Raw genomic sequence first — 56,572 nt, 5'->3', positions numbered from 1 at the left:
TTTTCAAACCGCATGCGCATCAGGAATATATACGAATCCAGGGCGTCCAGTTCTTCGGAAACGGAGACGACCGGCTGCTGGCTGAGAGACAGCACATAACGGTAGGTTTTGGAGAGTGCCTTTGTAAACTTGTTTGCATTCTCCTGATTGATATATATTAATGAAGATAGCACATTCAACGAATTAAACAGGAAATGGGGATTGATCTGTGACCTCAGTGTTTCGTGTTGAAAGAGGAGTACCCTACGTTTTGCGGTTTCGGAATCAGCAATGGCTTTTTGTTCGGACTGGAAGTAATAGATCAGTTCAAACGATAGCAGGATGGGTATATTATTAGTCATCGCGAAGGCAAACTTGACCAGGAAAGAGGGTAATCCTTCTGCTGAAATCAACAGGACGTCATAAATCACGTAATTGAATGTCCATAATACAAGCAGACAAATGACGACCAGTCCAGCGATATCCGCCAGAATACGATATAGAATATTTTTGGAATAGGGCAGATATTTATTCAAGAACCTGAGTAAAAGGAAGTCCGCTATACACATGGTAACGATCACCAGATAATGTGAAAACAGCTGGATATGAAAATGGTCCCATAAATCTTCCTTCATCAGAATTATACTGAACAGCATCTGGCACAAAGAGTAGATCAATGTGGAGAAGAAAAAAATAAGCAGGTTTTTAATACCTAAGTTTTTAAGTTGGACCATCGCTCAAAAATAAAGTTTTTGGTCTAAGGTTTAATGGCAACCCCCTCATGTTTCTGATGAACTTCATTATTTGTTGGATGAATTTAATTGAGGCTCATATCGAGTAAGCGGTTTTCTTAAGGATATTTTTATCCGCTAAACGATTGGCGGAACTCCAAGGGCGATAGATTGGTTTTGGTCTTAAACAATTTGTTAAATGACTGCACATGTTCAAAACCGAGTTCATAGGCAATTTCGCTCACGGTTAACTTGGTTGTGGAGAGCTTTTCTTTTGCTTTGCCAATGAGCTTTTGCTGTATATGCTGGCGGGTGTTTAAGCCTGTCAATGACTTGAGTAAACCGCTTAAATAGTTGGGCGACACACACAAGGAATCGGCGACGAACTGAACAGTGGGCAAACCTCTGTTTGCCTGGGCATTATCATTGAAGTAATCGTTTAACATTTCTTCCAGCTGCGACAAAATCATGTGATTGGCCTTCTGACGTGTGATAAATTGACGATTGTAAAATCGTTCGGCATAGTTGAGCAAAGTCTCAATGTGTGAAATAATAATTTTTTGGGAATACCTGTCAATGTTGGTAGCTAACTCTTTATCAATATTTGAGAAAATTGACTCTACGATTTTTTGTTCATCATCCGAAAGAAACAACGCCTCGTTTATCGCATAACCAAAAAACTCATAGTTTTTGATGGTGCGGGCCAGATCTGTATTCCAGATAAAATCCCGATGAAAAAACAACAGCCAGCCACTGCGGTTGCTGTTGGTCGATTCACTTTCCACCACAATATTCAACACTTGGTTTGGTGCAAGAAAAGACATCAGACCTTCGTCAAAATCGTATTCCTGCTGTCCGTACATGAACTTGACATCCAAATGTTTTTTCATGGCTATTGAATAAAAATCATGCAACCAGTTGACATTATTGTGCTCTGGCAAATCGACTATCTGAGAATAATCCACCAAGCTAACAAGAGGATGCTTAGGTTTTTCCAGAGACCTTAACTTATGATACTCTGAGATTGTATTTATCTTCTTAATTCGATTTGCCATAGCTGTTTGTGTTAAACAAATTTAAGAAATTGGTTTATTGTTTTTTGATAGATATCTTTTTGATTTGTGCTACGGTCTGCCCACCCACGGCATAGTTCTCATCACCCACGATATCAATCATGACGTGTATAAATTCCAAGGGGACTCGGGTAATAGAATGGACACTTGCGGTAATGGATTGTATCAGTTCCATCTTTTGGTCTTCAGTTAACGAAGCAGTTGTAATTTTTATACTTGGCATAGACATGTATGTTAAAGGTTAGAACCACCAGAGATTTCGATGCGTTGCCCATTGATCCATTTGGCATCATCTGTACATAAAAAGGCAACTACGCCGCCGATGTCATCGGGAAGACCGACGCGTCCCAGAGCAGTCTGTGCAGCTAGATTTGCATTCATTTCTTTATTATCGCGTACAGCACCGCCCATAATGTCTGTTTCGATCGGTCCGGGAGCAACTACATTTGAACGTATGCCTCTTTTACCTAATTCTTGTGCCTGATATTTGGTTAAGGTCTCTATGGCTCCCTTCATTGAGGCATAGGTTGCGAATCCCGGAGTTGAGAAACGCGCCAACCCTGTTGATACATTGACCACGCCACCGTTATCATTTATGTGTTTAAGTAGTTTTTGAGTTAGAAAAAATGGCCCTTTGAAATGAACATTCAGCAAATCATCAAACTGATCCACACTTACATCTGCATAGGCGGCATAATAAATGAAGCCTGCATTATTGATAAGATAATCGATTTGGTCTGTGCCGAAATTTATCTTCAATGAATTGGTTAATGAAGTAACAAAAAGATCAAAACCAGGTATATCGGTGACATCCAAGGCCAAGGCAATGGCCTTTTGTCCAACTTTTTCTATTTCGGATATCACCTGTTTTGCCTGTTCTGGATTGGAATGGTAGGTAATGATTACATCTAATCCTTTTTTCGCGAGATTGATAGCCATATCTCTCCCGAGCCCTTTGGTACCTCCTGTTACTAATGCGATTTTGTTTGACATTTCCTTCGTATTTTAGTGATGAATAATGATTCAAATGTCGGTACATATCTCTTGCCGGACTTAGCCGAATCTAAGATTGTTTTATCCGAAACGTGATCCTTATGCTTATACCCAACATCCCAACTGTCGTTCAGGTCAGTTTCAATCAAAACTCGTCGGTCTCACAAGGGTGTTCGCGAACTGCATTATTGGATTGGTCTGTAGAAAATGAAGAGATATTGAGGTCTCTTTTCGAACGGTTCAACAGCAAAGAATAGTATTATTCTTCCGTGATCAGATCAAACACTTCCATAATGTTTGTTTCATTGTCGGTCCAAAGATTCCCCAATGTGTCACCTGCGTCTACGGATATACCTTTTGCCCGCAGCCTTTTAACGGCTGCAAGCGAATCGACCTGTAATGCTCTAAACGCGTCGGCAATAGGTGCTTTAGCCAGTCTTTCCAAAATAATGGTATCTACCTTCGGGCTGTATTGTTGCTCGACGATAAATAGTACAGATAGTATAGCCAAAGCTAATGCAGCAGGCAGAAAGACCCCTTTTTTGAAATGAATTTTCAAGGGTTTCCAATTGAGCAGGATGTGAAAAATGGCACAAATGAAAAAGAAAAGGCCAAAGATCTCATGCACTACTTCGGTATAACCGTCCAATAAATGGAAAAACATAAGCATACCTGATATCCCTACAACAAGGAAAATTAGGGAGATAAACGGGGTGACGTAATTTCTGTTCAGTTTCATGGTATAAAGTTTATTTAGTTAAGTTTTGAAAATCGTTTTTCAAGATTTGAAAGCCATTTAATACGCTTTTCTCTGCTTACTGATTTCACTGAAGTGAAACTGATCCAGTGAAGGTTTTTGTAGCCCATCGTCTTAAAAATACTTCTTAGCATTACCTTTCGGATGAGATTTCCGATGAGTAGAGCATATAAAATTCGAGGTTTGTTCATCGTGGTGATGATGGTTATGCTTTTTAAATTTTTCAAAAGCGGTACCAATCCAAAACCTCGGGGGTGGTGGTCATACATCACTCCCGGACCTAACACCCGGTCAACGAAACCCTTGGTTGTTGCCGGCATAATGTCCCACCATATGGGAAAAATAAAAATGAGGTGGTCGGCTTGTTTCAGGCGCTCGCTGTAGTCGATCACCTGGGGGTCTATAGGTTGGTGATCTACAAATGCTTTTAGGTCTGCTTTTGACATTGCTGGATTAAATCCATCGTTGTCAAGGTGCATTAGGTCAACTTCATGACTGGCGTTTTGCAGTCCTTTGGTGACAGACTGCAAAATGGCATGGCAATAACTGCCTTCGTTGGGATGATTGAATACGATAACTGTTCTCATTTTTCGCTGTTTTGATTACAGTACAAAGTTGAGAAGTCAGGGTGCTGTCCGACGATAACAATTGTTAAGAAATTGTACTTCTAATCACAAACTTAGCGCCGATTTCGTATCCTGCTCAGCGAAACAGAAGTAATGCCCAAGTATGAAGCAATATAGTGCTGTGGAATGCGTAAAAGTATTTCAGGGCTCGCCTGAAATAACTTTTTGTAACGGATTTCAGGCTTATCCTGAATCCGTGAAATCAATAATTGCTGATATGAGGCTACTCGGCTAATTAGATACTTACTGAATAGGGTTTGGAAAGTTCTATCATGTTGCAACATATCCATTTCTTCCCTATCAATATATAAAAGAACCGAATCCTCGATTATTTCAATACTATAGGAGCACGAAGATTTATAAAAAAAGCTTTCCGTAGCACAAAATAGCTGATCCTCGAAAAGGAACTGGAAGGTAATTTCTTTCCCATCATTATATGTCCAGCCTCTAAGTAGACCTTTTTTTAAATAATAAAATTTAGTGGAAACACAACCTTCATGAATAATAACAGTTCCTTTCTTATAATTCGCTACTTTTGCTGTTTCAAACAGGTATTTTATTAACTGATTTTGCTCTTGTTCAGTCATTTACATTATACAATTGATCCTAAATTGCTCTCATTCGGATTTCCTTCTATTTGCAACGTCAATTCCTCACAGCGGTATACTTTGCCGTCCTGGATTTGAAATTCGGCAAATACTTTATGCTTGATCACGTCGCCCGTTTTTAGAATGCTTCTTACATAGTGCTTGGTAAAAATAGAATTTTCATTTTCTGCAATGTTTGAGAATTGTACATCAACGCGCTGAATCTTGTCTTTCAGTTTTTTGATGTGTTTTTTAAATCCTTCAAAATCCAATTGCTCGTTGTCCACAATCTGAATATAATTGGGGCTAAAATATTTATTAATTAACGTTTCGTCGTAATTTTGATTTTCAATTACGTCTCTGAATAATGTTCTTATAAAATCCATGTTCTTAATTTTTTTTACAAATTTACGCTGCGTTCACGATTGAAAACGATAACAATTGTTAAGAATTGTACTCCTACTTCCAAACTTAGCGCCTGTTTCGTATCCTGCTCAGTGAAACGGAGGTAATGCCCAAGTATGAAGCGATATAGTGCTGTGGAATACGCTGAACGATATGCGGATAATTTTCAATCAATTCTGCGTAGCGTTGTTGTGGTGTATTTTTCAGATAAGAGTACAAAAGCTTTTGTCCTTGAAGGAGCCGCCTGAACAAATGCTCTTCCAGCTGCATTCTTAACTCGGGTGAGTTCTCAAGTGCGTCGCGAAATTCTTTCTGCGAGACCGTTTGTAAAATACATGGTTCCAGACTCTCGATGCTGTATAAACTCGGTTGGTTTGTCCTAAAACTCTCAATGGAAGATACACTGTGTCCTTCAAAGAAAAACTGGGTGGTAATTTCTCTACCGTCATTATTCACCCAGGTTCTCAAACATCCTTTCTCAATAAAGAACATTGTTCGTGAGATTTCACCTTCCTGCAAAAGAATGCTTTTGGCAGGAACTTCAAGACGTTTAAAAAGATGCTTGAATGGTCCCCATTCTTCAGTCATTGCCTACAATTATTTTATATTTGCTACTCAAATCGCTCCCCCAATTTTCCATCATATTCACAAGCGGCAAAAGAGACTCCCCTACTTCCGTTAAAAAATATTCAACTTTAGGGGGCAATACAGGATAAATCACTTTTTTGACCACACCATACGCCTCCAGCTCTTTCAGTTGTAAATTTAATACCCTTTTGCTCGCCAGCGGATGTTTTTTCGCGAGTTCAGCGGGTCTACGGATACCACGACTGATCGAATCAATGAGGCAGGGTTTCCATTTACCTCCTATAATCTCAAATGTGATGCTAATGCCACAACTAAAATCTTTTGGTATTTTTTTCTCGTACATGGATCTTTTATTTAGGGGTAAATTTACGACATATTTCGTTTATAGTAATATAGGGATAATATTATCCCTATACCAATATTTTTACCTGTATTTTTCTGCATATATAAGGTCAGTAGCTTTGTCGATAATAATTCATCATAAAAATTATAAAAAAATGAAATTAACAAATAGAGACAAAGCTGAAGCTATACAAAATAGCATCGAGACCGAAACATTATCCGAACTGGGATTGATCAACCCGCACTCGTATAAGCAGCACAACCCACACGTAGCCACGGGACTACAGGCAATTTTGGATCTGCATGAGCAAATGCCCATGGATAAGGTCTATACGAATGTTGTTCGAAAATTTCAGGATGGCGATTTCGGATTTGTCCATGTCGACTATTTCCTTTTTGAACCTACAATCGCTTTTGATATCCACCGGTTTGAAAATGGTGTCAGCGTCGAACATTGGGACAACCTTCAGCTCAACCCAAAAAAATTGAACAAAAGCGGGAGAACAATGACTGACGGAAAAACCAAGGCGATAGATCACCATAAAACTGAACAAAACAAAAGCCTTGTAACCGGGTATGTTCAAGACATCCTTATCGACAGAAAGTTGGAGCTATTGCCAAAATATTTCAAGGCGGACAAACTGATTCAACATAACCCCGATATGGGCGACGGCGTACAGGAATTTCTGCATGTATTGGAACAATGGGAGAATGAAGGCAAGCCTCAAACGTACATCAAACTGCATAAAGTACTGGGCGAGGGAAACTTTGTCCTTGCTCTGAGTGAAGGCTTTTTTAAAGGGGACCATGTGGCATTCTACGACCTGTATAGGGTCGAAGATGATAAAATCGTGGAGCATTGGGATGTCATTGAAGCAATACCTGAACCCGAAAAACGTAAAAATGATAATGGTAAATTTTAGGAAAGATGGACGCCACAAGATGGTGAGCACCTTTTTTGTGGTGTTGCCGACAACGTTTATAATGTCTGTCGTATCCAGTGTTATGAAGGCGCGGACGGTTGAGAACTGGACCGGTGAACTTCTTAAATCGTGGCTTATCTCACTACCTATTGTGTATGTATGCGTACTGCTCTTATTGCCGCTTGCCAATAAATTGGCGGGCAAGCTTGTAGATAGGAAAGTAAATGTATAAATGCGCGAGCATCTCCAAAATCTACTTTTTTGGGGATGTTCTCTTTTTACGCCGTAGTGGGCAGGTTCCTAACCGGCCAATGAAGCGTCATCAAATTTTAGCTTACTCTTCATGCTGATGCAGCGACCGGATTACTTCCTTACGGTTGGAGAGACCAAACTCAATCAATGTATTCAGGACATGCCAAATTTCCTGTGCGTGTTCGGTTAATCGGTAATAAGCAATATCTTTCGTGGGGGTAAATTCAATATTTTTTTCGATCAGCAGATGGGCTTCCAATGTCGCGAGCTCAGACGTTAATACTTTCGGAGAGATACCTTTGGACACCTCAAAGAAATCTTTAAACCGTAATTTTTGATAATAATGTAAGTTTAAAAGGATGCAAAAGCGCCATTTTCCGCTCAATAAATCCAAGGTATCTCGCAAAGCTAAAAATCGCTGCTTCAAAATTCTTTCATCCCCTATACAAGGTTTTACTTTTTTTTCCATGACACTTTCCTAAAGGTGAGTAATCACAAATTTACTAAATGCTGAAAGTAACTTTGCTTACAATAACTAAATAATATAAATGAAACAATAAAAAAACAAATTATATCAAGATGAAAAAAATACTAATTACAGGTGCCACAGGAAAGCAAGGCAGTGCTGCGGCATATGAATTGCTAAAAAATAATTTTGAAATATATGCACTGACAAGAGATCCTCAATCTCTACAAGCTGTCAGCTTAGAAAAAGCTGGTGCAATGCTGATAAAAGGCGATCTGGAAGACGCGGAAGGATTGAAGGACATCCTAAAAAAAGTTGATGGGCTTTATCTGGTCCTTCCTCCTGTATGGGTCTCGAGCAAAGAAACAGATGAAAAAGAAGCAGAAATCGGAATACAGACAATCAGACTAGCCAAGGAACAGGGCGTCAAATTTGTGCTGTATTCTTCAGTTCTAGGATCGGATAAGCAGGATTCATTCAGACCAAAATTTAAATTTACCATCGAAAAATATCTACTGGAAAGTGGGCTAAAAGCGTCCGTGATCAGACCTGCCACATTTATGGAAAATCTACTTTTGCCGAGTTTCGGCTTAGGAGAAGGTAAGTTTATCAATCCCTTGCCTGAAGGCAGGGCAATCTCCTGGGTAAGCACCAATGACATCGGAACTTTTGTACGAATAATATTTCAGAATTACCAGGAATTCGACGGCAAAACGATTGACTTTGGAGGGGACCTTTACACACCTAAACAAATTGTACAGCTATTGGAATCTAAATTGCAGCAAGCAATCAATCTTGTACAGGTACCTTTGGAAATACTTTACCAGCAAAGTGAAACATTTGCAAAGCTGGTTGAAATGATCGACAGAGAAGGTTATGACCCCATTGATTATCAATTTTTATCCTCCTGGATGCCCAAACTCACAGGATTTGGGGAGTGGCTGGAAGAAACAGGGATCGAAAAAATAAGGGAATTACAAACGGTCAGCCATTAATCGTTAATTCATTAAGGCGGCCGGAAAACGTTCGGGCCACCTTACATTTTTAAAGTACTGATTTATAAACTACTGTAAGTCTACTTGTTACGCTACAAAGAAGGCGGTGGTCAGCCAGCAGAAGACAATAAATTCAGTGACTGATTAAGAATATGGATGTACACAGTTTGAATTATATCGTTCTTTGTTTGTAATATTGTCACTAATGAAAAAGTTACCGCGTAAATGAACTCTGGATATTTAAAAGGTCTGTCTTCTGCAACAGATAAACATACTTTAAACTTAGTTAATGATCAAGTGGTCCTATGCCCGTTGACAGAGGCTGACGCTGATTTTTTTTATGCGATTTACTCCCATCCACAGCTGGCTGTTAATTTTGATGAAAGCCCTTTTTTAGAGAATGAGACGGCAATAGGGTTTACCAAGCGTATAATTTCCGTGTGTGAATATAACTTCACCATCAGGTCGACAGAAAACCCTCAGATTATTATTGGAGACTGTGCCCTGCACCATTGGGATCAGACCACTGAGCAAATTGCCATTGGCGGTTCATTGCTTCCCGAATACTGGGGCAAAGGATTTATGCAGGCGGCATTTGGGCTGCTCTTTTTACTTGCAAAAGAAAACTTGGGCGTCAAGAGCATTGTAGCAGTTACGACAACCCGAAACCATAAGGCAATACGGCTTGCTGAAAAAATGGGATTTAAAAAAATTGAAGCAAACGAAGTTGACACTGTCTTGCGGAAAGAGCTTTGATGAAAGCTCCAACGGAGCATATTTTACGTCTTCCTATTTCTTGTGTTATGATATACATTTCTACCATATATCCAATAAAGCGACAATCCGACAAAGGAAGCAAATACAAGGGCGAGTATCCAGATCGTCTTTCTATAACTATTCAAGTTCTTATTCCTCGATACATGGTAGATTGAATATAAAAACGGAGCGATTATGCATATGAGAAAAAACATCTCCTGTGGCGTAATACTTGATGAGTTTAGCATATCTTCGATTTTACAGAGAGATTGCCATCGAAATCGCTACGGCAATCTTCCGTTATGATATACAACACCGACTGGAAAAAGTACTAAAGGAACTAAAAATATTTATTTGGACAGTTCCTTAGCCCTATTGGTCTCGTCCAAATTTTCGACCCGGTGCTTATGTTCGACCCCCCATTCATTGATAATCGAGATCACTGGCAATAAACTGACGCCCAATGAAGTAAGATAGTATTCTACTCTAAGCGGCAGCCCCGGATAGATTTCCTTGTCTACGACACCGGCCACCTCAAGCTCGTGAAGTTGCATGTTAATCACTCTAGGACTTGCTTCGGCAATAGAACGATGTAATTCACTCGGGCGTTTTATTCCTTTATGAATGGCATCTAATATACAGGCCTTCCATTTTCCGCCAATGATCTTCATGGTGACGACTATGCCACAGTCCAAATCTTCCGGAATCTTTCTGCTATACATATTTTTTTATTTTAAGTAAATCTACTCAATTTTTACATTCCCCAGGGAATAATTTTTCCCTGGCTGAATCCTTTTTCCCTTATTGTACGCGTTTTGCGTTATACTCATCTTTGTTGTGTAATGAGGAAAAAAAATGGAAACATTAAAAAAACAAATCAGCATCATAGGCCTAGGACCTATGGGTATAAAGATTGCACAATTGTATCAACAACAGGGTTTTAAGGTTACGGTATTCAACCGTACAGCATCCAAAGCAGATGTGCTGATCAGAGACGGTGCCAGCTATGCCGCCACCATAGAAGAGGCCATAGCTTCCAGTCCGGTGAGCATAGTTATTGTGCACGATTATGCGATATCATCAACACTCTTTTCAACGATTAAAAATGAAAGCGTTTTGTCTGGAAGGACCATCCTGCAGCTGACCACGGGCACTTCTCAGGAAGCACGTGACAGCGAAGACTGGTTCAACAGGAGACATGCAGCCTATATTGACGGGGCTATACAGGTGGCACCCGAACAGATGGCCCAGCCGGATACCACGATATTATTGGCCGGCAGTAAGGCGACGTATGCGAAAATCGAAGAAACACTAAAAGTTCTGGGCGGAAATTTAAAATATCTTGGCGAAAATATAGGGGCTGCCGCAGCGTTGGACACCGCTACATTATCTTATATCTATGGGGCCGCAATGGGTTTCTTTCATGGGGCAGTAATTGCAGAAGCGGAAAATTTCAATGTGGCTGATTATGGAAATATTATCGCAGAGATCGCCCCCGGAATGGGTGAATTTTTAAAACATGAGGGTAAAGTCATCAGCAATAACGACTTTAAAATCTCCCAAAGCCCACTTGCCATCTCCGTCGGTGCTACAAAACGAATCCTGGATACCGCGCGCGAAAGCGGTATAAACAGCGAGTTTCCAGAATTCGCCGCTCGCTGGTTGCAGCGGGCAAAGGATGCAGGCTACGAACAGGAAGAGTTTGCTGCTGTGATTAAAACGCTAAGGCGTACATAGTAGCTCCTGTATACCATGCTCTTGCTGTTGCTGAGAAGTACCCACAATAGTGCCTGTCCTCACGTGCAGCGCGGGACAGGCACTATTGTGGGCAGAAATTAGTCAATATAGATACTGTTTATTGCTTTTTCCATGGCATGTTCCTTTACTCCCGTCACTTTTAGTCCTTCCGCACGGAACACGGTAATGTCAGTCATCCCCAAAGCGCCAAGAAAAGCTTGCAGATAGGGTGCCACGAAGTCGTTGGATTTGCCGGGCCCTTCGGAATAAACACCTCCAGAGGACATCGCGACATACACTTTTTTTCCTGTAACCTTACCAACTGGGCCGGCGTCAGTATAACCAAAAGTGATTCCCGCCCGTGTTATATGGTCGATCCAAGCTTTAAGTGCAGAATGAATCGTAAAGTTGATCAATGGAGCACCGATAACGATAATATCTGCTGATAGAAGCTGTTTAACAAGTGTATTGGACAGGCTGATAGCTTGTTTATCTTCTTCGGAAAGCTGATCCTCCGGCATAAAAAACGTACGGAGAACCGCAGGACTTAGGTGTGGAATCTCCGGATCCACCAAGTTTAATTCCTCCAGGATGCTCCCTGGGTATTTTTGATTGATCTTCTCGACAATAGCGGTGCCCAGTTTGATGCTATACGAATCATTTCCTTGTAAACTGGACTTTAAATGCAAAATGCGTTTCATTGGATTGTTGTTTTAATATGTTAAACTAAATATGGCTCAGCTCGCCGCAGATATTTATATATCGTCGGTTATATAAGCCGTGGATTACATGACAAAGTTATGGGAGTCAACAATCAAAGAATCGGTCCTTACCCCAAGGAAAGTACTTACTTACAGGTAACAGCTTATATTTGTACTATGAAAGAAAACAATGAAACATCATTCCTAGATAAAGAACAGTGCACAAGTTCACTCAGAAATGTTCTCGATGCGCTATATGTGCTGAACGGTAAATGGAAACTAGCCCTAATTCTCTCCTTGATTTAGTCTTCTAAGCGCTTTGGTGAGATACAACGTGATCTTGACGGCATATCACCTAAAGTATTAACAAATGAACTCAAGGATCTGGAGCTGAACGGATTTATCAAGAGAAATGTGTTCGAGGCAACAACTGTCAGCATTGTTTATGAGGCAACAGAATACAGTCGCACATTGAAAAATGTGATAAGGGAGTTGGACAGCTGGGGCGCACAGCACAGGAAGAGGATCCAGGACAGTATGCGAAGGCAGGTATAAGCTAAGACATCACGACATCGGTACAACCAAATTCCATAAGGTACTCAACAAAAAAGACACCGTCTCATAAAGTGTGTAAGTTATAAAAATGCGGAGTTGGAAAGGACTTCGCATTTTTTATTTACTTAACTTTATAAGAGTATGATTGACAAAGAGTCACTATTAAACGACAAGGAATTCTTAAAGAGTTTTAAGGACGGGTTAGAGCTGCAATCATTTTTCCGGGAATTACAGGCACGTGCAGTATCGCAGATGCTTGAAGGAGAAATGGACGGCCACCTTGGCTATGAAAAGCATGAGCGCAGTGGTCAGGGCAATTCCCGAAACGGGCATACCAGCAAAAAGGTTCGTGGGGATCAGGGAGATCTGGAAATTCAGGTCCCACGGGATCGCGATGGTACATTCAACCCCATTATCGTTCCCAAGCGCAAGAACATGATTGACGGAGTTGAGAACGTGATCGTTTCGCTATATGCCAAAGGCATGAGTGTTTCGGATATAGAAAATATGATGCGCGATGTGTACGGATTTGATCTTTCTGAATCGACGATTTCCAGGATTACTGACCGTGTGGCGGGCGATGTGATTGCCTGGCAAAACCGTCCGCTGGACAACGTATATCTGATTGTCTGGATGGATGGCATTGTCTTTAAGGTCAGGGAAAACTCCAAAGTGGTCAATAAGACCATTTATCTTGCTGTGGGCCTAAACAGGGATGGCTATAAAGAAGTCCTGGGCATGTGGCTGGGCAAGAATGAAAGTGCCAGTTTTTGGATGGGAATCCTGACAGACCTGAAATCCCGGGGCGTAGAGGATATGCTGATTACAGCGACCGATAATCTCAATGGTTTCTCCGCTACCATACGGAGTGTGTTTCCTGAGTGTAGTACCCAGGTCTGTGTTGTCCATCAGATCCGAAATGCCTGCAGATATGTTGTATGGAAGGATAAAAAGGCGTTTACAGCAGATATGAAGCCTATCTATGATGCTCCCAATAAACAGGCTGCACAGGCAGCGCTGGCAGATTTTGCCGATAGATGGGAATCCAAATATCCCTATGCCATAAGATCATGGCGGGAGAACTGGGACGAACTGACCGTCTTTTACGACTTCCCACTTGAGATCCGACGAATTATCTATACGACCAATATCATCGAAAACATGAATGGGAAGATCCGTAAATACACAAAGAATAAACTGTCATTTCCCAGCGATGATGCCGTTCTGAAATCTGTATATTTGGCTTTGAGAGAAATCTCTAAAAAGTGGACGATGCCTATTCAGAATTGGGGCATTATCCTAAATCAGTTCTTAACTTTATTTGAAAAAAGAGTCCAGTTATAAGGAACATAACTGAACTCCGTATTTTTTATTTACACACTTAGTGGGACAGTCCCACAAAAAAGCTTCCCCTCATCAACTCGGGGAAGCAGGCAAATGCTTTTTCAACTATGGATACGGTCTGTGTCCGTTACAAACTCTTTCTTATTTCAAAGCTCCTACATTTAATTTAGACACAAATCCTTTTAATTCATCCAAACTGTAACCTTCGCCCTTTAAGGTAATCAAATAGCGGTCTTTTTCAAGGTAGCTGATTTCGGAACTCTTTTCTGTTGAACCTTCTTCCGCCTTAGTGTCTCGCGTCTTTGCCCGCCTACCTTCAAATTCACCTGTTTTTTCTACTTCTGTGTCCGTAATATTTTCCGAGTCCATCATAAAACCCATCTGCGCAAGACTAACTACTGCAGCTCCGGACTCACCTGCCCCATCAATGATATTAATTTCAATGCTCTTTTGATCGTCTAATGTATAAGCGGCATTACCAGAAATAACACCCGCTCCATACAAGGAGCCAGCAGAATAAGATGTTCTCTTCAAACCATCTAAGTTTTCAGGAAGAAACGCTTTGAGCTCTTCAGAGGTTAAAGGTTTTTCAGATTTCAATTTAGCCTGGAGTTCCTCCATTTTCTTGGTACCGTCAGTCAGGTTATCTAAGTTAGATACACCTTTGACCACATCTGCGATTCCAGCGGTTTCTTTTTCATTCTCTACACTTTCGTTTGACTCCTTAGGGTTACCACAATTAGTAATCAAAATAGCAGCCAATAAAGCGGACAGTAGTTTCAGTTGTCTTTTCATGATATTGGTTTTTTAGAAAACTTATACAAGTTAAATAAAAAAATGAAATGTGCAATAAGACAACTATCTACTGTGGGCAAGAAGATAGAAACCGATTTGCGACAAATCCATCTTTTTGATCTATCCCCTGTCCCATGACAAAAGCAGCGGGATTCTCTAATCGGTTAAACAGGCGATCCGGTTATGATCATTCGTCAGCCTTAGCGTTGAAGTCACCAAAAACCCATTGAAAGAGCGCCGACAACACAGACCATCGGCGGGTGATAAACAATTTCGATCGATGATTTGCAATATGACCATGCTGAAAACTACCGTATTTTTTCCAATTTACACCTTTCTGCTAAGCGCATAGAAGAGAAATTTGCATTATGGTTATTGCAACAAAATGGAATAATGTATTCCTGCTTTCATCTTCTCAAGCACTGTACCAGACCAGCTCCTTTATCGGTGCTACCCTGTCGGCATTAGTTGGACTACAGCTTGCTCCCAACGAGAGTCTCGCGACCTTACCCGTTTCGGTGGTTTCATTAGGTACCGCAGTGACGATGATACCCGCTTCATTGATCATGAAAAAGATTGGGCAACGCAGGACCTTTATGCTGGGAACTTGGTTTGGCATTATAGCAGGACTGCTTTCATTTTACGGAATTATCACCCGTTCGTTCAGTCTTTTTGTTGCTGGAACAATGCTGATCGGCTGCTATCAGGGCTTTGCCCAATACTATCGCTTTGCTGCAGCGGATTCGGTACCCGCGCATAACAAAGGAAAAGCTATTGCTATCGTTATGGCGGCGGGTGTGGCAGCAGCTATTGTAGGTCCCAATTTGGCACGCTATACGCAACATATGGGAAGTGCCACCTCTGCTTATTCATTCTTATCGATCACGATTTTGAGCTTGATTGCATTTTTTGTCATTTTCTCGCTGAAACTTCAAGGCCCAAAAGCAGTATCCGGCAGTGAACCTATAAGGTCAGGAAGGTCTTTAAAGGTAATTATAACTCAGAAAAACACGATAACAGCACTGATCTCTTCTGCCGTTGGTTATTCGGTCATGACGATGATCATGACGGCAACACCTATAGCCATGCAGCACTGTGGGCACTCTGACAGTGCTTCGGCGACCGTCATTCAATGGCATCTCCTAGGTATGTTTGTGCCGTCATTTTTCACAGGAACGCTGATCAAGAAATATGGTGTCAATAGGGTCATCCTCCTGGGCATCATTATCCTACTTATACACTTGATCTTTGCATTGACAGGAACGGATTTCATGCATTTTATCTCGGGGCTGATCTTTCTCGGCATAGGTTGGAATTTTATGTATATCGGCGGCTCTGCATTACTTACACAGGTATATCTGTCAGAGGAGAAAGAAAAAACACAGGCATTTCATGATTTTCTTGTTTTTACGGTCATGAGCGCATCAAGTTTCTCCGCAGGAGGTATCCTCAAATACTGGGGCTGGCAGGGTGTAAATATTGCGGTCATTCCTTTTCTCATCATTGCCCTCATGGTAATGCGGTTTATGGCAAACAAAGCTTCCCCTGTGCTGATCTCCGAACTTTGATAAACAGATTTAAAAGAAAATATCATGACAAAAGCGTATTTAGAAATCACATTAAAAGTTAACGATGCTGACAGAGAAGCGGCAGCAGCTGTATATAGTAAATACAAAGCACCGTTTTTAGAACTATCAAAGGGGCAGTTTCCAAGGAACTTTTGATTAGAACAGATGATGTCCAGGTACTGCATGGTTTTGAATCGGCAGAAGAGGCTGTGGCATACTTGCATACAACACTTTTTACCAATGACGTTGTTGTCTCGTTAAAGCCGTACCTCCAAGCTGATCCTGAAATTCGGGTATACTCGGCCGTATAGTACGACGGTAAAGATTGCCTCTTTGGAGGCAGTCTTTACGTTTTAATCCAGAAGTTTCTCTTGATTGCAGCAACTCGTTGGGGCCGCAAAAGCAGTTAACATAAATTTATCATCAAAATGACAAAGGCATATTTAGAAATATCATTGACAATCGAAGGATTAGACCGCGCCGGAATAACAGCCGTATACAATATGTACAAAGAACCATTTCTGACAACAGTAAAGGGGGCTTTATGCAATGAGCTATGGGTACATGTCGAAGACGTCCGCATCTTACATGGCTTCTGCAGTATGGAAGATGCACAGGGCTACTTGGTCAGCAGGCTATTCAATGCGGATTTTATAGTGTCTCTGAAGCCCTATATCATTGGCAACCCTAACATCAAAATTTATCAGGTTGCCTAGCTTCTGAAAATAGTATATAATAGCTATCAGCGGTTCTCTCACAACAGCACGGCGCAATTCATCCATCCTATTGGATGGATTTTCGGAATTCGGCCGGTGAGATCTGGGTATGCTTTTTAAAGTACTTTACAAAATAGGATGTATCATCAAAACCTAGACGGAAAGCGATCTGACTGACATTGAGTTCGGAATGAAGAAGCAGACGTTGTGCTTCGAGAATTATACGTTCCTGAACAATACTTGAAGGATTTTTACCCAATAACTGATTCGTGAGCGCTGACAATGTTCTCGTTGAAATGAACAGGTTCTGAGCATATTGTGTAACTGTGGTACCTTTCGTATAATGCTTGTCAACGAGATTTAAAAATTTCAACAGCTGCATTTTCTTATCATCCACCCGATAGGACAACATCCCACTCACTCTTTCAGATAAATTCTTTTGGCGTTGAATTTGTATCAGAAAAGCGACGAGATATGCACGCAACAGTTCTTCACTTCCAAATCGGTCTTCAATCCTACCTCCCAGCTCTTCTCGGATCAAACGCAGATATTGATCTAATATTTCACCGGTGTCGCTTTCCAGACGACAATAAGGCGCCTGATAGTTGTTATCAAACAAATTACATTTAAGAAAGAATTCTAATTCACCCCTGCCATGCACAAAAAACTGCTCATTGAAATGAATGAGAACACCTTCGTAATTTTTCTTGTCGTCAAAATAATGTACCTGATCCTTTGCTACAAAAAAAATGGAATTTTCGGCCACAGGATATCCGCTAAAATCCACGAAATGCTTTCCTGATCCTCGTTTAAACCAGATAATCTGATAAAAGCTATGAATATGAGGGTGAGTAACGTCTTCACTATGCTGCTCTATATATGCTGCAAGATCGTGTACAACAAATTGCGGCTTTTTAGGCTGATGTTTATTCAGATGGTACTCGCTGATTTTATCTTTAGCTCCTGACATACAATGTACTGCTTTGACCACCTAAATTAGCTATTCTACGCAAAAAATCTATACAAAATATTGTCCGGAAAACTATTCTTATATAAGTAAAGAAAATTTGGAGATCCATGTTTTAGCTCAATGATGATAGAATCGATGCTTTCGGCCCCCTCCCCATCCGCTGCCCTGTCAGTATGTAGGGACAACGTATTGTTTTTTATCGTCGCACTGCCAATAAAAATGACAGAGAATAAGATACAGTAGAAGAGAATTTTCTTACTTTATAGGGGTATCATTTTATTTTCCTGTAAATGGATGCGGGGCCATCCATAGCATGAATACTTAATGTAAGCTCATCCTCTTGAATGGTATAGGTCTGTGGAATACCATCTTTCATGCCGTCATATATAATATACGACTCTTCTCTATTGGTAAGTTTACTTAATTTCCTCTCAATGGTATATTCACCCTGTTTTATGATCTTATTATCCTCGATGAAACGATAGTCTTTCGTTCCAAACTCCACAATTTTTCCGTTTCCGGGATCTAATTCTTCCATTTGTCCTGTATAACCATCGATTGACGCACTTAGCTCCCACTTTCCTTCTAGCTCGTTAACGCTTACATTTTCCTCTTTATTGCAGGAAAAAAGTAGCACAGTGCTCAAGCTGAATACGGTAAAAAATACTGATCTTTTCATCTTTGTTATATAATTCGTTTTTTATTTTAAAATTGGCCAGTCAAGTACGGCTTCTGACTGTACTTAATTGAGAGAACGCCGTTATTATATATAACGCTACACGTATTTAATGTTAATCTACTACCGAAATCTAAAGAACATAAAAGTCTCACATCTTAAAGCTGCTCCAGAAAAGAGAGATATTTTTTCGCACTTTCTTCGTTAAACTGGGAGTCGCTTTCAGGGCCAGCACTAAACTGCGCAAAAATCCCTTTATAATCCGCATGGACATACGCAAATGTCAGCTCAAAAGGACGAGTTAATTCGGCTAATGAATATTTGAATTTGCCACTTCTTTGATAGTCAGCCTCCTCTGCTCCTAGCGATATAGCCAAGGCAATTTTTTTTCCTTGCATTTTTTTACCGCTGCTACTACCATAGGCCCAACCATAAAGCAATACTTCGTCCAACCATTGCTTTAACAATGGAGGGCAATTAAACCAATAGAATGGAAATTGAAAAACAATATTGTCGTACTGCTCTACAAGAGCCTGCTCCGCAGGGACGTTAATTTTACCATCGGTATATACGGCATCCAGATGATGAACGGTGAATCGTGTCGGGTGCTTTTCTAACGCCGCAATCCAGTTTTTGTTGACCACGGATTCGGACAAATGAGGATGTGTAACAATTATTAGGATCTTCATTTAGTAACAAGTTAGAGTTTTATTGTCAACATGAAAATTAAAACTACAGTTAGGTCGTATGACCTATAAACAAATATAGGTCACATGACCTAAGCATTCAAATATTATGTCTATTTTTGAATTATTATGACAAAAAAGGGAGATAAAATCGGACATATTTTACATGTCACCATTGATCTTTTAAGCAAGAAAGGCGGAGAAAACCTTTCGATGAGAGGAGTCGCAAAAGCATCAAATATTTCGCTCAGCAATCTGCAATATTACTATCCAAATAAAGAGGCATTGTTAAAGGCCGCGATAGCACAATATTTTAGTGGGTGCCAGGAGGCGATCATGGCAAGAATGGAACAGTCTGCTCTTGATCAGGCCAGTTCAGGGAGTATCTTTTTCGAACAGTTGCTGGATCTCCTCTTATATAATGCAAAAGAATCGGATCAGGCAATCATGTTCAGGGAAATTTCTGCTTTATCATCCCGCAACAAAGATCTGGAACTGGCCATTGATGCATATTACAAAGATTATTGCGCATGGCTCACAGAATTAATTCGGCCGCATGCTCAGTTGCCCGAGAAAGTCGTATGTTTTTTGGTTCCGTATCTGGAAGGATATGCGGGCGTCGGTACAGTACTTCCCCTATCGAAAAAGGAGGTCGTTCAGATGTTATTGGATATCATCAAAAGTACATTAAATCCATTGTGCTCCGAGTAACCTGTGCTCAATATAGAAGAGATAGTAAATGCGTAAGAAATTGATGGAGTGTGAGGAAATCAATTTCTATTTAATCGCTGATTTTTCGATAAATGTAGCACCCGGCTTCTGTGGGATGATCCTCGACAAGATCATTCGGATCTTCCTTCCGAATCAGATCGATAATCAAAAAATCCCCACAGGCCGCCATAGTGAAAAACATGCCGAAGACTAGCATGCCAACGTTGCCGTTAAAAATTGCGAAGACAGCAGGAAGAATACCCAAAAGAATCGCTGGAGCAATAGCTCCAATGATATATTCCTTCACTTTTAGCGGTTCTTTACAATGGCAGTAGGGCGTCAGCATTTTCCATAGCACGCCAAATTTTATGGATTTAAATCCTCTCTTGGCAAAAATAGCCCATGTAATGCCATGTATAAGCTCATGCAAGCCAATTCCAGCCATAAGAACTCCAAAAATATAGATACTGTCCAGTACCCCTACTTCTCCAAACACGCTTTTAAAACTTAGCTGTGATTTCCATACCCAATAAAACGGTACACCAAATACAATAACGATGGGAATTAATATGAATAATCCAACTTTGTTGGCCCATACGAGATCAATCGTCAGCTGCTCTTTTTTATATTGTTGAGAATCGTGCATAAGGTAATTTCAAAAATTTAGACATTACAATCAAGGTAATACACTAAGTTAACATTTTTGGGCGGCTTATTTTCATTGAAATGATGTTCTATTGGCATAACTCTGAAAGGTCAGCCATATGCACATGTATACATCCATATGTGATTGTCGGTTATTCTAGGGCAATATAAATTTTATACCCGAAATCGTTGCACAGGGTATAAATCGGAGGATTTGTTTCAAATAACGAAATCGATCTTCAAAGTTACTGTTTAGCTAGAAGGTTTTGTAATCATCCTTTCGCTTTATCTGGGTGTTTTTTAGAAATTTCATTTTCATTCGTAGCCGTTTCTTTAACAACTGTCAGATCAACCTGATCTGCATTGAGGCCGTGGCAAAGTTCGATCCAAATATTCTCTTTCGGGGTGCGAATTAGGAACTGTTTATATTTATAGGGCCTTGGATCATACATATCCGATACATAGGCGGGATTTTCTTTTTTGATAAGTTCATCAGCCCGCGACGGCAGTCCGCCTGAATAGATCTCAATCCCTCCCAGGTTCGCAATCGCCTTTTTATATTCACCGACCAGATAGGTATCTTCAAATGCGTCTCCCTGCGAAAAAATAGTTGCATGAAAATATTGACCACTGACTTTCCTCACCAAACTATCATTGTAGAAGAAATACTTCTCCTCTAATGTTTTCTGTTTCTCGTCCGCATAGCGGTATCCCGAAGGGGTAGAAAGGTACGGAAATATACCAATGTCTTGCGCAGACACGGGAATCCGATCCATATTAAAATCAACGGATACGAGAGAATCTGTAACACCAGAGACTTGTGACGTATCTGTATTGTTGGATTTTTCACTCTGCTGCTTGCTTTTCTGCTTACATGAACCCAAACTAATGAATACAGCAAAAAATGATATAAAGTATATTTTCATTTAATTGATCTAACTTTTTAAAAATAGTTCTTTGCTATTATTTCAGTATTTACAAATCATTAAATACATATGAAATCAATACTCAGAACTCTTATCGCTTTCTCCAGCGTCTTTTCTCATCGTTGAGTCTGATATTCATGTCAGACCCATTGCGTCACGTAAAGCTCGCAACTATTTCGCTAGCGCACATTTGGGTAGGTTGGGGCATTTCCTTATACCGCATACCATAATATTCAATTTAAATTCATTAATTTCATGCGATGAAAAAAAAATACGATAGATAAAGTTGCATTGATCTGCATTTCTGAAAAAAAGGTTCTAACAGCGCTTTCTAAAATGAAATCCAAACTGTATTTACCCGGGGGCAAAAGAGAAGCTAATGAATCCGATATTGAATGCCTGAAAAGAGAAATAATAGAGGAACTTAACGTCGAGATCCTAGATGACACAATACGGTATTTCGGTACGTTCGAAGCAGCTGCAGATGGCAAAGAAGCTGGCGTTTTGGTAAAGATGGCCTGTTATTTTGCTGAATATACCGGAACTTTGGAAGCATCTAGTGAAATAGATTCCTTTGAATGGATTTGCTATAAGGATAAAAATAGAACCTCGGCGGTCGTAAAAATTATATCAGACAGGTTGAAAACCTTGGATTTGATTAATTAGTCAGCCAGCGATACTGATATACGCTATTATTTTATTTTCTTGTATAGCAGTAAAAAGCTGTTGACGAACATAGAAAGCAGAGCAAACACAAGAAAAATGCCCTTTAAAACTGTCGCTGAAGACGATAAAAAAACAGCCTTGTTTTCGATTATTGGATATGCTATTAACATGTTAATGACGGAAATATCTTCCAAAAAATCAAAAATTCCTGCTATTAACGGAAACAAAGCGATATAAAACAGTACGGTAGTCCTAATCTTATTTTTGATCAGCAGCCTTACAATGAGTATTGTAAACGTTATTACATAAAAAATAATAAAAGGCAAATCTCCAAACAGTTCAAGATAGAAATAAGTGGACCTGCCTTCTGCACCCAGTTTGTCCATTAAGTAATTAACATCCGCTAAATGATATCCCCTGAACATGGTGTCCAAAAGTTCCGCCCCAATTCGCTGCTGCAAATCAGGAATAATAAAAAAAGACATTATACAGAAGAGCAACAAAAGTGGAATTAAAGCTACCCAGATGTTAATGGAAAGACAGTGATGTATGAATTTCTGTTTCATTTTTTGTTTATTAAATTCTTATTGACCATGATCGAATTACCATATTTTTAGTAATTTCAACAAAGATAAATAAGGACTTAAACGTAAAAAATAGTAAAAAATGACCATTTTTCCGAAAACTGAAAATCAGGCTTCAATGGGCCTTTTCGAACAGGAATTTAAGGGTGAGCTTGATCCCAAAATGTCGCTGGAAAAATATAGGCATGTTGCATTTGTACTTTCCGTCCTGCAAAACTCCACAACAGTGCTCGTAGACCTCAAAACCAAAGCAAAATATGTTTATCATGGCGGGCTATCTTTATATGTCGGCCTAGCCGAAGAAAAAACAGGTTCACCCCAAGGTTCGGCTGCCATTGACAATATTCCACAAATTATTCATCCAGATGATCTTAGAACAAGGCACCTCATGGAACTCCGGTTATTCCACTTCCTAAAAGACAAAACGTTAAAAGAAAGATTGGATTACCACATTATTCTGGTCGCAAGGGTTTTGAATAAAGACAAACAATATATTCCCGTTGAGCTCAAAATATTTTACGCTTCCTCCACAGACAGCATCCAGCTTATTCTATATCAATACAGTTTTAGCACCAATACTGAACGGCTTCCCACGCCCATAATTATTAACTCCAGTAACGGTAGCATTCTTTCTAACAATAGTTTCAACACTCAAAAAATTCTTACCAAACGTGAGATACAAATCTTAAAAGAAATCGAAGTCGGCAGGGCGAGCAAAGAAATCTCGCGGCACCTTTTCATTAGCAAAAATACTGTTGACCGTCATCGGCAAAACATCATGACCAAACTTCGGGTAAAAAGCGCGATTGAAGCATGCCATATCGCAAAGATGATGGGCATTATTTAGCATATACTTAAGATATTTTGGTAAATGAGCCGAATAGAAAAGTGGATATGAGCCAAATAGAAAACTAACTATTTAAAATTGTGGCTAATTTTGCCTTACAATTCATAAGAAATGGCAAACATCGAACAAGCTCAAGTTTTCTTTTATTGCACCGAACAAAACAATTCGCCGATAGAATCTTTTATGGCCGAACATAAGATATGGCATATCCAAAAAGGCTATATATTATTTTTTGAAGACGGTAAAACTCATCGGGCAGATGCAGGTCAGACGATCTTACTCCGTAGAAATCAGTTGGTAAAAGCCTCATTGATGGACAATGAAAACGGAGAGAAATTCGAAATGATCAAAATTCTGCTGTCACGCGATTTTTTGAATCAGGTCCTATTGGGAGATCCAACCGCTGCAGCGACAGATCCTATTTCTTCCACACAATATAAGGAACGTTTTCTGATAGCTAAAAATGAACTCTTTACAGGATTTTTTGAATCGCTAAAGCCGTACATTAAAACCGGACAGAATATCCCGGGCAAACTAAGCCTCAATAAAACCAAAGAGATCTTTTTGTTGCTCGAAATGCTGTGGCCCGGTATCAAAAAAAGTCTTTTCGATTTTTCCGAACCGATTAAACTAGACTTAGCAGAGTTTATGACCAGAAACTATAGTTACAATGTAACATTGGAACGGTTTGCTTACCTTTCTGGCCGAAGTCTTGCTACATTCAAAAGAGACTTTAAGAAAATTTATAACCTCTCTCCCCATAAGTGGCTAATGAAAAAGCGGCTGGAAGAAGCCAAGCGGCTAATTTTTGAAGAAAAGCAAGCTCCATCTTCTATTTATCTTCAGGTTGGCTTCGAAAATCTATCGCATTTTTCCACCGCATTTAAAAAATTTTATGGTTTTAATGCATCTTCTGAGAAGACTCTCTACTGAATAAAACCACCAACATACATTTTATACATTACTAAACAGATTACAATGAGAACTGTACTTATTACGGGTGCCAATAAAGGCCTCGGCTTTGAACTTGCCAAATATCTCCTGCATAACGGGTATTTTGTATACCTCGGATGTCGAAGTATTGAATTAGGAAAAAAAGCAATTAATGATCTAAAAAGCTTAGGCTTTGAAAACTGTAGGATGCTGGAAATCGACATCTCTAGTGAAGGATCTGTAAACAATGCCGCAAAAGAATTCGCGAAGTATAGCAATGTGCTGGACATCTTGATAAACAACGCAGGAATTCTCGGAAGAAGACAGAATAAGGAGAATCCGTTGACGGTCGCTGATGTTCGGGAAGTTTTTGAAACTAACTTTTTTGGAACGATTGCGGTAACTGAAGCATTCTTGCCCTTCTTAAAAAGATCATCTCTACCCGTCGTTGAGAATATCACAAGTGATCTCTCCTCTTTAACAAAACACCAAGATCCGGACTGGCTTCTCTACAACGCCAAGTCCATAAGTTATGGTCCTTCTAAAACAGCTCTAAACGCTTATACAGTTGCATTAGCGCATGAATATAAAAATCTCGGCTTTAAGATAAATTGTGTAACGCCAGGATGGACATCCACAGATTTTAACGGGAATAGTGGTGGTAAATCGGCTGCGGAAAACTGTATAAACCTTGCCAAATATGCAATGCTCGACGCGAATGGTCCTACAGGCAAGTTTTTTGGTGAAGAAGGTGAACTTCCTTGGTAACTTAACTATTGCAGTTCCGCTACGGGGCTGCAATATCCTTTACTTCTCATCCGGCCAATACCTGATAGCACCCCACCCATTATTTAATCCCACCTATTCTTACCTTCCGGTTCGCAAGCCCAAATAACCAATTCGACCGTAAATGTGTCCGACTCACCTTATTGTTTCTTTTAACGGCCCTCCCACCGGTCTAAATTTGTCTCAACAAGAAAATGAAAACATCACTTAAACACAAGAGACAATGACAACAAAACTAACAACAATTCTTCTGGCAGCGACATTCTCCTTAAGTATTCCGGCTATTGCCAGTGCGCAGAACGATCAAACAGCGATCATATCGTCTGCGGTAGACCAGACTATCCGGCCATTTAAAATTAGCATCCCGCAGGCAAAACTCGACGAACTAAAACGACGTATTGCCGAAACTCGGTTCCCGGACAAGGAAACAGTAAAAGATGAATCACAGGGTATTCAGCTTGCTCAGCTGAAAGAGCTTGTCAGCTATTGGGGACAGGGGTATGATTGGCGAAAACTGGAAAACAAACTCAATGCGCTGCCCCAGTATGTGACTAAAATTGATGGCCTGGACATTCAATTTATCCACGTGCGTTCCAAAGAGGCCAATGCATTGCCCATCATTCTGACCCACGGATGGCCCGGCTCACCTTTGGAGTTTATCGATGCGATAGGCCCGTTAACTGACCCTGTTAAGTATGGTGGAAAAGCCGAAGATGCGTTTGATGTGATCATACCGGCAATACCCGGCTATGGCTTTTCAGAAATCCCCAAAGAACTAGGCTGGAATCCGGACCGCGTGGCCAGGGCCTGGGATGTATTGGTCAAGCGTCTTGGATATACAAAATATGTCTCGGAAGGCGGCGATCACGGTTCGGTCATCTCGGATGCCTTGGCCCGGCAGGCCCCTACTGGGCTTTTGGGTATACACCTGACGATGCCCGCAACAATCCCAGCTGAACTTGTAAAACCGATCAATGCCGGAGAGCCCGCCCCGTCAGGACTTTCAGTGGATGAAACCAATGCTTATGATGCTCTGCGTACATTCTTTGGAAGAAATGCTGCTTATGGTGGAATGATGGTGACGCGGCCGCAGACTACGGGATATTTATTGTCTGATTCACCAAGCGCACTGGCTGCATTTCTCTACGAAAAGATTGCAGAATGGAGTGAAAGCGATCTCCACCCTGAAAAAGTAATCGGCAGAGATGCCATCCTCGACGATATCACACTGTATTGGCTGACCAATACGGGCGCCTCTTCCTCCAGATTTTATTGGGAAAATAACAACAATAACTTCAGTTCCGAACATCAGAAAACGAGGGACATTAAAGTTCCGGTAGCGATTTCCGTGTTCCCGCATGAAATTTATCAGGCGCCAGAAAGCTGGTCCAGGGCAGCTTACCCCACATTATATTATTACCATAAGGCTGCCAAAGGTGGACACTTTGCGGCATGGGAACAGCCGCAGGTATTTACCGAGGAACTTCGTGCTGCTTTTAAGGCCTTACGAAAAGGTCTTTAGCCGCAAGAGGCAAGAATCAATCACCAGAAAAGAAAAGAATTTAACAATTTAATAGGCAACATAATGAGCAAATTAGCAATTTTAATGATCGCCGTCCTGATGTTGTTCGGTGGCTATTCCAGAGGGCAGAATGCCGCTGGTCAGATCACTTGGGACTGCGTTCTAAAACGGAAATCACCTGAAGAAGGAGAAATTTCCATGAAAGCCAAAATACCACAGGGATGGCATCTATACGCTTTGGGCAATAATCCCAAAAGTCCTATTCAGATGAACTTCAAGTTCGTCCCCGATAAATCATATGAGTTAATCGGAGGCGTTAGCCAACCCCAGCCCCTACGCAAATTCGACAAACAGCTGGACATACCTGTTACCTATTTTGAGAACGAAGTTGAGTTTGGCCAAAAAATTAAAATAAAGAGCAAGAATGGAACGATCAAAGGCACCATACAGTTTATGCAGTGTAGTGATGAAGTGTGCGTACCACCACAGGACTTCGGTTTTGCACTCAAAATTCGCCCCTAGATGTATACGCTCCAGGTGAACGCTTTTTATTAATCACTTAAAATTTTAGATCATGAAAACAATAAAAGATATCCTATACATCCTCAGCCTACCGCTGATCATTGTGCTGATCATGGCTTTCAAAGGCTTTGCAGATGACCACAAGATTGCCAACATCAAAGAAGCAAATAGTTCCGGGAAGGGCTTTGCTGTGGTGGAGCTCTTCACCTCCGAGGGATGCTGGAGCTGCCCGCCAGCAGACGAACTGATCGCGAGGCTCGAAAAAGATAATCAAAACAACGAATTGTTTATCCTGGCGTTTCATGTCGATTACTGGGATCATCAAGGATGGAAAGACCGCTTTAGTCAAGCTAGATTCACCGAACGGCAAAAACAATACGCCCAATGGATGAACCTGAGCACCCTATACACGCCACAGCTGGTAATCAATGGAAAAACAGAAATGGTGGGCTCCGAAACGGGCAAAGTACTAAAAGGTATCCAGTCTGCTCTGATACAAAGTCAGCGAGGAAACCTCTTTGTCAAAAAGGAAAAATCCGAAGGGAACCGTGTTCAGATCAGCTATACCTCCTCTTCGGTGGCTAAGCATTCCAGCATCGTGATGGCGCTAGTCCAAAAACATGCTTCCTCAAATGTGTCGGCGGGTGAAAATGCAGGAAAGGCTCTTACGCATGTGCAGATCGTACGCGAATTACAGTATCGCACCCTTAAAGCAACGGATAATTTTTCTTTTAAGCTCCCCGAGGTACAAGAGGGATGGGAAGTGATAGCATTTGAGCAGAACCAAAAGACAGGTGAGATCATCGACGCGACCCGTATCGGCTTATAGCGAAGTCCTGTCCGATTCAAAAAGTCAAATGCTGCTTTCAAGATGCAATATGTCCGGTTCAACAACTTCCATCTTTTAGACAGCTTGTACTCGCCGTAATTTTAGTAAAAAAGAAGAAATATCATGAAACATATTAGACTAAATAGACTCTTGACCATCGCTTTATTATGTACTGCCATTGGTTTTATCGCCCTGCAATTTTTCAATCAGCCGATAGAACGCAAGCCGGTCACGGGACATTTGCAGGACGCCCCCAAAGAGGTATCCCTGATTCTGGAACGTTCGTGCTACAACTGTCATTCCAATGAACAGCAGCTGTCTTTCTTTGATAAACTGGCCCCGATCTCCTGGATCGTCAACAAGGATATTGAACGCGCGAGAGAAGTCATGAATTTTTCGGAATGGAACAAGTTATCGAAAGCTGAACAAAAGGGAAAATTCTATGCCGTATATAATATGGTCCGCGCTGGGAAGATGCCACTCCCCAGCTATGCATTGATGCATCCGGGAGCGAAACTGTCTACAAATGAAATAGAGACCATAAAACGATTTGCTCTATCACTTTCCGAAAAAGACAGTCTTATCCCTGCACATATGAAGGTTAATGCGGCTGCACCACTGCAACAAAAGCTGACTTCAGACAAAATGAAGCTTGCTTCCCCACTACCTACTGTACCCGTTTCACCAAATGGAATTCCGTACAATGCTGATTTTAAAAATTGGAAAGTGATCGGCATGAGTACACTCATTGACAACAGCATACGGGTAATCTATGGGAATGATATTGCTGTCAAAGCTATTGCCGAAGAAAATTTTCATCCTTGGCCGGAAGGAAGTGCGGTTGCCAAAGCAGTCTTCAAACAAACCCGAAAAGCCAATGGAGATATCGTACCGGGTGATTTTGTGAATATGCAGTACATGATCAAAGACGGCAAGGCGTATACCGAAACTGAGGGCTGGGGATTTGCAAAATTCAATGGACAGCAACTGAAACCAACAGGGAAAACAGCCTTATTCGCCCAACAATCGTGCATCAGCTGCCACAGGCAACTTGCAGAATCGACAGGCTACCTATTTAATGTGCCTCTAAAAGTAAATTCTAAAAAATTGATCGATAACTATTTAAAGACCATCCGACATGAAAAAGCTACTATCCATACTGCTGCTAACTAGTGTATTGTTTGGTTCGTGTACCAAAAATAATAAGCATGAGACGGCGAAAATACGTTTTATGTTTGATGCCGGCGATCTGCAATTTATCTCCTCTTCTTTTAATCCAGACCAGCAGACGATGTCAGCCTTGTATGGAAATCAGCAAGCTATTAAACTGCTGACGGGATCAAACAAAAGGCTACCGGGATCGGCCTTTAAACAGGTCACTTATAAGGTGCAGGACGATCCCAATTACTTCGGGAGCAAAGTAAACGGTGAACTGCTGCGGGTAGAAACGGTAGAGACCGATGCGAAAGGGAACCTTCGATACCACATCGAATTTGGCTCGATCCCTTCTGACGAATCCCAACAACAGCGTATGGCGCATATTTTGGATCAGGAGCCGATCGAGTTCCCACAATAATATCAAACAGATTAAAGATTAATTTATCAAAAATAGCACAATATGAATACGAAACTAAACATTGGAAAAGGCACGCTGATGTGGTCTATGATCATGCTACTATCCATTGGTGCGCCAAGGGTATACGCACAAAACTCGGCTGATGAAAAAAAACAAGAAGTGTATGGCGCCGTCCACACCAATTTTCAGCAGACCAAAACCGTCAAGGCTGGCCTGCTAAACGTGGGCTATGCAGAAGTAGGCCCGAAAACGGGAAAACCTGTTATCCTCCTGCATGGATGGCCGTATGATATCCATAGTTTTGAGAAATCGTCTGAAATTCTGGCTGCGAAGGGATATCAGGTTCTCGTTCCTTACCTAAGGGGATACGGGACGACGACTTTCCTTTCTCCTAAAACGATGCGCAACGCCCAGCAATCCGCGGTAGCGCTTGATATCATCAAATTTATGGACGCCCTGCAGATTGACAAAGCGATAATAGGCGGTTTTGACTGGGGAGCACGGACAGCAGATATTATCGCTGCACTCTGGCCCCAACGTTGTACAGCATTGGTTGCTGTGAGTGGGTACCTGATCGGTAGCCCCAAGGCGAATGAAAATCCCCTGTCTCCTAATGCCGAATTCTTATGGTGGTATCAGTATTACTTCGCGACGGAAAGAGGTTACAAAGGCTATAAGGCCAATACGGAGGAATTCAACAAGCTGATCTGGAAAACAGCATCCCCCAAATGGAATTTTGATGAAGAGACGTATGAGCGCTCTGCCAAGGCATTTGCCAATCCGGACCATATCGCTATCGTTGTCCACAATTATCGTTGGCGGCTAGGACTGGCTAAAGGAGAGCAACAATATGACGCTTTGGAAGCCAAACTCGCCAAATTACCTGTCATTTCGGTTCCGACAGTCACGCTGGAAGGTGATGCAAACGGAGCCGCATATCCACCCCCATCAAGCTATGCATCCAAATATAGTGGACAATATAAGCATCACACGCTGACTGGCGGAATCGGCCATAATTTGCCGCAGGAAGCACCTCAGGCATTTGCCAACGCCATCATTGAGGCCGATACCATGGCCTTGGCAGACTAATCGTATGATAAGAATACGCTAGATAAAGATCTGCAGTTTTTTTTATTGTTTATGGTTAAAATTTAAATATTTTTACCTCAACGTGTTTTCGTTATAAATCTCATTATCATGTTTAAGCCTAAGAAGCAAGCTCCCTTTAGGATCTCAAACCGTTTAATATGGATCAGCTCCATTTCACTGGGAATATTAACGTCGATACCAAAGATTGTTGATCATCATTTTGATCCGGCCGAAGGTATTGCTGATTTTGCCGTCACATCAGGCTTTGCATTATTGATCTGGTATTATAATATATACACGATACCTGCGTACACAAAAAAAACAGGGCGCAAAAGTGTGATCTCCTCGCAGCTCTTTAAGGGGCTTGGTGTCGGACTCGTGCTGATGTTTCTGTTGTCATCGCTTCAGTATTATATCCTTTCGCATTTAAATTTCGGCCCCAAAATGCTCATGTATGAAGTCAGGGGTATACTGATCAATTTGACATTTTACATGTTTATCCACATTTTATACCAGACACACCTCAACCAGCAGGTTGTCCGTGAGCTCGAACGTTCCATGGCTGCCAACCTTGAAGCGCAATATGAGCTCCTAAAGCAGCAGGTGAATCCACATTTTCTTTTTAATAGCCTCAACACCTTAAAATATATGGTGGATAGCCACGATGGCCAGTCTTCAGAATTTATCATAAAACTAGCTGATTTTTATAGATTTACCCTAGACAGTCTCAAGCTTAACGTTCTCCCGTTAAAGCAAGAGCTGGCGATTATGGAATCCTACATTTACTTACTGAAAGCACGTTTTGAGGAAGGCTTGCTGGTTACGCAAAATTTGGGGGCTGAACTCGCTGAGACCCTCATCCCTCCTTTTACGCTTCAGCTATTGATAGAAAACTGTATCAAGCACAATATCGTTTCGCTCGAGAAGCCGCTTCATATCCGGCTATACCGTGAAGCCGACTATCTCGTTGTTGAGAACAACCTTCAAGAAAGAAAAATTCCAGAGTCTTCCACTGGTCTCGGCATCAAAAACATTAATCAACGTTACCTTCTCCTTACCGATAAAGAGATCGTAATTCTCAAAACAAATGATACATTTACGATAAAACTTCCTATACTATATGAACATCCTAATCATTGAAGATGAAGTCAAGGCTGCACGCTCGCTTGAAAATCTGATCTTAAAACTACGTCCTGATTCCCGTATCCTTGCCAAGATCCAGAGTGTTGAGGGGGCGATTGACTATCTGTCAAATAACGCCAGTCCTGATCTGATCTTTATGGATATCCAGCTGTCTGACGGAATCAGCTTTGACATCTTTAAATCTGTGAAGATTGTATGTCCTGTTATTTTTTGTACAGCTTTTGGGGAGTATGCCATGGAAGCGATCAAGGAAAATGGAATTGACTATTTACTCAAGCCGTTTTCGGAGCAAGATCTCAAAAATGCTTTTGAAAAAGTGGATAACTTCAAAAATATATTTCAAAAGGTGTCCGAAAATGACCTTACCGAACTGCTGACAAGGATCAGTGGCGGAGAAAATAAAAAGACAAGCTTTCTAGTGTTCAAGAATAATAAGTACCTGACAGTCAAAACAGAAGATATCGCGTATATCTATATCAATTATACGTCTCCTTCCCTGATCACCTTTAAGGGGGAAGAATATGACGTCAATCAGTCCTTGGATCATTTGGCGGGATTGCTCTCAAGCAAGCAATTCTTTAGACTCAACAGGCAATACCTGATCAACTTCGCTGCAGTCAAAGAAGTCGAGCATTATTTTGGAAGAAAGCTGTTTGTGAAATTGACCGTACCTACAGCGGAGAAGCTTTTGATCGGAAAGGATAAAACCTCGCTGTTCCTGAACTGGCTCGAAGACCGTTGATCCGGTTTCCAGCGACGCCCCTGTAAATGTACTTAAATGCCACTGTGAGCCCAGTGGCATTTTTTTATGCACTCCCCCCCCAGAGCATAATTACTGCGAAGGCCGATGCCTGCTTCATTATTTTAGGTGTCCGTCTCAGCTGTTAATATGTCCGCTTGCCACAGTTTTCACTGTGATCGGGGCGTATTTTATGCTCTCTTTGTAAGCATCAGATACCGTAATGCGGACTGAAAATGAGAATCAATAAATTTTAAACCACAAAACAACGAAAACATGAGTAACATCGAAAAAGTATTGTACACAGCAAAAACCCGCACAATTGGCGGTAGAGCAGGAAGCGCTAAAAGTAGCGACGAAAAATTGGACATTGTACTTTCAGCACCGGGATCATCTGGCAAAGGAACTAATCCTGAGCAGCTTTTTGCAGCTGGCTGGTCAGCCTGTTATATCGGTGCGCTAGGGCTGGCGGCAAAAAAACTAGGAACAATATTGCCCAAAGAAACGTTTGTGGATGCGGAGATAGATTTAGGAATGACAGGTGAGGCCTACCTATTACAGGCTAGGTTATATATCAGCCTTCCCGGAATTGATAAAGCCATTGCGGAGCAGCTTATCCAGCTTGCCCACCAGACCTGTCCATATTCCAAGGCAACAAGAGGCAATATCAACGTTTCCACAACACTCATCTAATCTGAGCGACTGAGACTCGTCTTTCGCTGGTTTCAGATGGTTTCTACAGGACTTGGTGACTAGCCAAGAGAGCTAATGTCTGAGGTGATATTGACGGCAACAGCCATAGTTGCCTGAGGAAATGTTGAAGCTCTTTCAAATGGAAATCGCTAAAAACAATAAGGGTAGATCATCTTTATCATGATCTACCCTTATTGTTTACACCTAGAAATAGGCTATTGGCGATTGAAACAGCTGTGCGATATGAACTATTTAGCCAAAAATGCGACTGCTTTTCCCAAAAATGCTTCATAATTCTGATAGAAAGCTGCGTGACCCGAATCAGCAAACTCTAAAAGTGTGGCATTTTCTAAATTCTGTTTCATATTGTACGCATTCTGCACGGAGATGGGAAGATCCTTATCACCGTGAACAATTAACACAGGTTTTTTGATGTTTTTGATCTCATTAAGCGCCTCTGGGTCAGGCTGAGCCCAGGCTAGTACAGCGGTAAATTGCGCAGCGGATGTTGCATCGCTCAGTGCAAGATCACGGTCAATGGTACGCAAATGCACCCGGGCATAGGAGGCTTTACCCGCCGAAATGCTTACCTGTGAATCCGTAAATCCGAATTTCAGATAGGATTGTTCTGGGCTTAGCCCTGCACTTCCAGCGATAATATTCGGCAAGTTGGCAAGGCCGATCGCACCTTTAGGTCCGCTATCGACTAAAATAATTTTATTGATCAGTGCAGGCTCGGTCAGAACGATTCTTTGTGCCACAAATCCCCCCATGGAGAACCCCATAATATTGACTTTCCCAAGATTCATGGCTTTGATAAAATCAATGGCATCGTTGGCCATTGCCTGTACCGTGCTGGGAGTATTTCCTTTGGACGAGGCAACGCCTTTATTATCGAATATGATCAATTGGTATTGCTTAGCCAGTCCATCAGTCACTGCCGGATCCCAGTCATCCATAGAACCTCCGGTCCCGGGCAATAATACCAAAGGAGTCCCCCACTCTTTCCCCCAGCTCCGGTAGGCGAAATCGGTTCCTTTTACATTGATAAATTTTGTCTTTGCGTTGTTATGATTCACCACTATCGCCTCCTGATCAGTTGGGAAATCATTGTCGTTGCGGCATGAATTGGCCATTGTGGAAAAAAGAGCCGCACATAAGACGCCTGTAATTGTAAATTTTGTAATTGCTTTCATTGTTTTTATGTTTGATTATAGACCAAACTTAGGGCAATCACCTGGACAAAACACGGGTAAACTCGTTGAATCGGACAAATTCATCGCTGAGCACGACATTCTAAATCTCAAACATCGATGCTCCCTATCCTTTGTTGATCCGGCACGGAATCTGTCCGTATGTACAGCAATGTTACTGCTATTGACAAAATTTAACATCCAGTCTTGGTGCATAAGGAATGTTGCCCGCGACTGCATATGACTCATTATACATCTTCTTGTTATCTAATGATATCTGTATCTATGGGCACGTACCCCAAATGCCTACTCAACGAAAGAATTTGCCCCTTGTGATGGAACTCATGTGTGATCACATGGGTAAACAGCTCCAATGGGGTTGTCGTTTTTGTGACTCCGTTTAGCTTTAAGTCTATCGGCATAAGTTTAGAAGACTCGTATCTGTGGGAAAAATCAATAATTTCAGTATCAATCAACCCGAACATTTCTACTACTGCATCTATGTCATTTATGCTTGTATATTCGGTAAAGGCTATGTCGTTATCCAATGCATGTTTAACAATCCAATATTCATAGGTATTTGCGATATGGACCAGCAGATTTCGGATGCTTCCTCCACGCCCAAAAGAGCTGTTCTGGTTTAGAAAATTCTCATTCGAAATACGCTTACAATAATCAAAAAGTGTTTTTCTTGATCCTTGAACCAAACGATATTGATATTCAAAATATGAGTTTGTATGTTCCATTTTACTAGTTATTGTCTTTAAATTGGCATGTAGCGTGCCTTCGCTTACTCGGCGCAGGCACGCTACAGATATCAAAAGACCGTCTCACACATCAGCCTGTTGGGCCGCATCCTTAATCATTTTACTACGGTAGCTTCCAATTCAACTTTTAACGTTTCGAAAAGACTGACGACTTCTAATAAAGTAGTTGCCTGCCTCGTTCCATGCTTGGCAATCCAATCCTGAAAAACTGGAAAATGCGGCCACAATTCTTGGGTGGAGGTTGTATATATATTCAGTCTAACAATATTACCGCAAGAGTAACCTGCTTCTGTAATCACCCTTTCTAGATTTTCCAAGCTTTTTATTAACTGTGTTTTCATGTCCTCAGTGCTAGATACTCCATCGTCATCGATTGCTGTCTGTCCTGAAACATATAGTGTTCCCTCTGCATTCTTAACTTCGATAGCCTGTGAGTAACTTCTGGCATCTTGCCACTTCCATGGGTTTGTCGCATTAATTTCCATTGTGATTTAAATTAATTGTGTAAAATTCTTAACAACACAAAATTGAAAAACAATGCTAGCAGATGAGGTTGATAAACCTCACAATTTTGCTGTGATAAATATCACAGGTTCAACCTACTCAAGGTTTCTCTTGAGACTCCGAGATAAGCGGCTAATTGGCTTTTTGGAATCCTATTGCTAAGCTTCGGATACTGTTTAAGAAATTGTTCATAACGTTGTGCCGCATTCAACGTCAAAGAAGAGAGCACACGGCGTTGCATACCTAGGTATCCAAAGTTTGCCTTTTCTAAAAAGAACCGCTGCATGGTAGGACTTTCTTGACACAGTTTGAAATAATCGGCATTGTTTAATGCAAGTACCGTTGTATCTTCCAAACAGATCAGGGATAAAGTCGCGGGTGTCCCAGTATAGAATGCATAAAAATCACTTTCCCACCAATCTTCCATAGCAAATGAAACGATATGCTCTTTTCCTGACTGATCCAAATACACTAATTTGGTCAGGCCTGATATGATAAAATAATGGTAAATCGCTTTATCACCTTCCTGGATAATGAATTGATGCTTTTTATATCTTTTGAGTTTAAAATGGTTTACAATGAATTCGGCCTCCTCCGGAGTTAACGAAACTACCTCTTCTATATGTTTAATTAATATATCTAACATCAAAAACAATTATTACAGAGCTCGTTACCCTTGCCACCTGTAGTACATAATACACTTCAAAAGTACTGTATAAATTTAACCATTATATTTTACCTTTAGAAAGGGTAGACATAACTCAACAATTTTTTTTCTTAAGCTATGGAATACACGTTATATTCAATTTATCCCCGGGCAAGTTTTTATTTCAGTAAATCTTTGCCATTTCGGCCTATTACAACAAATAGGCGGAGACGACAAGTTAGTCTGAATGTATACCGTTGATGTATTCAACAAAGATCGTAAGTTCATCAGTGGTCAGCCAGCTCGGGTTGTTGCACAACATCACCCAGTCGCCATGTCGCAAAACGACAGAGGTCACAAAACGTTTGTTTATATACACATGATATCGTCGTCCACCATATAGCTCGCCCAGCACGATTTGTTGGGGTATCCCATCTATTTCACAATTAATGATAAACTCTTTCATCTTTTCATCTATACCAGTATTAAGCCTTGTATACTCGAAAACCTATAACGTTCAAAACAACGGCTCAAATATACTAATATTTTTAGCAAAAAAAAGAGTAAATGATTACTATAACCTACACCTTATTTTCCCTGCATTTTTGCAATCTCTTTTAAATAGCTATTGTAATCGGAATAGGGCTCGTTGCGCCTACTGTTGGGCTTTAAAAAGATCATACCGTTTTTATTGTCCAGAACAATATTGAAATGATTTAAGATCTGATTGCCAAAAAGACTGGATCTTCCTCCCGGTTTGGATGGGTCCGCTGCATTGGTAACGATGTCATTAAACCATACTCCTGCGATCTCTGCATTCAGGCGGATGATTTTTCTGCCATTGATCATGGTAAGAGGCTTTAGTTCTTCCCAATATCCATTTCTCGACGTAAAGTCTTCTCCCAAAAGCATGGTACCGTCCCGGCCGGTGTCGAATAAAAACCAGAAATCATATTCTTTGCCATTGTGAACAAAACGGGCCTTAAATTTCGGACGATTTTGTTCGAAGAAAACTGTCGCTTTTTTATAGTCCTTTACCTTCGATGGCAGAGTACTGTGGACAATAAACTCCATCTTATCGTAATCGATTTCAATGACGTTATTCCTGAAAAAAGTATTACCTATGATAACATCTTCGTAAGGCTCCATATTGCTAACTTCGGCAAACGGCACCCCCTGCCATGTGGTAGCTCCGATCTTTAGCAGATTATCAATACTATTTCTTGTTTTATTCACACCGTTGGTATTACTGACTGTTACATGGGAAGTAAATGACAAGTCCAATTTCTCGGATGAGTTTCTGTTGACAGCCCCCATGCCTGCGCCAAAATCAAATTGAATAACGGCTTTTTTATTGTTCAACAGGCCGTCAAAATAGATCCGCGAACCGATCATCCTGAAAGGAAAACGTAAAGGATAGTCTCCAGCTGCATGCATCCGCGGGAAATCTTTAGGCAGTGTCGAGGCGATACGGATATTACAAGTATCTTTGTTGTTCAATAAAACTTTAAAATCATAACTTTTACCAGGTTCTGTATGAAAGATCAGTTGCTCCTGATCTGTTTTAAAAGTTACGGTACTTTTCTTTGCGGGAATATTAACGTAATATATGTCAGGGATTATAGTCGGATCAAGCCGCCAGTCCATTTTTACATGTTTACCGTCTTCAATAAACGCTTTTTCATCAGTGGCCTTAATAATCTTACGGTACTGTGCGTAAGCCCAGTTATTCGTCAATACGGTAAAAACGATAAGCAGCTTTACCGGGTATCCAGCATACCTTAATTTCTTTTGAAACATAGTTCTTTTCATTATTTTTTTTCACAAAAGAAGCTATCAGATCAAAATAACTGAAATATAGGAGCCGCCAATCCCCCGTCAATAACCCGCCAATATCGCGACAGATGCTAAATTATGCTGATATTTGGCCAAATACGTGGTTTTGCACCTCTGCCTATCGCTATAGCATTTCTGACAATGATAACTCCATTGGCAAAAATCCATAAGAGCGGAATGAGTTCTATAAATTTACTCTTAACCTCCAGCCAGTCATTGAGGATCAAAACAAATATAAAAAGTACAATGGCAACCAAAGTGGCAAGGATCTGAATAGAAATGAGCTGACGATTAACTATGTTATACTGTTTTTTAAGATATATCAATAACAAAGGAACGAGCACATTGAACGGAGGAGCCAACAGCAATGGCAGTGCAGAAAGGTTGATAATCTTATTCCATTTTACAGTTTCAGAATTTTCCATTTGCACTGCTGTCATATTGATAAGATCCATCTCCTCTACCTCTAGCGCCTTCATTAATGCCTTGAGTGTATATCCTTTTGGAGGCTGACCCGCCTCGATACGCTGTATTGTCCTGACGCTAATACCCGACTTTTCGGCCAATTCTTCCTATGTCAGCTTTAATTGTTCTCTGATCTGTAAAAGATTATTCATGTTTAAGTGATGAATTTGCAGTAGTCAACCATTAACTAAAGTTACTCAAAAATAAACGTTTTTAATGGGATACCTGGCTATACTTTGTATTCGTATTAAGTTTCAAAATTATTTGATCAACGTATATAGCCAACGCTGGGTTCCACAAGTTCGTCTGCTGGTATACTTACCGGGAGAAAGCTGCCGGCAAGTTCCGCTGTTGCCGTTTGATTACCTTTCTTAAATCATCGTTTATACATAAATAGATTATGAAGCCTGCATAAAAGCTCAGTTCTTTACTATTGGATCAACATAATATACGGCATGATCGGTGAGTGTGAGTATATCGTCGGGAGATATTGGGCAGTCGACGACCTCCTCAATTCCGTCGCCTATGATAAACTGTAGGTTCTCCTCCATTTCGACAGTTCCTTCCAGAATACTGCCTTCATCCAAAAAATAAAGGTCAGATATCATCATATTGATACGGTTTTTGGCGATCCAATCCCCCAATTCCGTTTTATTCATTTGGACCAGCCGTGCCGCTAACTCCTGGGCCTCCAGGAGATCGCCTTTAGCTGATTCTGGAAATTCCCTGCGTAAAAATACATCATATTGATGCCAGTTTCCTGTATGTACAGCATCATTTCTCAGATACATTTTTTCGCCATAGGTTCCTACTTCTTCAATGTAATCATCCTTTGTTTTTATATTTTTTTCTATAAACACACTACCGGATAAGTTCCGTTCATAAATATTTGTCAACGCATAGCCGATCACCATGATGTGTGGTCTGGCCGAAGACCGACGCGTAAACAGTGATTTAATCCAATTGTCGACGTGATCAACAGTAATAGCCTGCCAGGTAATATTTTGGGGATCCTGGATTTCAGAAGGAGAAATCAGTACATTATAGCCCTGAGTCTGCAGCTCCTGTAACACGGCTCGATTAACCTTGACAAATTTCATCTTAAAAGCTCTTTAATCAAAAGATATTGTTCCTGCCCCTAAGCATAACGGTAATACTCCATAAATCCGCAGTCGCTTTTCTGTTGTTCCTGTACCATTGAACAGCTATGCTGCCCATATAGTTCATACCTAGCCGCTTTTTCCAATGAATATGCCAAGTGAGTGCCGGAACAGCCGAAACAAGGCGTTTGCCTACTTACTGTGACGTCCCTTCCAATAACGCGCAAATGGATACTGTCTGGTCACATATCTAAAAATTACGAAAAACTCCAGGTCAACTCGAAAAGAAAAGTTGTGATCAAAGCATTACGAAATAATTCCGCGCGTGATAACGGCCATAGGCGGTAACGAGGCGATATAGTAATACAGTCGTCTACGGTCTTGCGAAAAGAGATTTAGAAAGCCGAAGCCAGCTGCGATAGACTGCTGACTTCGGCTTTGGATAATTCCACAGCTCGTGGAGAGCTTCTAACCGAAGAATTCAGCTGGATACTCAACTGTACCTTCTATCCCACTTAGTCCGTTTTTGACCAACTCAATAGCCATGCAATTTTCCGGCGGAACGTCGAAAGGTAATTGAATATGGAAAGATGCAGCTTCTTTATACCCAAATTTTGGATAGTAAGTGGCATGTCCCAATAAAATAGCGGATCTAAACCCGAGTATTCTGGCTCTTTCATGTGCTTCATTCAATAAAATCCCCCCGATGCCTCTATTTTGGTATTGCGGCAATACAGCAACAGGTGCCACAGCCAAAGAATCATGATCTATGCTTGCACTCCTGATCTTAATTCTGCTCAGTAGAATATATCCCACAATCTGTTCTTCGCATACAGCTACCAAAGACAGTTCGGGGATGAATGCCTGTGATGTGCGTAGCCGTTCGACTAAAAATTGCTCTCGGTGATCGGTGTGTACAACGTCTTTAAATGCTGCTTCGATGAGTTTAAAAACATGAGATCTCTCTTCTGGTTTTTCCTGACGGATATAAATTGATGTTGTCATTTTCTATGTGTGTTGCTGATACCACTCTAAATACTGCCACGGCGAATTAAGCTTCTACAAGCTACTATTAGCGCAGTTATTTTATTGTGGATCGGATAAAAGAATGTTGGGCAGCGGAGTATTCCGCCGCGTGTGTTTCATACTCAATACAAGGACGCAGATAAGCATTGAAGCTTTCTGCGTAATTAAGCAATCACACTATCAGAAAGGCAATATGTGGAGATAATAAATACCATGTATACAAATATAGAACATTTTAGAAGAAAAGTCAACCAAAGGATATTTGCGGCAATAGTGAAGATCCGTGCCCCACCAATGCTAACGGTCGTTTTCTTCTTCTTCTTCGTTTTCCGCTATGGCTTTCGATAGTGGCCGGATTTCCGGCGTCTTGGCAAAGGCATTGCCTTCATTTTCCAGCTCCTCTTGTTCTTTTTGGGCTTTTTCGTTAAGATCTTCGGGGTCGTAATATGTATTATCCATAATAAATCTGCATTTAGTTTACTGAATTGTTCCACAGCAGTCCAGCTATCTACGACTGCTGTACGATAGCACGTTCGGTTGGCCGGCATGGGCAAGTTCCGACGGGATCAATCCTGCTTTAGGTGAGAACAATCCTGAACGACTAAAAGTTGCCATTCAATATTTTTTCGGTACGGAGGCAATATCGCTAAAAAATAAGGCCGGACTGCGAGCCCAGCCTTAAGACAAAACGTATCGATTACTGAAAGTTAATCCAGTTTGCCAGATATTCACTGATCGTTGGCGTAACAAATAACTCGTCAAAATTATTCCCGCCGGTCTCCTCTGTCACTGACAATATACAGATGACCCGCACACCGGGGAGAAAGAAAGCAGTTTCCGGACTTTGCAGAAAGAATACACCATAGTTACCCAAGCCCAATTTTACTTTCTTGCCTGAATTAGTACTAGCAAAAGCAGGCTCATTCGTTCCTTTTCTCGCCAAATCAAATGTATAATATTCAGATTCCGAAATTGGCGGGAGTTCTATCGTGGTAAACGATGCTTTTGTAGAAACGGTAAACCGCAGTTCAGGACTAGGTTTTTTGATCGCCCCAGTATTTATATCTCGAATATAAGGGATTATATCAATATCACCTCCAACAAATTTTGTCTCACCAAATGGGATGTCTGTCTGCAGTTTGAAAGTCACAGACATGGCTTTTGGATTCTTCAAAGCCGGTACAGTCAGATGCTCAAGAAGGTCATTTCCGTCGAGGTAGAATTTCAATACCGCATTACTATCTGCATCGGTGATAGTTTTCGATATCAACACGTCGTCCGCGCCCACCTTTCGAACGGTTAGCATTCTTTGTTGTCCTTTGTCAATAGGTATGGTCAGTGTTTCCTGTGTCGGCCCTTCGTATGGATTTTGGTATATCCGCTGATTGTCAAGGTAAAAATCTAACCCGCTATTTTTTGCGTAGATTTGTAATTTATAATTTATTCCAGCATCGTATATTTTTCCATTATCATAGTATATATTTATAACATTGCTGAAATCAGTTCCAGCAATAGTATAGGTCTTCAATACTTCGGATTTCCCCTTTTGTCTGATATAAATCTTTTGATCTCCCCCTGTTGTATTTAATTTTATAGGGTTGGGCAGGGTATTATTCTGCTCGCCTGTACTGGCAACGATGGCGTCGCCATAGAAAAAATCTAAAGGCACAGTAGTAGAACCAGCGAAAGTAATCTGTACAATCTTTGGAGTGGCAGATTCAAACAGTTCGCCTTTTTGACAAGCCTGCAATAGAACGGCCGTCAACAAAAATAAATGCAATAGTTTTGATATGTCTATCTTTCTCATAATAATAGTTAAGAACTGGGGACAGTCGTTCGATTGCCCCCAGCCTTTAGCATGATTTCTTAAGCAATATTTAATAGTTAAATTTTACCCATGGATAAGTCAGGCCAGATGTGAATCCAGATTCATTGAAGAACGGCTGTGATGAAATACCAAAGGTCGGAGCAGTAGCAGCTGCCGGAGCAATCGTGTTTGTACCTAAATTCGTGTAACCTGCCGTCGCGGCCAGTGTAAATCCGAATAACGATGATCCTTGTACAGAAGTCAATGAAGGGGTAGCATCGGTATTGATGTGCAATCCTGTTTTATAACCCGTAACTTTTGAGTTTACCAAGGCCAGCTCCGCACCACGACGAACCAAAATACCTGATTTAAATCCAGGAGCTGTGATACCCGTTTCATCTTTGGTACCTACAATACGTACGTTATTAAAAGTAGGTTTAGTTTTAGGTACAGCTGTAAACACAGAAGGATGATTATCAATCTCGGCGCCATTTGAATCACTATTACCGCTGCTGGCACTATGTGTGGATACTTTATTGGCAAAAGCAATCGAATTGGAAATGGTACCTTGGTAACCCAAGTCAAAATCAAACTGATCGTCATCGTTTGAGAACGCAACTAGGTCAGAACCATTGACACGGCCACCGAAGAATTCGAAACCGTCGTCTAGTCCCCAGGCCACCTCTACTTTACTTAAGGTTGTACCTGAACCTACACCTCCAAGTGTCAGCCCATTTACCTCGATATTGTCAGCCAATTTATATCCGGCATACTCAATGCGAACGTTTCTAATAATACCACTGGTTTCTGCGTTGTTCGCCGAGCTGCTGCTGCCGTAGTAGAATTTCGGATCATCAGCTAAACCTTCGATCAATCTAGTTCCAGCAGCATCATTGATCTGCGCATTACCGAGTACGATCAGGCCTCCAAAATCACCCGGTTTACCCACAGTTGCGGCATTTCCATCCAATAGGTTACGACTTGTAAATACGATGGGATTGGTATCCGTACCTTGAGCGTTGATCTTTGCTCCTTTAGCAATGACCAATACACCATTTTGTACCCCCGGCGTATTGACAGCTGCTTTAATATAAGTCCCTGCGGGGATCGTCAACGTAGCTCCGTTAGTCACCGTTACCACGCCTTTGATTTCATACACATTGCTTGCCGACCAGGTGACACTGCTTGTGATATCTCCAGATATCGTGACTACAGGCAGTGAAGACTGGCTATAATCCGCTGCCGCGGTACTGCGGTTATCAAAAGAGTCATTTTGTAAAGCATTGTCCTTATTACATGCTGTTAACGAAGTAGAAGCGATCGCTAGAATAGCTAAAGTTTTATTTAGAGTTTTCATTTTTTTGTTGATTTGTATTAAATAATTATTAATTTGTGCCAGATAATGGCAAGTCGGCTTGTTTAGTGCCCTAGGCATTCTGCAAGATGGTTGTTTTTTCTTTTTAGGAAGCAATTGACTTGAGTTTGTATCTAAGCGAGAGGTCCGTTTCAGCAAAGCCTTTCGCTTTTTTCTTTTGTTCTTCCACTGTATCCTCCTTTCTATTTTAAAACTATCTTTTCCTTAGAATTTATAGGTTATGGCTGTTCCGAAAGTCCGTCCAAAACGCTGCCTATACGTATATAAATCGCCTTCTTCATAATTATCTGTAAAGCCTTCTTTCAATCTCTCAGCATTACTGAAATCCAGAGACCCACCCTGATGATCGGGATTCTTTTCATAACTACCTCTGTTGGTATAAAATGCGGATATGGAATTCAGTAGATTACCGGCATTGAGCCTAATTTCAAGGCGGGACTTCAAGAATTTGTAACTCAGCTGTGCATCTAGCTGCTCCCTGGGCTGTTCATATTCGGTGTCTCTGGGCAGCCCAGTAACAAAATATGTTTTCCGGCCCGACTTATTGTAAACCAAATTAAAACCTAACCGCTGCTCCTGATACTGTATCCCCGCGTTTAATAGATAGGGTGTCTGACCATATAATGCTCTTTTCTGTCGCATCGGTGCCATAATCTCTTTACCTGTGGCCGGGTCGACTTCATTGGTCATCGCCAGACCTTCTACTTTAGATTGCTGATAAGTCAGATTTCCATAGACAGTGATATTCTGCAAAAGTGCAGCATCATGAATAAAACCTAAATTCTTCCGGGCTTCCAGCTCTATGCCGTACACTTTAGCCCAATTGGAGTTTTTTAATGTATATCTAAATCCATAGTCCAAGGTGGGGTCGGCGATCAGTTCCGCGGGTTTATCAAAGTACTTATAATATCCTCCAACGGAGAGGATCTCGCCTAATCCCGGAAACCACTCAGTTTTAACATCTATACTATTGACACGTGTACTGCTGATACCTGCACTTCCGACAAGGCCATCATAATAAGCACTGTAGCTAAAGAACTGACTATTGTCCATCATCTCGGGCCGAACAACGGTACTGGAATAGGCGGCACGTACATTGACCGCACTGCTCGGGCTATAGGTCAGATTCGCAGAGGGCAGCCATTGCCAGGTTTTGTCCTCCGGCCGGTCAAATGTTCCATATTCATTCTCATTCAATGAATTGCTCGGGTTGTTAATTTCTTTATAACGATAATATTCTGCCCGCAAGCCCCAAACCAGCCGCCATTGCGCATTGATCTTGTTATCAAACATGAAGTAGCCTGCATGGTTTCGGCTTTTTCCGGCATAGTAATTATTTCCCCATCCATCCAACAGAAGCAGAAAGCCATCAGCACGGATGTTTTCAGGTTTTAGCCACTCGCCAACAGGCAAGTAAGGCAACGACTGATCAAATGTGGTACCCGTGACCAGTGGAAGAATCTTCCAGTCAAATTGTGACTTGCGCTGGATACCAAAATAGCCAACTTTGAGTATGTTCTTTTCCGAAAATCCAAGGTCAAAGGGTATGGACGCAGCAATGTTCCAAGAATAATGTGTTTCACTATTGGTATAAAAATGCTTCGAAATAGGTTCGAATCGCGCCTCTGACAATTGTCGAACATCATAAAAAAAGAGGGTATCTTTTCCTATAATTCTAGGTACCTGAGTGGCAATTCCGATATCTTTCTGCTTGCGATCTATACCGGTTCGTGCAACATTCCATTCCAATTTGATCTGTTGGAACTGGTGCTGCCCTGTCAGCTGATTCTGCAGCAAGGTGGTGAAAGTCGGATCATCTGCCTCCCGGATCCGGTTAGGTTTATCATTAAAATTATTATCGGCATCCACGCCCATTATCTTTTTAAAGCTGTTATTATACAGGTGCGTATAGGTATTGCGGGAACTAAAACGTTGCTTTCCAAGCTGCAGCCCCATGTTGACGATACCGCCCCAGGTGGTGTTAAATTCGTACGAATGTCCTGAAGCTGCAATAGCGGTATTGCTGTTCCAGCTGCCGCGGGCACTCCTCTCTATATTTGTAATAATTTGATTGTTACGATAGCTCAGTGCACCTGTAAATCCAAATTTTTTCAGTCCCGACGTATCTATATTGATGAGTCTGCCCATTGTAAACTGATAATTTTGGGAGGGCAATGCTTTGTACTTGTAAACGGTAAAGTTGTCGTGTGTAAACTTGCGCGTCTGATCAACAATTTCCTCTATGGTTGATATGTTCGACACCGTTTTCAAATCTGACGGAAAATCCCGTCGCCCATCGTCAAAACCAAGGTAATCATATCTACCGCGTTTGCGGCTCAAAAAATCTTCTCCTACTGATTGATCGTTGACGGACATTCCGACTCCCAGCGTCATAAAATTTTCCGTCGGAATATCCTTTGTATTGATCTGAATGAGTCCACCACCAAAGCTGGTGTTCATATCGGGAGTCATTGATTTTACAACGACTATGTTGTCAACGATCGCATTTGGGATCATATCAAATGAAAAACTCCGTCTCTGCGCTTCGGTACTGGGCAGGACTGTTCCGTCCAGCGCCGCTGCATTATAACGTTCACCAATGCCCCTGACAATCACAAATTTATTGTCCATAGTGTTGACACCTGCAATACGTTTTAAACTTTCACCCGTATTACGGTCGGGCGTGGACGCAATCTGTTCTGCTGAAATACCGTTACTGATCTCCGGTGCATTCTTCTGTCTGACCAGCAAACCTGAAATACTGGCCTTTTTAAATGTAGAAGTCACAACAACCTGGCTCAATGTATTGGCACTGGCTTTCATGGCTATATTCAGGCTAGTGCTCGCTCCTTCCCGTATTTTCACATCAGTGATACGTTGACTCTCATACGAGATGTAGGTTATATCCAAGGTATATATACCTGCTTTCAATTCAATGCTAAAATTTCCTTTATTATCCGTCATAATGGATTTACCTACCCCCTGTACAATGACGGTAGCGCCTACCAGTGGGTCTCCACGTTGATCGACAACGGTACCGGTTACTCGTCCCGGTGCCTGAGGCGGCGGCAGTTTAAAGAGTACCACTGTATTGCCACCGGCATTTTTGTAACCGACGTGGCTGCTTGCCAAAAGTTGTCTTAAGACAGATTCCGTACTGCTATTTTGAACGTGGAGGCTTACTCTGGCGGCAGGGGAAAATATACGGCCATCGTAGTTGATCTGCAGACCGGATGCTGTCTGTAAATTGCGTAGCGCGCTCGAAATAGGCGCTGAAGTAACATTAAGGCTTATTTTTTTCTGCAGCGCCTGCGCATGTAGGCAACCGCCCATCAGTGGTATGATGCATTGCAACAAACCAACAACAACTAATAATACAAACTGATGGTAAGATTTTAAAAATTTTCTTTTGTTTTGAGAATATATAGTTATATTCATGGAATCGAACGATTTTTTAGTTATTCTAGTGATTAAAAATTTGTTTTCTGAACCGTCCTGTTGCCCCAGGACGGTTCTATTTTCTTATTATTGTATACGGTCAGCCCATTGGAACTGCGGTGTGCTTTACTTGATCATGAACAACCCTCCCTCCATATGGTAATGGAGTGTTCTCCATTGATTCGATAGTGGAGCTTACCTCCACTCATCAATTTCAATTGCTCCATAATGTTTGCAATTGGCAGATTTTCAAAGCGAGCATTGATACGGTAGCTATCCGGTTGGCAGGCGCCTCTGCTATCAAAGCGGATATTATAGTACCTGCCCAGCTTGGTCATTACTTCATCCAAACTCGCATTTTTAAAGTCTAGGCGATTGTCTATCCAGCTGTTAAATACTGCTGGATCCTGGTCTTTTTCCACTGAAAACTGCATTGTCTGCTGCTGATATGTCAAACGCATCCCTGCTGTCAGATCGGCCAGTTTCTTTTCGTCCGACTGGGCACCTTCCAGTATACGGACCTTACCACTACGAACCGAAATGACCTGGCTTTTGTCATTTGGATAGGCATAGATATTAAAAGAAGTGCCTAGGACTTGGGTGCTTATCTTCCCCGTGCGCACAATAAAAGGGCTTGTCGTATCCCTTTTAACTTCAAAAAAAGCTTCTCCCGCCAAGATTACTTCTCGTTTTTGTCCTTTTTCAAACCGATCCGGCCAGCGTAGTGTACTTCCAGCTGCCAAATAAATAATCGTGCTGTCGCTCAGTCTGATTTTTACTTTCTGTCCATCGGCTGTAGTTTTGCTGGACCAGCTTATCACCGGTGCAGTCTTCTGTTTGGCCGGTTGCTGGAGATGAAACCAGCTGAGTGTCACCGCACATACCAGCAGTATTGCGGCAGCGTAGGACAATAGCTTAAATACTGGGACCTGGTTGCGTTTTTTAGGTGCATCTGGAATTTTGTCTAAGATAGCGTCAAACTCCCGCGTAGTCTCAATGGTTTCTTCCCGTTCTGTAGGCTCATCGGCCCATATGTCGACAAGAACTTCGGCTACGAGTTCAATCTGTATATCCCGGCTTTCGGTTTCTAAATAGTGCAATAAGGCTTTCTTTTCCGCTGGGGTGGCCTGTCCCCGACGAAAACGTTCCATAATGCTCTTTATGTATTCTTTATCTTGCACTTCGTTCTGCTTATTTATCTATAGAAAGATCGGCAAGAACGCAACGGCTAGTGAAAAGGAAAAAAATAAAAAATAATCGATTTTGAAAACCAGATGCTCCCGAGACCGGAACAACATGTTTAAATGCTTAAACTAAGAAAAAAATTAAGCCTAAAATGCAGCCAAATGCCTCAGGGTAACTATTATTATAATACGCCCTGATCTGACGCATGGATCTTTTGATATGATTGCTGACCGTATGGGTTGATATCTGAAGCTGCTCGGCGATTTGCTGATGGGACAGTCCTTCTTCGCGGCTTAGACGATATACTTTTTGCGCTTGTTGTGGCAGGCTTTCTATCGATTTGGATAACACCGCATAACATTCCTGATAGTCTATATATTGCGCAGTGGAGTCATGATGCTGCTCAACCCTGCTTTGCGTTTCAAGAAAATTATCATATCTCAGTTTTCGCTTCCACAGATCAAGCATGCTGTAACGGACCATAACGTACAACAAAGTCTCTATATTTTTACTGGATTCTATTTTTTCACGGTTTTCCCAGAGCTTTACAAAGATCTCCTGCGTGAGTTCCTTTGCGTCTTCCTGAGAACGTAAAAACTTGTAAGAAAAGCCCATTACCTTATTTCGCGTCCGAAAATACAGTTCTTGAAATGCCGCTTTATCTCCCTGACGCAATTGTTCCAATAATTGTTCGTTAGTTGCTGTTGCTTTTCTTTTCATAACAAGTATACTGATGGTAATGACTCAAAGCTAACCAGCTGCTGTTAACCCACAATTAATATCAGTTTAATTATATGTTATTTAAAGATCAAGGACAGCCCCTCAATTTCTTGTTTGCAGCAAGTCGTATGCTGTCTGCATCTGCCTACTGTCGGTCAAAACATGAATGTCGTCTATCGCAATCTTTGGATCATCTTTGCGCATACGCGTTGATATACCGTCTTGTATAAGTGTAAACACACGCTGCACAAGCGGATCATCTGCAGCACCCAATTCTTTTAAGGGAAGATACTCTAGCTCATTTACATGATGTTGCGGTACTATACCCGTACTATAATCTCCTTCACCCCGCGCATTGGACAGCTTATAAATGATCGGATGCAGCTCCCAAGATATGGTCTTGGTCTGCCGCATATCCTTAATGACAAATGACGCTTGATCTTTTCCCCTGGTTGTCTCTCCAATGGTGATGACATTGACATAGGGTTTTAGATTGTTGATCAATAGTTCGGCGGCAGAGGCGGTTGTCCCTGTTACTAAGAGGTACAGCTGCTTCAGTCCCAGACTCGCTTCCAACAGCTGGCCGTACTGCATGCTGTGATCGCTGCTGGCACTGTGACCGATACTTTCAGTCTTCCGACCTCCATTTTTATTGCCTGTATAGGTAATAAACGGTGTATTGTATGCCAGCCCGCTGATCAAGGCGGTGACCCCAGCGGCCTCGGCCACCTGTCCGCCGGGGTTGTAGCGGATATCGATGATCAGTGCATCAATCGTCTCGTTCTTAAACAGATTAAAATTAGGAATAACTGACTGAGCTAGCCCCGGACTAAAGTCATTGAGATAGAGATAGCCTATTTTCTTGGTGTCCAGTTGGAAAATATGCTGTTTAACAGATTGTTCGAGTATCACTCCAGCAATGAGATCCACTGTTCGTAAATCCTTAAGAGCATCGCCTTCCCAAGTGGCTATCGTCAGCCGTCCTTCACCACTTGTCGACAGTTCATTTTGCAACCGGCCAGCATTGGAGATTGTCAAGCGTTCTCCATTGATCCTACTGATGTAATCGCCCCGTTTCAATCCGCTGCGCGATGCTGGCGAATCGTTGTAAACGTATTTAATAATCCCAAAAATCAGATTACTATCATCCGTACGCACTGTCGCATAGTCAAATCCAAACTTATTCCAGTTGGATGGCGGATAGCTGGCAGGATCTTGCGGATCGACCATATAGGAAAATCGATCTGCAGCATTCAATAAAGATTTGAAAAAAACGGTGGGATGCTGATTCAGATCGGGCTTCTTAGGCAGGGACTCATTCCAGAAATAATAGCGCCTCAGGCTATCCAATATCCAGGTGTTTACATAGGCATTGGAGCCCACAGGATAATCCGCCGGATCCTTTTTACAGCCGCTCATTATACTGATTAGCAGCAGAATGAGAGTATATACGATCAAATAATAAAAGGTCCTGCCTTGCATTTCGGGAACTTATATAGTCTCAAGATACAACCTTTATTTGTACGGACAATAAATTAATTATTACGCTTATATTAATTATTCGATCGCGTTATACTGGCGCCTATAAGCATCTTTCAGAAATATTCATTTACTCTTTATTCATAAAAGCCCGCCGATAGCATGTGCAGTCTACTACCGGCACAGCATTGATTACTTTAAAGCTGACATTTCGCTAACGATATGATCTATCAGCTCTCCAGCATGGTGATAGTTCAAAATTGGCGCTGCCTGCGCGCACCAAAATGCGTTTAGCTCGGGACCGGAAGTTTTTTTGCCGGATATGCGCCCTGTGTTCCCAGAATCTTTTCCTGGGGTGGATGATTACAAATTATTCCGCAGATACCCCTGAAAGTTATCTTGAAACTGCAGGTCCTTGCCTGTTCTAAATTTACTCAATTTGTTGTATAGCGCCAAGCCCCACAGTATAAACTCGCTCAGAAAGTAGTGATCTTCTGGCTTTGTTTCCGGCCGATATTGCTCGATCAAGGTGCGCAGCGGGGTTATTTGTTCCAATAGCTGTTCGTAATCGGCGTCTCTAAGTTCATCGGATAGCTCAACCCCCTCCGATTCTGCAAACCAACGGACAATGCCATCATAAGGATAGCGTTGGCCTTCTTTTTCCAACTTCTCAATTTTGGGAAACAAGATCGGAAATAAGCTTTTTACTGCATTTTCGATCAGCTGCATAGCGACTGCCGCAGGGCCCTCCTGCTCGCCTTCGTAAACAAGTTCCACTTTTCCGGTTATAGCGGGCACGATCCCCATAAAATCGCTCAAGCGTACGGAGGTCTTACTGGAACCGTTTTTGAGCATGCGTAACTCGGCAGTGCTCAATAGGTTTTGAAATGCCGTAATGCTCATCCGTGCACTGATTCCGCTTTTTTCATCTACATACTCACTATTTCTGGCTTCAAAACTGATTTGCTCGATTAATTCACGCGCGAGCTCCGGTATGTATATCTGATTCTTCTGCGCAGCTTCCAAATTAGCCTCTTGCGCAGTAATGACCTTAGCGATCTCAATCGACGTGGGGTAATGGGTTAAAATCTGTGAACCTATCCGGTCTTTCAGCGGTGTCACAATACTTCCCCTATTGGTATAATCTTCTGGATTGGCCGTAAATATGAACTGTACGTCCAACGGCAGGCGCAATTTAAACCCGCGGATCTGGATATCCCCCTCCTGCAGGATATTAAAAAGTGCTACCTGTATGCGTGCTTGAAGATCGGGCAGTTCATTAATGACAAATATTGAACGGTTTGCCCGGGGAATCATTCCAAAATGAATTACGCGATCGTCAGCATAACTCAACCTCAGATTTGCGGCCTTGATAGGATCGACATCTCCGATCAAATCGGCTACCGTAACATCGGGGGTAGCCAATTTCTCCGCAAAACGTTCACTGCGGTGTAGCCAGCTTATCGGCGTGTCATCGCCTTTTCCCTCTAGGAGCTCCAGCGCATAACGGGATATGGGGTGGTATGGGTCGTCATTGATTTCGGACCCCTCCACCACAGGTACATATTCATCCAGCAGATTAACCATAAGCCTGGCCAAGCGGGTCTTTGCCTGACCGCGAAGGCCCAGAAAATTAATATTATGCTTGGAGAGAATCGCCCGCTCCAGTTCGGGAATTACCGTATCCTCATAACCATGTACTCCGTTAAATACAGTCTCGCCATTCCTTATTTTTGTAATCAGATTGTCACGCAATTCTTCTTTTATCGTCTTAGGCCGATATCCTGAATTCTTTAGTGCGCCAAATGTTGTAATCTTCATGTAATCCATATGTTGTTCTTAAAATGAGCCGCAAACGCAGCGCAAGATGATATGCTGTTACCGTATTCTCTTTCTTCGATTTTCTTCGTAGTCTTCAAAGATCATTTCGCCAAGATCTCCAAGCCCGGTATAATAAGCCTTACCCTGATTAGAGGCTGTAAATTCGTCAACGAATTGCTGCAAATACGGATCAGCGGTGATCATAAAAGTCGTAATGGGTATCCCCAATTTACGGGCTTGAGCTGCCATGCTGTAACACTTACCTGTAATAAAAGGATCAAGCCCCATCGGATTTTTATAATAAGTACCATCCGGCATGTTCAGGCAGCTCGGTTTGCCGTCAGTGATCATAAATATCTGTTTGTTGGCATGCCGCTTACGTCTGAGTATGTCCATCGCTAACTGAAGACCGGCGACAGTATTGGTATGAAATGGCCCCACCTGTAGATATGGTAAATCTTTTATCGCTATAGGCCAAGCGTCATTACCAAAAACGATGACATCAAGTGAATCCTTCGGATAACGCGTCAGTATCAGCTCGGATAGGGCCATAGCTACTTTCTTTGCAGGAGTGATGCGGTCTTCGCCGTAGAGAATCATACTATGGCTGATATCGATCATCAGCACCGTACTCATCTGCGATTTAAACTGCGTATCTTCTACAACGAGATCGTTTTCTGATAAGGCGAAATCACCTATGCCATGATTGACCTGTGCGTTTTTCAGGCTTTCAGTGAGTGCAATTTTTTCTAGGCTGTCTCCATATTGATAGCTTCGCAAATCGCCCATACTTTCGTCACTCCGCCCTTGCTGGCTGGTTTTATGATTGCCCGACCTCCCCTTTCTCATCTTTCCAAAAATTTGGTCCAACGCATTCTGGCGTAAGGCTTTCTCCATCTTTGAGGTCAGATCTACACTGCCAGTCCCACCAAACTCCAGCCGCTCCCGGATGTATCCTTTATTCTTCAGATCTGCGATGAAATCATCTATCGTATATTCGGGAGTGGTCAGCTTGAACTCTTTATCCAGTTCACGCAGCCAATCGATAGCTTCATCAAAATCTCCTGAGGTATGGGTGATGAGTTCTTTAAAAATGTCAAACAACTTATCAAAAGGCGTCTGAAACGGCTCATCATATAGCTTGAAATAAAAACCTCGATTTCGTGTTCTGCTTTTCATGCGTTTATTTTTTTTGGATGAAGCAGCTCTTTGCATAAGGACATCTGACTTCATCGCATGAATTTACGAAATAATAATTTTTATAAAGCATCTACCCCGAAATTACAACTCCAAACGTTACAAGGAAAACACCGAAAGCCAGCATGTACCCACTGCTCTTTGGCCGTACATTTTCAAGCGCTGGAAAAAGACCCGGGTATCATCGGGGAATGGTATACAAAAAGACTAGACCTATTATCCTGGCACAAGATGAACGTGCCACAGTTATGGGAATCTACCCTGCAGGAGACAGATGGCATCGTATGGTTCAAACGGAACATATCTCTTCCGAAAGGCACTGCCGGAAAAGGTGGAACGATTCATCTTGGGACGATCGACGACGACGATATCTGCTGGATCAACGGAATAGAGGTCGGCGCAACAACGGGATATACCGTAGAGCGAACTTATAATATTCCCACAAATATTTTGAAAGACGGCGAAAATAGCATCACGGTAAAAATCACGGATACCGGTGGCGGCGGCGGCTTTTACGGAAACGCTGCTAGCCTGAATATAGAAATCGGCGGGGAAAAATTCCCACTTGATGGCGAATGGTATTACAAAGAGGCCGTAACCAATAAGCAGTTCGGCTATAAGGAGACTTCGCCCAATATGTATCACTCCTTGCTTTTCAATGCGATGATCAACCCGATCATTCCATATACAATTCGAGGCGTCATCTGGTATCAGGGAGAAAACAATGCTGGACAACCCAATGATTATCTTACCCTTTTCCCCAATCTGATCCGCGATTGGCGATCGCAATGGAACAGGGTATTCCCCTTTTATTGGGTTCAATTGGCCAATTATATGGCCAAAGACAGCATACCGCAGGACAGTGACTGGGCAAAACTCAGAGATGCACAGACCAGAACACTTAGCCTCGCACATACAGGTCAGGCAGTCATCACCGATATTGGCGACGCCGATGATATCCACCCACGAAATAAACAAGAGGTAGGCAGGCGACTTGCGTTAATTGCACTAGCCAAAGATTATGGTAAAAAGGATCTTATTTACTCCGGTCCAACATTTAAGTCACTGGAAAGAAAAGCAGATAAGTTGCTTATTTCGTTTGAATCAACAGGTGGAGCGCTGTCCGTGACCAACAAAAATGGGTATGTAGAAGGCTTTGCTGTCGCCGGAGCAGACAAAAAATTTGTCTGGGCCAAAGCCCATGCCGTAGGCGATCAAGTGTTGGTATATGCAAGTCAGATTGCAGACCCGGTCTACGTCCGCTACGCATGGGGCAACAACCCCGACGTCAATCTGTACAATAAAGCAGGACTTCCTGCTGTGCCCTTCAGCACTGAATACCCCATGTCAAACACAATTACCAAATAATGTTAACAAATAAATACACCAAAACACTGTCAATGAAAACACTATTAAGTTACCTCATTATGCTGTTGATGCTTCCAGCATGTTCAAATAAGGAGATTAAAGCCGAGCCTTCCACCCCTGATCCAAAGGAAGAACCTAAACCGGCCTACAGTAAATTTCTCGTTCGCGACAACTTCAGCACGGGCCAACTGGTTGATGAAATGGGCTTGGGAATAAATCTCGGCAACGCCCTTGATGCTACCGGCGACTGGATTAATCCCAGCAGCATCGCGAATTACGAAACAGCATGGGGCAGCCCCATCATAACAAAAGAGATCATCGAGGGATATGCCAAGGCCGGTTATTCGTCGCTCCGGATACCTGTTACCTGGAGTAATATGATGATAAATAATGAGAATTACAGCATTCATCCAGATCTGCTGAATAGAGTGGAATCCATCCTCAATTGGACACTTGATTGTGGAATGGTAGCCATTATCAATGTACACCATGAGAATGAATGGGTCAAGAAAGTGCCCACAGACAATGAGGCCCGTAAAAAATTCACGTCGATATGGGAGCAACTATGTAGCCGTTTCGAAAAATATGGCGACCATCTCATATTTGAACCGATGAATGAAATCGGTTACGATGAAATATGGACGCCTTGGCGCGGTGGGCAGACAGAGAAAGCAAAAGCATTTGGATATGTCAATGAACTGAACCAGATTTTTGTCGATATCGTAAGACGCTCGGGTGGTAACAATGCCAAGCGCCACTTGCTGGTCGAAGTTTATAATACTGGGCTGGAATACGCCTTTGACCCACTCACAAAAATACCAGTTGATCCGGCTAAACGTCTCGCATTGACGGTTCATTACTATACTCCGCCGCTGTTTGCCATACTGGGAAATGGAGAGGATGCCGGCTGGGGGGTCGGTGTCCCATCTTGGGGTACACCAAGCGAATTGAAGGAGCTCCATGATAATATGGATCTACTCAAAAAGAACTGTGTGGATAAAGGCATACCTGTTGTTATCGGCGAATATGCTTGTTCTTCACTCAACAGGACGCAGGAAGTGGTCAGGTTATTTGCCGTCTCGGTTACTGAAGCCATCTATTCGCGTGGCATGTGCCCCATGCTCTGGGATGTTCAGGGAGCAGGGCAATATGACCGAACGACCTGTACATTTAAAGACCCTCTCTTTTTACAACAGGTAATGGCTATCCCAGG

General features: G+C 41.8%; 63 protein-coding genes and 1 pseudogene (2 of these 64 cut by a window edge). 26 read left to right on the top strand and 38 right to left on the bottom strand.

Features of this window, described 5'->3' with window-relative positions:
* The 10 genes from FGL37_RS17740 to FGL37_RS17695 all read right to left on the bottom strand — a co-directional run.
* Positions 1 to 713 carry the 5' portion of a sensor histidine kinase gene (locus tag FGL37_RS17740; RefSeq protein WP_028071285.1) on the bottom strand. The gene continues 313 nt to the left of window position 1, outside the view, so the window shows 713 of its 1,026 coding nt (coding positions 1-713); its start codon is at positions 711 to 713; its stop codon lies beyond the left edge, outside the window.
* A 128-nt stretch (positions 714 to 841) separates the two neighbouring features.
* Positions 842 to 1,600, bottom strand: a complete 759-nt coding sequence (locus FGL37_RS17735) for a helix-turn-helix domain-containing protein (protein WP_317132245.1) — start codon at positions 1,598 to 1,600, stop codon at positions 842 to 844.
* Positions 1,601 to 1,799: 199 nt separating this feature from the next.
* On the bottom strand, positions 1,800 to 2,006 hold the full coding sequence (locus FGL37_RS17730) for a tautomerase family protein (protein ID WP_028071287.1): 207 nt from the start codon (positions 2,004 to 2,006) through the stop codon (positions 1,800 to 1,802).
* An 11-nt stretch (positions 2,007 to 2,017) separates the two neighbouring features.
* The gene (locus FGL37_RS17725; protein ID WP_028071288.1) at positions 2,018 to 2,776 is read right to left on the bottom strand and encodes an SDR family NAD(P)-dependent oxidoreductase; all 759 of its coding nucleotides are present in this window, start codon (positions 2,774 to 2,776) and stop codon (positions 2,018 to 2,020) included.
* Between the two features lie 259 nt (positions 2,777 to 3,035).
* A complete protein-coding gene (locus FGL37_RS17720) occupies positions 3,036 to 3,515 on the bottom strand; it encodes a DUF4405 domain-containing protein (RefSeq protein WP_028071289.1) in 480 nt (159 codons plus the stop codon).
* A 14-nt stretch (positions 3,516 to 3,529) separates the two neighbouring features.
* Positions 3,530 to 4,120 carry an NAD(P)H-dependent oxidoreductase gene (locus tag FGL37_RS17715; RefSeq protein WP_028071290.1) on the bottom strand — a complete coding sequence of 197 codons (591 nt, stop codon included), beginning with the start codon at positions 4,118 to 4,120 and terminating at the stop codon, positions 3,530 to 3,532.
* A 92-nt stretch (positions 4,121 to 4,212) separates the two neighbouring features.
* Positions 4,213 to 4,746: a Crp/Fnr family transcriptional regulator gene (locus FGL37_RS17710; protein WP_028071291.1), complete on the bottom strand. Its 534-nt coding sequence runs from the start codon at positions 4,744 to 4,746 to the stop codon at positions 4,213 to 4,215.
* 5 nt (positions 4,747 to 4,751) lie between these two features.
* A complete protein-coding gene (locus FGL37_RS17705; RefSeq protein WP_037534025.1) occupies positions 4,752 to 5,132 on the bottom strand; it encodes a hypothetical protein in 381 nt (126 codons plus the stop codon).
* Between the two features lie 85 nt (positions 5,133 to 5,217).
* On the bottom strand, positions 5,218 to 5,739 hold the full coding sequence (locus FGL37_RS17700) for a Crp/Fnr family transcriptional regulator (protein ID WP_028071293.1): 522 nt from the start codon (positions 5,737 to 5,739) through the stop codon (positions 5,218 to 5,220).
* Complete coding sequence (locus FGL37_RS17695) at positions 5,732 to 6,082, bottom strand: winged helix-turn-helix transcriptional regulator (RefSeq protein ID WP_028071294.1); 351 nt, start codon at positions 6,080 to 6,082, stop codon at positions 5,732 to 5,734. The genes FGL37_RS17700 and FGL37_RS17695 overlap by 8 nt, the downstream gene beginning before the upstream one ends.
* Positions 6,083 to 6,236: 154 nt before the next feature.
* On the opposite strand from FGL37_RS17695, the gene FGL37_RS17690 reads away from it, so the two are divergent.
* Together FGL37_RS17690 and FGL37_RS17685 are read left to right on the top strand one after the other, a co-directional pair.
* Positions 6,237 to 7,004 (top strand): nuclear transport factor 2 family protein, encoded by a 768-nt coding sequence (locus FGL37_RS17690; protein WP_051607207.1) that lies wholly within the window; start codon positions 6,237 to 6,239, stop codon positions 7,002 to 7,004.
* Entirely contained in the window at positions 6,991 to 7,236 is a 246-nt protein-coding gene (locus tag FGL37_RS17685; protein ID WP_160169528.1) for a DUF2798 domain-containing protein, read from the top strand. Before FGL37_RS17690 ends, FGL37_RS17685 begins: the two co-directional genes overlap by 14 nt.
* A 102-nt stretch (positions 7,237 to 7,338) precedes the next feature.
* On the opposite strand, the gene FGL37_RS17680 is transcribed toward FGL37_RS17685, so the two are convergent.
* Positions 7,339 to 7,725: a winged helix-turn-helix transcriptional regulator gene (locus FGL37_RS17680; RefSeq protein ID WP_037534026.1), complete on the bottom strand. Its 387-nt coding sequence runs from the start codon at positions 7,723 to 7,725 to the stop codon at positions 7,339 to 7,341.
* 110 nt (positions 7,726 to 7,835) lie between these two features.
* On the opposite strand from FGL37_RS17680, the gene FGL37_RS17675 reads away from it, so the two are divergent.
* Positions 7,836 to 8,717, top strand: a complete 882-nt coding sequence (locus tag FGL37_RS17675) for an NmrA family NAD(P)-binding protein (protein WP_028071298.1) — start codon at positions 7,836 to 7,838, stop codon at positions 8,715 to 8,717.
* A 225-nt stretch (positions 8,718 to 8,942) separates the two neighbouring features.
* Positions 8,943 to 9,473, top strand: coding sequence for a GNAT family N-acetyltransferase (locus FGL37_RS17670; protein ID WP_028071299.1), 531 nt, complete (start codon positions 8,943 to 8,945; stop codon positions 9,471 to 9,473).
* A 23-nt stretch (positions 9,474 to 9,496) separates the two neighbouring features.
* Here FGL37_RS17670 and FGL37_RS26140 read toward each other — a convergent pair whose 3' ends face one another.
* A complete protein-coding gene (locus tag FGL37_RS26140; protein WP_407695584.1) occupies positions 9,497 to 9,688 on the bottom strand; it encodes a PLDc N-terminal domain-containing protein in 192 nt (63 codons plus the stop codon).
* A gap of 135 nt (positions 9,689 to 9,823) precedes the next feature.
* A complete protein-coding gene (locus FGL37_RS17660; protein WP_028071300.1) occupies positions 9,824 to 10,195 on the bottom strand; it encodes a winged helix-turn-helix transcriptional regulator in 372 nt (123 codons plus the stop codon).
* Between the two features lie 133 nt (positions 10,196 to 10,328).
* Between FGL37_RS17660 and FGL37_RS17655 the strand changes: the two genes are divergently transcribed.
* The gene (locus FGL37_RS17655; protein WP_028071301.1) at positions 10,329 to 11,210 is read left to right on the top strand and encodes an NAD(P)-dependent oxidoreductase; all 882 of its coding nucleotides are present in this window, start codon (positions 10,329 to 10,331) and stop codon (positions 11,208 to 11,210) included.
* Positions 11,211 to 11,308: 98 nt separating this feature from the next.
* Here the strand turns inward: FGL37_RS17655 and FGL37_RS17650 are convergent, their stop codons facing one another.
* Positions 11,309 to 11,911 (bottom strand): FMN-dependent NADH-azoreductase, encoded by a 603-nt coding sequence (locus tag FGL37_RS17650; protein WP_028071302.1) that lies wholly within the window; start codon positions 11,909 to 11,911, stop codon positions 11,309 to 11,311.
* 321 nt (positions 11,912 to 12,232) lie between these two features.
* Here FGL37_RS17650 and FGL37_RS25805 point away from each other — a divergent pair.
* Both FGL37_RS25805 and FGL37_RS17640 read left to right on the top strand, forming a co-directional pair.
* Positions 12,233 to 12,466 (top strand): annotated as a pseudogene (locus FGL37_RS25805) (winged helix-turn-helix transcriptional regulator); the annotation flags it as partial.
* A gap of 144 nt (positions 12,467 to 12,610) precedes the next feature.
* Complete coding sequence (locus tag FGL37_RS17640) at positions 12,611 to 13,810, top strand: IS256 family transposase (RefSeq protein WP_171019317.1); 1,200 nt, start codon at positions 12,611 to 12,613, stop codon at positions 13,808 to 13,810.
* A 141-nt stretch (positions 13,811 to 13,951) separates the two neighbouring features.
* Here FGL37_RS17640 and FGL37_RS17635 read toward each other — a convergent pair whose 3' ends face one another.
* The gene (locus FGL37_RS17635) at positions 13,952 to 14,605 is read right to left on the bottom strand and encodes a hypothetical protein (protein ID WP_028068770.1); all 654 of its coding nucleotides are present in this window, start codon (positions 14,603 to 14,605) and stop codon (positions 13,952 to 13,954) included.
* A 368-nt stretch (positions 14,606 to 14,973) separates the two neighbouring features.
* On the opposite strand from FGL37_RS17635, the gene FGL37_RS17630 reads away from it, so the two are divergent.
* The 3 genes from FGL37_RS17630 to FGL37_RS17620 all read left to right on the top strand — a co-directional run bounded on the left by FGL37_RS17630 (position 14,974) and on the right by FGL37_RS17620 (position 16,889).
* Positions 14,974 to 16,173 (top strand): MFS transporter, encoded by a 1,200-nt coding sequence (locus FGL37_RS17630; RefSeq protein WP_028068771.1) that lies wholly within the window; start codon positions 14,974 to 14,976, stop codon positions 16,171 to 16,173.
* 24 nt (positions 16,174 to 16,197) lie between these two features.
* Positions 16,198 to 16,329 carry a hypothetical protein gene (locus FGL37_RS25945; protein WP_262709469.1) on the top strand — a complete coding sequence of 44 codons (132 nt, stop codon included), beginning with the start codon at positions 16,198 to 16,200 and terminating at the stop codon, positions 16,327 to 16,329.
* Between the two features lie 272 nt (positions 16,330 to 16,601).
* Positions 16,602 to 16,889, top strand: a complete 288-nt coding sequence (locus FGL37_RS17620; RefSeq protein WP_028068772.1) for a hypothetical protein — start codon at positions 16,602 to 16,604, stop codon at positions 16,887 to 16,889.
* A 67-nt stretch (positions 16,890 to 16,956) separates the two neighbouring features.
* On the opposite strand, the gene FGL37_RS17615 is transcribed toward FGL37_RS17620, so the two are convergent.
* The 3 genes from FGL37_RS17615 to FGL37_RS17605 all read right to left on the bottom strand — a co-directional run bounded on the left by FGL37_RS17615 (position 16,957) and on the right by FGL37_RS17605 (position 19,224).
* On the bottom strand, positions 16,957 to 17,859 hold the full coding sequence (locus FGL37_RS17615) for a helix-turn-helix domain-containing protein (RefSeq protein WP_028068773.1): 903 nt from the start codon (positions 17,857 to 17,859) through the stop codon (positions 16,957 to 16,959).
* Positions 17,860 to 18,130: 271 nt separating this feature from the next.
* Complete coding sequence (locus tag FGL37_RS17610; protein ID WP_028068774.1) at positions 18,131 to 18,538, bottom strand: hypothetical protein; 408 nt, start codon at positions 18,536 to 18,538, stop codon at positions 18,131 to 18,133.
* 155 nt (positions 18,539 to 18,693) lie between these two features.
* On the bottom strand, positions 18,694 to 19,224 hold the full coding sequence (locus FGL37_RS17605) for an NAD(P)H-dependent oxidoreductase (RefSeq protein ID WP_028068775.1): 531 nt from the start codon (positions 19,222 to 19,224) through the stop codon (positions 18,694 to 18,696).
* 126 nt (positions 19,225 to 19,350) lie between these two features.
* Between FGL37_RS17605 and FGL37_RS17600 the strand changes: the two genes are divergently transcribed.
* Positions 19,351 to 19,932, top strand: a complete 582-nt coding sequence (locus FGL37_RS17600; RefSeq protein ID WP_028068776.1) for a TetR/AcrR family transcriptional regulator — start codon at positions 19,351 to 19,353, stop codon at positions 19,930 to 19,932.
* A gap of 70 nt (positions 19,933 to 20,002) precedes the next feature.
* Here FGL37_RS17600 and FGL37_RS17595 read toward each other — a convergent pair whose 3' ends face one another.
* Together FGL37_RS17595 and FGL37_RS17590 are read right to left on the bottom strand one after the other, a co-directional pair.
* On the bottom strand, positions 20,003 to 20,578 hold the full coding sequence (locus FGL37_RS17595; protein WP_037532426.1) for a DUF3267 domain-containing protein: 576 nt from the start codon (positions 20,576 to 20,578) through the stop codon (positions 20,003 to 20,005).
* A 271-nt stretch (positions 20,579 to 20,849) separates the two neighbouring features.
* Positions 20,850 to 21,503: a hypothetical protein gene (locus FGL37_RS17590; RefSeq protein ID WP_028068777.1), complete on the bottom strand. Its 654-nt coding sequence runs from the start codon at positions 21,501 to 21,503 to the stop codon at positions 20,850 to 20,852.
* A gap of 291 nt (positions 21,504 to 21,794) precedes the next feature.
* Between FGL37_RS17590 and FGL37_RS17585 the strand changes: the two genes are divergently transcribed.
* The 13 genes from FGL37_RS17585 (at position 21,795) to FGL37_RS17525 (ending at position 33,432) form a co-directional block, all read left to right on the top strand.
* Complete coding sequence (locus FGL37_RS17585; RefSeq protein WP_262709468.1) at positions 21,795 to 22,169, top strand: NUDIX hydrolase; 375 nt, start codon at positions 21,795 to 21,797, stop codon at positions 22,167 to 22,169.
* 666 nt (positions 22,170 to 22,835) lie between these two features.
* Positions 22,836 to 23,600, top strand: coding sequence for a response regulator transcription factor (locus FGL37_RS17580; RefSeq protein ID WP_051606561.1), 765 nt, complete (start codon positions 22,836 to 22,838; stop codon positions 23,598 to 23,600).
* Between the two features lie 111 nt (positions 23,601 to 23,711).
* Positions 23,712 to 24,533 carry a helix-turn-helix domain-containing protein gene (locus tag FGL37_RS17575; protein WP_051606562.1) on the top strand — a complete coding sequence of 274 codons (822 nt, stop codon included), beginning with the start codon at positions 23,712 to 23,714 and terminating at the stop codon, positions 24,531 to 24,533.
* Positions 24,534 to 24,578: 45 nt separating this feature from the next.
* The gene (locus FGL37_RS17570) at positions 24,579 to 25,301 is read left to right on the top strand and encodes an SDR family NAD(P)-dependent oxidoreductase (protein WP_028068780.1); all 723 of its coding nucleotides are present in this window, start codon (positions 24,579 to 24,581) and stop codon (positions 25,299 to 25,301) included.
* Between the two features lie 241 nt (positions 25,302 to 25,542).
* The gene (locus tag FGL37_RS17565) at positions 25,543 to 26,841 is read left to right on the top strand and encodes an epoxide hydrolase family protein (protein ID WP_028068781.1); all 1,299 of its coding nucleotides are present in this window, start codon (positions 25,543 to 25,545) and stop codon (positions 26,839 to 26,841) included.
* Between the two features lie 63 nt (positions 26,842 to 26,904).
* Complete coding sequence (locus FGL37_RS17560; RefSeq protein WP_051606563.1) at positions 26,905 to 27,363, top strand: protein-disulfide reductase DsbD domain-containing protein; 459 nt, start codon at positions 26,905 to 26,907, stop codon at positions 27,361 to 27,363.
* A gap of 52 nt (positions 27,364 to 27,415) precedes the next feature.
* Entirely contained in the window at positions 27,416 to 28,192 is a 777-nt protein-coding gene (locus tag FGL37_RS17555) for a DUF1223 domain-containing protein (protein ID WP_028068782.1), read from the top strand.
* Between the two features lie 123 nt (positions 28,193 to 28,315).
* A complete protein-coding gene (locus FGL37_RS17550; RefSeq protein ID WP_051606564.1) occupies positions 28,316 to 29,365 on the top strand; it encodes a heme-binding domain-containing protein in 1,050 nt (349 codons plus the stop codon).
* Positions 29,331 to 29,768, top strand: a complete 438-nt coding sequence (locus tag FGL37_RS17545) for a hypothetical protein (RefSeq protein WP_028068783.1) — start codon at positions 29,331 to 29,333, stop codon at positions 29,766 to 29,768. Before FGL37_RS17550 ends, FGL37_RS17545 begins: the two co-directional genes overlap by 35 nt.
* Before the next feature lie 42 nt (positions 29,769 to 29,810).
* Positions 29,811 to 30,857, top strand: coding sequence for an alpha/beta fold hydrolase (locus FGL37_RS17540; protein ID WP_028068784.1), 1,047 nt, complete (start codon positions 29,811 to 29,813; stop codon positions 30,855 to 30,857).
* Positions 30,858 to 30,965: 108 nt separating this feature from the next.
* Positions 30,966 to 31,997, top strand: coding sequence for a sensor histidine kinase (locus tag FGL37_RS17535; protein ID WP_028068785.1), 1,032 nt, complete (start codon positions 30,966 to 30,968; stop codon positions 31,995 to 31,997).
* A complete protein-coding gene (locus tag FGL37_RS17530; RefSeq protein ID WP_028068786.1) occupies positions 31,978 to 32,742 on the top strand; it encodes a LytR/AlgR family response regulator transcription factor in 765 nt (254 codons plus the stop codon). The genes FGL37_RS17535 and FGL37_RS17530 overlap by 20 nt, the downstream gene beginning before the upstream one ends.
* A gap of 273 nt (positions 32,743 to 33,015) precedes the next feature.
* On the top strand, positions 33,016 to 33,432 hold the full coding sequence (locus tag FGL37_RS17525) for an organic hydroperoxide resistance protein (protein ID WP_028068787.1): 417 nt from the start codon (positions 33,016 to 33,018) through the stop codon (positions 33,430 to 33,432).
* A gap of 248 nt (positions 33,433 to 33,680) precedes the next feature.
* Here FGL37_RS17525 and FGL37_RS17520 read toward each other — a convergent pair whose 3' ends face one another.
* The 18 genes from FGL37_RS17520 to FGL37_RS17440 form a co-directional block, all read right to left on the bottom strand.
* Positions 33,681 to 34,628, bottom strand: a complete 948-nt coding sequence (locus tag FGL37_RS17520; RefSeq protein ID WP_028068788.1) for an alpha/beta fold hydrolase — start codon at positions 34,626 to 34,628, stop codon at positions 33,681 to 33,683.
* Between the two features lie 260 nt (positions 34,629 to 34,888).
* Positions 34,889 to 35,371, bottom strand: a complete 483-nt coding sequence (locus FGL37_RS17515) for a DinB family protein (protein ID WP_028068789.1) — start codon at positions 35,369 to 35,371, stop codon at positions 34,889 to 34,891.
* Positions 35,372 to 35,487: 116 nt separating this feature from the next.
* Positions 35,488 to 35,877, bottom strand: a complete 390-nt coding sequence (locus FGL37_RS17510; RefSeq protein WP_028068790.1) for a RidA family protein — start codon at positions 35,875 to 35,877, stop codon at positions 35,488 to 35,490.
* Between the two features lie 101 nt (positions 35,878 to 35,978).
* Positions 35,979 to 36,542 (bottom strand): Crp/Fnr family transcriptional regulator, encoded by a 564-nt coding sequence (locus FGL37_RS17505; RefSeq protein ID WP_028068791.1) that lies wholly within the window; start codon positions 36,540 to 36,542, stop codon positions 35,979 to 35,981.
* Between the two features lie 238 nt (positions 36,543 to 36,780).
* On the bottom strand, positions 36,781 to 37,008 hold the full coding sequence (locus tag FGL37_RS17500) for a hypothetical protein (RefSeq protein ID WP_138096914.1): 228 nt from the start codon (positions 37,006 to 37,008) through the stop codon (positions 36,781 to 36,783).
* A gap of 122 nt (positions 37,009 to 37,130) precedes the next feature.
* Complete coding sequence (locus tag FGL37_RS17495) at positions 37,131 to 38,354, bottom strand: retropepsin-like aspartic protease (protein ID WP_138096912.1); 1,224 nt, start codon at positions 38,352 to 38,354, stop codon at positions 37,131 to 37,133.
* A 95-nt stretch (positions 38,355 to 38,449) separates the two neighbouring features.
* Entirely contained in the window at positions 38,450 to 38,944 is a 495-nt protein-coding gene (locus tag FGL37_RS17490; RefSeq protein WP_051606566.1) for a helix-turn-helix domain-containing protein, read from the bottom strand.
* A 318-nt stretch (positions 38,945 to 39,262) separates the two neighbouring features.
* On the bottom strand, positions 39,263 to 39,943 hold the full coding sequence (locus FGL37_RS17485) for a hypothetical protein (RefSeq protein ID WP_028068792.1): 681 nt from the start codon (positions 39,941 to 39,943) through the stop codon (positions 39,263 to 39,265).
* 468 nt (positions 39,944 to 40,411) lie between these two features.
* Complete coding sequence (locus FGL37_RS17480; protein ID WP_171019309.1) at positions 40,412 to 40,948, bottom strand: GNAT family N-acetyltransferase; 537 nt, start codon at positions 40,946 to 40,948, stop codon at positions 40,412 to 40,414.
* 318 nt (positions 40,949 to 41,266) lie between these two features.
* On the bottom strand, positions 41,267 to 41,428 hold the full coding sequence (locus FGL37_RS25410) for a hypothetical protein (RefSeq protein ID WP_160169463.1): 162 nt from the start codon (positions 41,426 to 41,428) through the stop codon (positions 41,267 to 41,269).
* 238 nt (positions 41,429 to 41,666) lie between these two features.
* Positions 41,667 to 42,776, bottom strand: coding sequence for a hypothetical protein (locus FGL37_RS17475; protein ID WP_028068794.1), 1,110 nt, complete (start codon positions 42,774 to 42,776; stop codon positions 41,667 to 41,669).
* Between the two features lie 70 nt (positions 42,777 to 42,846).
* The gene (locus FGL37_RS17470) at positions 42,847 to 44,133 is read right to left on the bottom strand and encodes a beta-helix domain-containing protein (RefSeq protein WP_028068795.1); all 1,287 of its coding nucleotides are present in this window, start codon (positions 44,131 to 44,133) and stop codon (positions 42,847 to 42,849) included.
* A 222-nt stretch (positions 44,134 to 44,355) separates the two neighbouring features.
* On the bottom strand, positions 44,356 to 47,589 hold the full coding sequence (locus FGL37_RS17465; RefSeq protein WP_028068796.1) for a TonB-dependent receptor: 3,234 nt from the start codon (positions 47,587 to 47,589) through the stop codon (positions 44,356 to 44,358).
* 134 nt (positions 47,590 to 47,723) lie between these two features.
* The gene (locus tag FGL37_RS17460) at positions 47,724 to 48,740 is read right to left on the bottom strand and encodes a FecR family protein (protein WP_028068797.1); all 1,017 of its coding nucleotides are present in this window, start codon (positions 48,738 to 48,740) and stop codon (positions 47,724 to 47,726) included.
* 157 nt (positions 48,741 to 48,897) lie between these two features.
* Positions 48,898 to 49,494 carry an RNA polymerase sigma factor gene (locus FGL37_RS17455; RefSeq protein WP_028068798.1) on the bottom strand — a complete coding sequence of 199 codons (597 nt, stop codon included), beginning with the start codon at positions 49,492 to 49,494 and terminating at the stop codon, positions 48,898 to 48,900.
* A gap of 102 nt (positions 49,495 to 49,596) precedes the next feature.
* The gene (locus FGL37_RS17450; RefSeq protein WP_160169464.1) at positions 49,597 to 50,913 is read right to left on the bottom strand and encodes a S41 family peptidase; all 1,317 of its coding nucleotides are present in this window, start codon (positions 50,911 to 50,913) and stop codon (positions 49,597 to 49,599) included.
* A gap of 423 nt (positions 50,914 to 51,336) precedes the next feature.
* Positions 51,337 to 52,794, bottom strand: a complete 1,458-nt coding sequence (locus FGL37_RS17445; RefSeq protein WP_317132244.1) for a sigma 54-interacting transcriptional regulator — start codon at positions 52,792 to 52,794, stop codon at positions 51,337 to 51,339.
* A 57-nt stretch (positions 52,795 to 52,851) separates the two neighbouring features.
* Positions 52,852 to 53,973, bottom strand: a complete 1,122-nt coding sequence (locus FGL37_RS17440; RefSeq protein WP_028068800.1) for a vWA domain-containing protein — start codon at positions 53,971 to 53,973, stop codon at positions 52,852 to 52,854.
* Between the two features lie 57 nt (positions 53,974 to 54,030).
* Here FGL37_RS17440 and FGL37_RS17435 point away from each other — a divergent pair, with 57 nt between their 5' ends.
* On the top strand, positions 54,031 to 55,359 hold the full coding sequence (locus FGL37_RS17435) for a sialate O-acetylesterase (protein ID WP_051606569.1): 1,329 nt from the start codon (positions 54,031 to 54,033) through the stop codon (positions 55,357 to 55,359).
* Between the two features lie 32 nt (positions 55,360 to 55,391).
* A protein-coding gene (locus tag FGL37_RS17430; RefSeq protein ID WP_197734481.1) for a glycoside hydrolase family 5 protein crosses the window boundary here: on the top strand, positions 55,392 to 56,572 show its 5' portion. It continues 19 nt past the right edge of the window; the window shows 1,181 of its 1,200 coding nt (coding positions 1-1,181); the start codon lies at positions 55,392 to 55,394; the stop codon falls past the right edge of the window.

The organism is Sphingobacterium thalpophilum (assembly GCF_901482695.1).
In the GTDB taxonomy this organism is placed as follows: Bacteria; Bacteroidota; Bacteroidia; order Sphingobacteriales; family Sphingobacteriaceae; genus Sphingobacterium; species Sphingobacterium thalpophilum.
Note: the sequence above shows the minus strand (reverse complement) of the source record. Positions and strands in the feature narration are given on the sequence as shown.

Excerpts from the sequence above, each read along its gene's own strand:
- FGL37_RS17735 (WP_317132245.1), bottom strand. The coding sequence starts at position 1,600 with ATGAAAAAACATTTGGATGTCAAGTTCATGTACGGACAGCAGGAATAC.
- FGL37_RS17730 (WP_028071287.1), bottom strand. The coding sequence starts at position 2,006 with ATGCCAAGTATAAAAATTACAACTGCTTCGTTAACTGAAGACCAAAAG.
- FGL37_RS17725 (WP_028071288.1), bottom strand. The coding sequence starts at position 2,776 with ATGTCAAACAAAATCGCATTAGTAACAGGAGGTACCAAAGGGCTCGGG.
- FGL37_RS17720 (WP_028071289.1), bottom strand. The coding sequence starts at position 3,515 with ATGAAACTGAACAGAAATTACGTCACCCCGTTTATCTCCCTAATTTTC.
- FGL37_RS17715 (WP_028071290.1), bottom strand. The coding sequence starts at position 4,120 with ATGAGAACAGTTATCGTATTCAATCATCCCAACGAAGGCAGTTATTGC.
- FGL37_RS17710 (WP_028071291.1), bottom strand. The coding sequence starts at position 4,746 with ATGACTGAACAAGAGCAAAATCAGTTAATAAAATACCTGTTTGAAACA.
- FGL37_RS17705 (WP_037534025.1), bottom strand. The coding sequence starts at position 5,132 with ATGGATTTTATAAGAACATTATTCAGAGACGTAATTGAAAATCAAAAT.
- FGL37_RS17700 (WP_028071293.1), bottom strand. The coding sequence starts at position 5,739 with ATGACTGAAGAATGGGGACCATTCAAGCATCTTTTTAAACGTCTTGAA.
- FGL37_RS17695 (WP_028071294.1), bottom strand. The coding sequence starts at position 6,082 with ATGTACGAGAAAAAAATACCAAAAGATTTTAGTTGTGGCATTAGCATC.
- FGL37_RS17690 (WP_051607207.1), top strand. The coding sequence starts at position 6,237 with ATGAAATTAACAAATAGAGACAAAGCTGAAGCTATACAAAATAGCATC.
- FGL37_RS17685 (WP_160169528.1), top strand. The coding sequence starts at position 6,991 with ATGGTAAATTTTAGGAAAGATGGACGCCACAAGATGGTGAGCACCTTT.
- FGL37_RS17680 (WP_037534026.1), bottom strand. The coding sequence starts at position 7,725 with ATGGAAAAAAAAGTAAAACCTTGTATAGGGGATGAAAGAATTTTGAAG.
- FGL37_RS17675 (WP_028071298.1), top strand. The coding sequence starts at position 7,836 with ATGAAAAAAATACTAATTACAGGTGCCACAGGAAAGCAAGGCAGTGCT.
- FGL37_RS17670 (WP_028071299.1), top strand. The coding sequence starts at position 8,943 with ATGAACTCTGGATATTTAAAAGGTCTGTCTTCTGCAACAGATAAACAT.
- FGL37_RS26140 (WP_407695584.1), bottom strand. The coding sequence starts at position 9,688 with ATGTTTTTTCTCATATGCATAATCGCTCCGTTTTTATATTCAATCTAC.
- FGL37_RS17660 (WP_028071300.1), bottom strand. The coding sequence starts at position 10,195 with ATGTATAGCAGAAAGATTCCGGAAGATTTGGACTGTGGCATAGTCGTC.
- FGL37_RS17655 (WP_028071301.1), top strand. The coding sequence starts at position 10,329 with ATGGAAACATTAAAAAAACAAATCAGCATCATAGGCCTAGGACCTATG.
- FGL37_RS17650 (WP_028071302.1), bottom strand. The coding sequence starts at position 11,911 with ATGAAACGCATTTTGCATTTAAAGTCCAGTTTACAAGGAAATGATTCG.
- FGL37_RS17635 (WP_028068770.1), bottom strand. The coding sequence starts at position 14,605 with ATGAAAAGACAACTGAAACTACTGTCCGCTTTATTGGCTGCTATTTTG.
- FGL37_RS17630 (WP_028068771.1), top strand. The coding sequence starts at position 14,974 with ATGGTTATTGCAACAAAATGGAATAATGTATTCCTGCTTTCATCTTCT.
- FGL37_RS25945 (WP_262709469.1), top strand. The coding sequence starts at position 16,198 with ATGACAAAAGCGTATTTAGAAATCACATTAAAAGTTAACGATGCTGAC.
- FGL37_RS17620 (WP_028068772.1), top strand. The coding sequence starts at position 16,602 with ATGACAAAGGCATATTTAGAAATATCATTGACAATCGAAGGATTAGAC.
- FGL37_RS17615 (WP_028068773.1), bottom strand. The coding sequence starts at position 17,859 with ATGTCAGGAGCTAAAGATAAAATCAGCGAGTACCATCTGAATAAACAT.
- FGL37_RS17610 (WP_028068774.1), bottom strand. The coding sequence starts at position 18,538 with ATGAAAAGATCAGTATTTTTTACCGTATTCAGCTTGAGCACTGTGCTA.
- FGL37_RS17605 (WP_028068775.1), bottom strand. The coding sequence starts at position 19,224 with ATGAAGATCCTAATAATTGTTACACATCCTCATTTGTCCGAATCCGTG.
- FGL37_RS17600 (WP_028068776.1), top strand. The coding sequence starts at position 19,351 with ATGACAAAAAAGGGAGATAAAATCGGACATATTTTACATGTCACCATT.
- FGL37_RS17595 (WP_037532426.1), bottom strand. The coding sequence starts at position 20,578 with ATGCACGATTCTCAACAATATAAAAAAGAGCAGCTGACGATTGATCTC.
- FGL37_RS17590 (WP_028068777.1), bottom strand. The coding sequence starts at position 21,503 with ATGAAAATATACTTTATATCATTTTTTGCTGTATTCATTAGTTTGGGT.
- FGL37_RS17580 (WP_051606561.1), top strand. The coding sequence starts at position 22,836 with ATGACCATTTTTCCGAAAACTGAAAATCAGGCTTCAATGGGCCTTTTC.
- FGL37_RS17575 (WP_051606562.1), top strand. The coding sequence starts at position 23,712 with ATGGCAAACATCGAACAAGCTCAAGTTTTCTTTTATTGCACCGAACAA.
- FGL37_RS17570 (WP_028068780.1), top strand. The coding sequence starts at position 24,579 with ATGAGAACTGTACTTATTACGGGTGCCAATAAAGGCCTCGGCTTTGAA.
- FGL37_RS17565 (WP_028068781.1), top strand. The coding sequence starts at position 25,543 with ATGACAACAAAACTAACAACAATTCTTCTGGCAGCGACATTCTCCTTA.
- FGL37_RS17560 (WP_051606563.1), top strand. The coding sequence starts at position 26,905 with ATGAGCAAATTAGCAATTTTAATGATCGCCGTCCTGATGTTGTTCGGT.
- FGL37_RS17555 (WP_028068782.1), top strand. The coding sequence starts at position 27,416 with ATGAAAACAATAAAAGATATCCTATACATCCTCAGCCTACCGCTGATC.
- FGL37_RS17550 (WP_051606564.1), top strand. The coding sequence starts at position 28,316 with ATGAAACATATTAGACTAAATAGACTCTTGACCATCGCTTTATTATGT.
- FGL37_RS17545 (WP_028068783.1), top strand. The coding sequence starts at position 29,331 with ATGAAAAAGCTACTATCCATACTGCTGCTAACTAGTGTATTGTTTGGT.
- FGL37_RS17540 (WP_028068784.1), top strand. The coding sequence starts at position 29,811 with ATGAATACGAAACTAAACATTGGAAAAGGCACGCTGATGTGGTCTATG.
- FGL37_RS17535 (WP_028068785.1), top strand. The coding sequence starts at position 30,966 with ATGTTTAAGCCTAAGAAGCAAGCTCCCTTTAGGATCTCAAACCGTTTA.
- FGL37_RS17530 (WP_028068786.1), top strand. The coding sequence starts at position 31,978 with ATGAACATCCTAATCATTGAAGATGAAGTCAAGGCTGCACGCTCGCTT.
- FGL37_RS17525 (WP_028068787.1), top strand. The coding sequence starts at position 33,016 with ATGAGTAACATCGAAAAAGTATTGTACACAGCAAAAACCCGCACAATT.
- FGL37_RS17520 (WP_028068788.1), bottom strand. The coding sequence starts at position 34,628 with ATGAAAGCAATTACAAAATTTACAATTACAGGCGTCTTATGTGCGGCT.
- FGL37_RS17515 (WP_028068789.1), bottom strand. The coding sequence starts at position 35,371 with ATGGAACATACAAACTCATATTTTGAATATCAATATCGTTTGGTTCAA.
- FGL37_RS17510 (WP_028068790.1), bottom strand. The coding sequence starts at position 35,877 with ATGGAAATTAATGCGACAAACCCATGGAAGTGGCAAGATGCCAGAAGT.
- FGL37_RS17505 (WP_028068791.1), bottom strand. The coding sequence starts at position 36,542 with ATGTTAGATATATTAATTAAACATATAGAAGAGGTAGTTTCGTTAACT.
- FGL37_RS17500 (WP_138096914.1), bottom strand. The coding sequence starts at position 37,008 with ATGAAAGAGTTTATCATTAATTGTGAAATAGATGGGATACCCCAACAA.
- FGL37_RS17495 (WP_138096912.1), bottom strand. The coding sequence starts at position 38,354 with ATGAAAAGAACTATGTTTCAAAAGAAATTAAGGTATGCTGGATACCCG.
- FGL37_RS17485 (WP_028068792.1), bottom strand. The coding sequence starts at position 39,943 with ATGAAATTTGTCAAGGTTAATCGAGCCGTGTTACAGGAGCTGCAGACT.
- FGL37_RS17480 (WP_171019309.1), bottom strand. The coding sequence starts at position 40,948 with ATGACAACATCAATTTATATCCGTCAGGAAAAACCAGAAGAGAGATCT.
- FGL37_RS25410 (WP_160169463.1), bottom strand. The coding sequence starts at position 41,428 with ATGGATAATACATATTACGACCCCGAAGATCTTAACGAAAAAGCCCAA.
- FGL37_RS17475 (WP_028068794.1), bottom strand. The coding sequence starts at position 42,776 with ATGAGAAAGATAGACATATCAAAACTATTGCATTTATTTTTGTTGACG.
- FGL37_RS17470 (WP_028068795.1), bottom strand. The coding sequence starts at position 44,133 with ATGAAAACTCTAAATAAAACTTTAGCTATTCTAGCGATCGCTTCTACT.
- FGL37_RS17465 (WP_028068796.1), bottom strand. The coding sequence starts at position 47,589 with ATGAATATAACTATATATTCTCAAAACAAAAGAAAATTTTTAAAATCT.
- FGL37_RS17460 (WP_028068797.1), bottom strand. The coding sequence starts at position 48,740 with ATGGAACGTTTTCGTCGGGGACAGGCCACCCCAGCGGAAAAGAAAGCC.
- FGL37_RS17455 (WP_028068798.1), bottom strand. The coding sequence starts at position 49,494 with ATGAAAAGAAAAGCAACAGCAACTAACGAACAATTATTGGAACAATTG.
- FGL37_RS17450 (WP_160169464.1), bottom strand. The coding sequence starts at position 50,913 with ATGAGCGGCTGTAAAAAGGATCCGGCGGATTATCCTGTGGGCTCCAAT.
- FGL37_RS17445 (WP_317132244.1), bottom strand. The coding sequence starts at position 52,794 with ATGAAGATTACAACATTTGGCGCACTAAAGAATTCAGGATATCGGCCT.
- FGL37_RS17440 (WP_028068800.1), bottom strand. The coding sequence starts at position 53,973 with ATGAAAAGCAGAACACGAAATCGAGGTTTTTATTTCAAGCTATATGAT.
- FGL37_RS17435 (WP_051606569.1), top strand. The coding sequence starts at position 54,031 with ATGAATTTACGAAATAATAATTTTTATAAAGCATCTACCCCGAAATTA.